The organism is Thalassospira tepidiphila MCCC 1A03514 (genome assembly GCF_001662875.1).
GTDB classification, from domain to species: domain Bacteria; phylum Pseudomonadota; class Alphaproteobacteria; order Rhodospirillales; family Thalassospiraceae; genus Thalassospira; species Thalassospira tepidiphila.
This window is the reverse complement of the sequence record NZ_JPVZ01000002.1, coordinates 172,552-229,368: the sequence shown is the minus strand read 5'-3', so window position 1 is coordinate 229,368 and position 56,817 is coordinate 172,552. Positions and strand designations below refer to the sequence as shown.

Sequence of the window (56,817 nt, the reverse complement as noted above, 5' to 3'; positions counted from 1 at the left end):
CTTGGCCTGTCGGCCATGGCAAAGGATGCTGCGGCCAATCCGTTGGGTTTGGCCCAGAACGGCAGTGGCGGACTTGAAGTCGAGTCTGATAACGGCATCGAATGGCGCCGCAATGAACAGATCCTGATTGCCCGTGGCAATGCGGTGGCCAAACGGGGTTCCTCGCGCGTCGATGCCGACGAGTTGCAGGCGCTCTATCGTGATCGCGACGGCAGTAGCGAGATTTACCGCATCATTGCGGTTGGCAATGTCAAATTGTCGTCCGATACCGATGTCGCGGTCGGTGATCGAGCGGTCTATGACATTGACGAGGCCGTGGTTGTTCTGACCGGTGATAACCTTAAATACAGCACGCCCAATGAAACCCTGACCGCGCGCGACAGCCTTGAATATTGGGAGACGGAGCGTGTCGCGGTTGCACGCGGTGATGCGGTTGCGGTGTCCGAAGATCGCACGCTGCGCGGTGATGTTTTGACCGCGCGCTTTGAGGCCGGTTCGGATGGCGCAAATGAATTGCGCCGCATTGACGGGCAGGGCAATGTGAATATTCGCACAGCAACAGAGTTTGTTGTCGGCGATCAGGGTGTTTATGATGCGAAAACAGGTATCGCCACCCTTATCGGATCGGTTAAGATCACCCGCGGGGAGAACCAGTTGAACGGGGATCGTGCCGTGGTCGATCTGAATACCGGGATCAGTCGTCTGACGGCTGACGGTAATGGCGATGGCAAAACCCGCGTTCGGGGCCTTCTGGTTCCGCAAAAAGACGAAAACAACAGCCCGGCCGATGCCGGGACCGGTAACTGAGAAAGGTCGGTCATTTGTTCTGGTCGCGCAAAAGCGTAAAATCCGACAACGCAAAGGCGACAGCTGTATCTGGCAGCGCACAGCCAACTGAAGGCGGGGCAAGCGGCCCGCGCCTGATCACCACCAACAAGGGTCTTGTGGCGCATAATCTGGGCAAGAGCTTTAAAAAGCGCCCGGTGCTGAAAGATGTCTCGGTTTCGGTGCAGCGCGGCGAAGCGGTCGGTCTTCTGGGGCCGAACGGGGCCGGCAAGACCACCAGTTTCTATATCATTACCGGCCTGATTGCCGCAGACCGTGGCACGATTTCCCTTGATGGGCGCGATATCACCATGATGCCGATGTATCAGCGTGCGCGCATGGGAATCGGCTATTTGCCGCAGGAAGCCTCGATCTTCCGCGGTATGACGGTTGAACAGAACATCATGGCCGTGCTTGAAGTGGTCGAGGATGACCGCATCAAGCGCGAACAGTCGCTTGAAGACCTTCTGGCAGAATTTGCCATCGAACATTTGCGCCGCACACCGGCTCTGGCCCTTTCGGGCGGGGAACGTCGCCGTTGCGAGATCGCGCGTGCCTTGGCAGCCCATCCGAACTTTGTTCTGCTTGATGAACCACTTGCCGGGATTGACCCGATTGCAGTGGGTGATATTCGCGATCTTGTACGTCATCTGAAAGATCGTGGCATTGGGGTCTTGATTACTGACCACAATGTGCGCGAGACTCTAGACATTATCGACCGGGCATATATCTTGCATGATGGTCGGGTTCTGATGGAAGGTGGTCCTGAGGAAATCGTCAGAAACGACGATGTACGAAGGGTTTATCTGGGCGATCGTTTCAGCCTTTGATAACACCCACCAGACCGTCAACCAAGTCTAGGGGGAGTTCGGATTGACACGGGGTAGTGCATAAATGGCCCTGAAGGCGCGTCTGGATCTACGCCAGTCCCAGTCACTTGTCATGACTCCCCAGCTGCAGCAGGCAATCAAACTGCTGCAATTCAATAATATTGAGCTTTCCAATTTCATCGACAGTGAACTGATGGAAAACCCGCTGTTGGAGCGGGCCGATCCCGGCCAGACCTATGCCGAGGCCGGTGATGGTGCGGTTGGCAATGGCGATGAAGGCCTTGATAGCCGATCAAACGACAATTTCACTGACCGCGATGACCGGTTCGGCACCGATCGCCTGACGTCCAGCGAAACCATGGGCAGTGATGACGGCCCGCTGGATGTTTCAAGCGACGCGCTTTATGGCGGCGAGGGTGAAATCACCCGCAACGGTGAACCGGTTTCAGGCAGTCATGATTATTCCGCGCCCTATAGCGGGGGTGCGGGTGGCGGTGCCGGCGGTTCGGCCGCAGGTGGGGATGACCTTCCGGGGCTTGAGCAAACGCTGGCCGATGAAGCGACATTGCGCCAGACCCTTGATGATCAGCTCAATATCGCTTTTGCCGATGCCACGTCGCGTATGATCGGCAGTTACCTGATCGATATGCTTGATGAAAATGGCTATATCAGCGGCGATCTTGATGAAGTTTCCGAATCCCTTGAATGCGATATCGCGGATGTCGAACGCGTTCTGAAGGTCATGCAGGGCTTTGACCCGGTTGGCATTTTTGCCCGCGATCTGGCGGAATGTCTGGAATTGCAACTGCGCGAACTCAACCGGTTTGATCCGGCGATGGCGGCCCTTCTGGCCAATCTTGATTTGCTGGCCAAGCGGGACTTTGATCGCCTGCGTCGGGTGTGCGGCGTCGATTCGGATGATCTCCATGACATGATCGCCGAGATCAAAACCCTTGATCCGCGCCCGGGCAAGACCGCCGATGGCGAAATCGCAACCCCGGTGATCCCGGACGTTTTGATGCGTGCGGCGGGCAATGGCAACTGGCACCTGGAACTGAATTCCGAAGCCCTGCCGCGGGTTCTGGTCAATGAAGACTATGTCGCCCAGATCGGGTCGGGTTTGCGTGATCGCGAAGAGCGCGGCTTCATGAGTGAGAAGCTGCAAAGTGCGAATTGGCTGGTCAAGGCGCTGCATCAGCGTGCGACCACGATCATGAAGGTCGCCAGCGAAATCGTGCGCCAGCAGGACGGGTTCTTTACCCACGGGGTTGCGCATCTGCGGCCACTGATCCTGCGCGACATCGCCGAAGCAATCGGCATGCATGAAAGTACGGTTTCACGTGTAACCAACGGCAAGTTCATGGCAACACCGCGCGGCATGTTCGAGCTGAAATATTTCTTCACCACGGCAATTTCATCTTCAGATGGTGGGGACGCCTATTCGTCCGAAGCGGTGCGTCACCGGATCAAGTCCTTGATCGACAACGAAGAACCCAAGAAGATTTTGTCGGATGACAAACTGGTTGAGCTTCTGGGCAAGGAAGGGATCGACATCGCGCGTCGAACAGTGGCAAAATACCGCGAAGCGATGCGCATCCCATCGTCAGTGCAGCGTCGGCGCGAGAAAAAATCACGTGCTTCCTAGCACGAATTTATCGAAAAAACGCACCTTAAGGTGCTGTAATTCAAGGGAACATACCCATATCTTGACTTGGTAATGACGAGGGAATATGGTGCGCCCACCTACGAGAGGGGCACCAAACTGGTATGTCACTCAACCGGGGATAGGCGATCCATGCAAATTACGGTTATCGGTAAGCAACTTGACGTTGGCGATGCTTTTCGCCAGCACGTCGTCGAGACCTTGGACCCTGCAGTAGAGAAGTATTTCGATCACGCGATTGAAGCCACGGTGACTGTCACCAAACAGGCACATCTCTATCACGCGCAGATTTCGGTCCATGTCGGCAAGGGCATGATGGTTCAGGCCAAGGCATCAGCGAACGAGGTTTATCCCGCGTTTGATGCAGCCTGTGACAGAGTGGCCAAACAGTTGCGGCGTTATAAACGACGCCTGCGTGACCATCACGCAACCCGTGACCACTATGAGGAGGCTCGCCTGGAGGCGATCCACTATGTGATCGCACAGGAAGATGAAGATCAAACGGACGATAATCACACAAATGGTTTCGAGCCAGTGATTGTTGCCGAGACACCCGATCGCATCGATACGCTTTCCGTTGGGGAAGCTGTCATGCGGCTCGACTTGGGGGACATTCCGGCGCTTATGTTCCGGAATGGCAAACATGGCGGACTGAACGTTGTATATCGTCGCTCGGACGGAAATATCGGCTGGTTGGACCCAAACGATAATGAAGCGAGTGGCGCGTGACAGACACAGATTCCGAGCCAAACAACGCAACGCGAAAAATGGACATATCATCTATTCTTACTCCGTCCGGAGTTATTCCGGCACTGCGTGCCGGTGCGAAGAAGGCTGTGCTTGAGGAACTTGCCGAAAAGGCCGCCGAAGTTACCGGCCGCCCTGCAAGCGAGATTTTCTCTGTCCTGCTTGACCGTGAAAAGCTTGGCAGTACCGGTGTCGGTGGCGGTGTCGCGATTCCGCATGGCAAGCTCAATGATCTGGACCGCCTGTATATGGTCTTTGCCCGTGCAGGCAATCCGATCGAGTTTGACGCGGTTGATGAACACCCGGTCGACCTTTTCTGCATGCTGATTGCGCCCGAAGAAGCCGGTGCTGATCACCTGAAGGCACTGGCACGGATTTCCCGTCTGCTGCGCAACCAGGGCATGTGCGACAAGCTCCGCGGTGCCGGATCTGCAGATGCGATTTACGCATTGCTGACCCAGGACGAGGCCGAACAGGCCGCCTGAAAAGGTCAGTGAGTGGCGGGTAACCCCCGTAACAGACACAAGATTTAAAAAACCGGACGCCTGATTGGGCGTCCGGTTTTGTTTTGGGATAGTGGACCCTTCGGTAGACCGAGTGGGGCTTTTGGCCTGATCAGGCTTCGGCGGTCTTGGGTTCTTCGGGGTCCTTTACGTCTGTCAGGCGCGCGGCCAGAACAACGAGATAAAGCACCGGAATGCCGATCACGGCTGTGCCGATAAAGAACCAGCTATATCCGACCGCATCAACCACCGTGCCCGAGAAGCCGGCAAGGATTTTCGGGAACAGGGTCATGATCGAACTGAAGATCGCGTACTGCATCGCGGTGAACGAGATATTGGTCAGGCCCGACAGATAGGCGATGAAGGCTGCCGTTGCGAGACCACCCGACAAGTTATCGGCCATGATGACAACGACAAACATCGTGGTGTCGGGGCCAAGCTGTGCCATGAAGGCAAACAGGACATTGGTGATCGCCGATAACAACGCGCCAAGAAACAGGATCCGCACCACGCCATAGCGGACAGACAGAACCCCGCCCAGGAAACTGCCGCCAATGGTCATGAACAGGCCGAATGTCTTGGAAACGGCGGCGATTTCTTCCTTGGAATAACCAAGGTCGGTGTAAAACACGTTGGCCATCACGCCCATAACGATATCGGCGATGCGATACACCCCGATCAGGGCCAGGATGACGATGGCGGCCTTGCCATATCGGTCAATGAAGTCCTTGACCGGCGAGATATAGGTTTCCTGAACCATGCCGGTCGGTGTCAGGCCAACCCGGGTGGTGAGCCAGGCAACAAGGATGGCAAATCCGACCGAAATGGCCAGTTTGACGGTACCGGCAATAAAGCCTGACAACTCGCTGATCATGCCGCCGTCAGTCAGGGCGGTTTTTAGCGGATTGGTGATTTCACCGGCATAGACATTGGCAAGGATGAAGGCGATCACGGTAAGCCCGAACATCGCCAGAAACCGGACATAGTCAGATGTTTCGTGGAAATATTTGCTGTCGAGCTTTACGACCTTGGGCTCGCTGACAAGAAGGGTGGTGATCACGCCCACACACATCGCAAGTGCCATGCAGGCATAGGCCACCGTCCAGGCATGGTGTTGATAGGTACCTTCGGCTTCAAACAATCCGGCAATGGTCAGGGCCCCGGCACCAGCGACGATCATGCCAATGCGATAACCACCTATATAGGCCGAACTCATCATCGCCTGAAGGTCGGCATCGGCGGCCTCGATGCGATAGGCGTCAATAACAATGTCCTGGGTGGCAGAGGCAAAACCAAGCGCAACCGCGGCAAAGGCCATCATGGTCAGGTTTTCTGCAGGGTCGGTCAGTCCCATCCACAGGATGGCGGCGATGATGCCGCCCTGGGCAATGATCAGCCAACTGCGCCGACGGCCCAGAATGCCGTGCAAAACCGGCAGGGGCAGACGGTCAATCAGCGGCGCCCAGACAAACTTGAAAGAATAGCCAAGTGCTGCCCAGCTGAAATAGGTGACGGTGGAACGATCCACACCTGCTTCGCGCAGCCAGATCGACAGGGTGGAGAAAATCAGAAGGATGGGAATGCCGGCCGACAGTCCCAGAAACAGCATCGTGATCACGCGCGGATGAATAAAGGCCCCAAAGGCCTCGCCCCAGCTTCGTTTTTCTGTGCTGCGCATCGATTTCCCCCAACTTGAAGCATGCTGTCATGAAGCTAGGGCAAACAGGTTAAGGAAAGCCGAAACATCGGGCTGTGTGGCGAAAACGCGAACAGCAAAAAGGCCGATCCATATGGACCGGCCTTTTTGAATTCGGCTTGGCAAGAGAAGGGCTTAGCCTTCTTTCTTGCGGCTTTCGCGCTTACGCACGTTCGGATCAAGGTGCAGCTTACGGATACGAACGCTTTTCGGGGTCACTTCGACCAGTTCATCGTCCTGAATGTAAGACAGCGCTTCTTCAAGCGACATACGACGCGGCGGGGTCAGGGTAACAGCTTCGTCCTTGCCCGATGCACGCACGTTGGTCAGCTTCTTGCCCTTGAGCACGTTGACTTCAAGGTCGTTGTCACGGTTGTGTTCACCGATGATCATGCCCTGATAGACGCGTTCGCCATGTTCGATGAACATGATGCCACGATCTTCAAGGTTAAACAGGGCATAGGCCACTGCTTCGCCCTGATCGTTGGAGATCAGCGCACCGTTACGACGGCCGGCGATAGAGCCCTTGACCGGGCCATAGGAATGGAACACGCGGTTCATAACGCCGGTACCGCGGGTATCGGTCAGGAATTCACCGTGATACCCGATCAGGCCACGCGACGGCGCAATAAAGATGATACGGGTCTTGCCACCACCGGAAGAACGCATGTCGGTCATTTCAGCCTTGCGCAGGCTCATTTTCTCGACCACGACGCCGGAATATTCTTCGTCAACGTCAACCTGGACTTCTTCGAACGGTTCGGACAGAACGCCGTCGATTTCCTTGAACAGAACGCGTGGACGCGAGATCGACAGTTCGAAGCCTTCGCGACGCATGGTTTCCACCAGAACGCCCAGCTGAAGTTCGCCACGACCGGCAACCTCGAATGCGTCCTTGTCTTCGGTTTCACCGATCTTGATCGCGATGTTGCCTTCGGCTTCGCGTTCCAGACGGGCACGGATCATGCGCGAGGTAACCTTGTCGCCTTCCTGACCGGCCAGCGGCGAGTTGTTGACCGAGAAGGTCATCGCCAGGGTCGGCGGATCGATCGGCTGGCTTTCGATTGCGGTGGTAACTTCGGTGGAGCAGATGGTGTCAGCCACGGTTGCTTCGGTCAGACCGGCAATCGCGATGATGTCACCGGCAACGGCTTCTTCCTGGGGGACACGTTCCAGACCGCGGAAACCCATCAGTTTCGACAGACGACCGGTTTCAACCGTGCCATCGCCGCGAATAACCTTCACCGGCATGTTGAGTTTCGCACGGCCCTGATAAACACGGCCGGTCAGAATACGACCAAGGAAGTTATCGGCATGCAGCATGGTTGCCAGCATGGCAAACGGTGCTTTTTCATCAACGTCCGGTGCCGGAACGTGGCTCAGAACCAGTTCCATCAGCGGGGTCAGGTTTTCTTTCGGGCCTTCCGGATTTTCAGCTGCCCAGCCGTCACGGCCGGATGCGTAGAGAACCGGGAAGTCGAGCTGTTCTTCGGATGCTTCGAGCGATACGAACAGATCGAAAATCTCGTCGAGGACTTCCTCGGCGCGCTGGTCCGGACGGTCGATCTTGTTGATGATAACAATCGGCTTCAGACCGAGTTTAAGCGCCTTGCCCAGAACGAATTTGGTCTGCGGCATCGGGCCTTCGGCCGAGTCAACCAGCAGGACAACACCTTCAACCATGGACAGGATACGTTCGACCTCACCACCGAAATCGGCGTGGCCCGGGGTATCGACGATGTTTACACGGGTTTCGCCCCACTGAACGGCCGTCGGTTTCGCGACGATGGTGATGCCACGTTCACGTTCCAGGTCGTTGCTGTCCATGGCGCGTTCGTCAACACGCTGGTTGTCACGATAGACACCGGACTGGCGGAACATGGAATCGACCAGCGTGGTTTTGCCGTGGTCAACGTGGGCGATGATGGCGATATTGCGCAAGCTCATGGGCGCGGACTCCAGAAATAAAAATGCCGCGCGCCGGGTCATGCCCATGCGCATCGGTCAGTAAGTAAGTGTTTCAAGGCCAGTAGATATTCAGCAACAAGCGCGATGGTTGCCGCCGGTATCACCGGTGGGAAACCCACATCAACGTATGTGCTGAATGTTTACTGGCCCGGATCGTAATCGTGCAGATATACCCGAAGGCCGCCCTGTCATAGCCAATGTTAAGGCGAAAGGCCAGCGTTGTAAGCGCCATGTCGGGTTGATTATTCTGCAATGCGGGCTGTTTGCGCCAAACTCTGGACAAAGTCAATGATTGTGTTGCGCTGCAGCGCCATGCAAACCCGGCCTTCGCGACAGAAAAAACGGGACGGCAACGAAATGTTGCCGTCCCATGAAATCTTTCAAACATCCGCACTCTTTATATAAAAGAGCGATCAGAGTGCCTTTGCGATCAGTTCCTTGAGATCCGCATCCGGGCGCGCACCCATATGCGAAATCACCTCAGCCGCGCAGATCGCACCCAGCTGACCACAGATCTCAAGGGTGTGACCCTGGGTGTAGCCATACAGGAAGCCCGACGCGAACAGATCGCCAGCACCCGTGGTGTCGACCACTTTGGCGACCGGTTCGGCGCTGATTTCATAAAGTTCGTCCTGGCTTACGATGACAGCACCCTTTTCACTGCGGGTCAGGGCAGCAACGCGGCAATGCTTGCGGACTTCGGCCAGTGCTTCTTCAAAGGTCTCGACCTCGTAAAGCGACTTGATTTCTTCCTCGTTGGCAAACAGGACGTCGATATGGTCGTCGACCAGTTCGCGGAAGGATTCGCGGTGGCGATCAACGCAGAAGGAATCAGACAGGCTGATCGAAACCTGACGGCCGGCATCATGGGCAACCTTGGCGGCCTTAACAAAGGCATCCTTGGCTTCGGGGCGATCCCACAGATAGCCTTCCATGTAGGTGACCTTGGCCGATTTGATCAGGTCTTCGTCAATATCATCCGGGCCAAGCTCTGTGCAGGCACCGAGGAAGGTGTTCATGGTGCGGTGACCATCCGGGGTGACAAAGATCAGGCAACGCGCCGTCGGGGAACCCTCGGTCGCGGCTGCAGAATCAAACGCGACACCAATCGCGCGGATGTCATGGCGGAAAACCTGGCCCAGCTGATCATCACGCACCTTGCCGATATAGGCACCATTGCCGCCAAGGGCTGCGATACCAGCCATGGTATTGCCAGCCGATCCGCCCGACATCTCAAGGCCCGGACCCATCTGGTCATACAGCGCATCGGCCCGGTCGGCATCAATCAGGGTCATGGCGTTTTTGACAAGCTCAAGACGCGCAAGGTCTTCTTCCTTGCAGTGGGCAAGGACGTCGACAATGGCGTTGCCGATCCCGACGACGTCGAATTTGGTGTCGTTCATATAGTAAATTCCTGCGGTTATGTGGGCTCAGACCCTGATTTACACGGCACAGTGAAAAGTCGTTAGGCCAAGCCGCGCGTGCGTTGGCCGCGATCATTTTCAGTGCCGCTGATACTGACTGTTGCGGAGTATAGGGAATGCGATTTTCGGTGCAAGCTTTGCAACTGTTTCGTGCCCGGTCGTTTAACCTGTCCTTAACCTCGTCAAAAAACTGCAAAAGATGTTTTTTTGGGAGCTGATCGGTGAAATTCGATCTGGATCCGGTTCGAATTTACGGATCACGACTGCAAAAATTGATTCTGAATGCGCACTGCCAAGAACGGCCGGGCGCAAAGCCCCGGAAATCAACGGTTCGGGCTTTGTTTAGACTTTTCGCAGGTAACGGCGCGCAAATGGTGCGAAAACCCCGTAAAAATGTCGAAACAAGAAGATTTATATGATTTTGAATCGCCGATTCGCCCGGTTTTGCGACGGAGAGGTTTCGAGACAAACCGGTTTGTCTTTGGATAGATACAAATAAAAAATGCTATAATGCGCTATATAAATAACTTTAATTAATCTTAAATTCGGAAAATATCTATTTCGTTGCCGCATAAGCTGGCAACACCTTGGTCAGGAACATCTCGCCAAATGCGACATTTCTGGCCCGCAGCACAGGATTTTTGGGCGCTATTTAGGGGTTATTTATCGGGGAAAAGCGGGATCGGGGCGTTGTCGTCTGCCGATCCGGTGTCGTCCTTGTCGGTGTATTCCGGCACGACCTTGTTCTTTTCAGTAAGTGCGGCCCCGGGGCCCGCTTCATGACGGACCCTTTCATACAATTCTTCGATCACTGCTTCGATCCGGGCGCGATGAAGCGGGTCTTCGCAGCGTTTGACGAACTGTTCAAACGCACCAAGCGCCATATGGTCCTGGTCAAGGCGGGCATAGAGCGCGCCAAGCTGATGCCAAAGCCCTTCATGGTCCGGCGCGATCAGCAAACTGTGTTCGACAACACGGGTTGCGAGCTCCAGTTCACCGGCGCGAAGCGCCCGTACCTTTATGTTGTTTTGAAGCCGTAACAAAATATCGATGTCGGATGACGGCCGGTAATGGTGGGGCGCCAGTTCGGCATCAAGACCACTGAATGACTTCAGCAATTCACGTAATTCTGCCGGACCGAGACTGATCGCGCCATGGAACGGGTCGATCATCTTGCGTTTGCCATTGGCCTGCACACGCAGCAGGAAATGACCGGGAAAATCAATGCCGGTGACGGCAATGCCGCACCGCATGGCCGCGTGGATATAGAGCATGCCAAGGGCAACCGGCAGGCCGCGCTTGCGCTCGATCACCTGCATCAGATCGGCATTGGCAATGTCATCATAGTTTTCCGCATCCCCCTGAAAGCCATTGCGTTCGGCAATCACGGTCTGCAGGGCGCGCACGACCTGATCAATGGTCGGCTCGGCTTCCTTGTCATCAACCGGCAGGGCCTGCTGATCCGTGCCATCGGTGGCAAGATCGGGCTGCAAGGTCAGACCGGCCAACTCGGCGCGGACCTGATCGGCGAGATCATCCAAAATCGCAATGAACGGCGCGACATCGCGTTTATGGGTGCCGTTCGATTGATTCAGACGGGCAAAATGCAGGGCTGCCTCCGCCACGCTGGCGTGAGGTTTCAGGCCCTTGCCATAATCGACAAGCCATTGGCGATCCGGATCGGTCGGTGCTGTTATGTGGCTTACGGTACTGATGGCTCAGGTTCCTTGTCGGATGGCATCGTCTTTCAGACGGATATGACTGACAACCCGTTTGACATAGCTGGTGTCCCGGGCATGTGAAATCACGCGACTGCGTTCATGGTCGTCCTGGGCAATTCCCATCAGATGGACGGTGCCATTGACGGTCTCGACGCTGTAATTGATGGCGAAAACATCACCGTCAAACATCAATGCAGTCTTGATCTTGGTGGTGATCAACAGATCGCTTGCACTATCAACAAGCGTCAGGCCGTCACCGATCTCAATCTCGTTATGAACACTTTTGACCCCGCTAACCTGCCAGCTTAGGCGCACAGCTTCAAGTTGATCAGCCACGGTGGGCACCTGACCGGCCAAAAGAACTTCGCCTTCAACCACTTCAATCTCGATATCGAGAAACAGTTTTTCGTCCTGTGCCAGAAACTTCTGCCAGATCTGGGCGGTGATCGCCGTATCACTGACAGCACCGTTAAAGCCGCGCTCCTGAAAGGCGGCAACACCGGCGGTTGCGCCAGCTCCGAGCACAACAGATGTAGGCGTGCATCCCGAAAGCGGCAAAATGCACATTCCCGTCAGCAGAAGTGCCCTGGCAAAGCCAAGTGGTCGATTGACCATTCTTATTGGTGACATTAACGGATGTCTCGTCCAGTTCCCCCAAGTCTTACAACACCCATCATGGCCCGCGGGGGTTAAAGAGACTTAAAACACTGGCCGGTTTATCAGTAAAAATGCATTTTTCTGCGAATTCGTGCCCGAAATCGATGTCGCAGGGCGACGATCACAGGGTGTTGCTGGCGAATAATTCCGTCCAACGTCCGGGTGACACACCATAAGTCTGGCGGAAATGGCGGTTGAAATGGCTTTGATCGGCAAATCCGGTTTCGGCGGCAATTCCGGCCAGGGGTTGCCCAATCATCATCAATGCACGTGCCTTTTGCAGGCGACGCATCATCAGATATCGATAGGGTGTGGTTCCGAACCGCGCACGGAAATGCCGGATCAGGCGAAAACGGTCCATACCGGCAACTTGTTCAAGCTCGTCAGATTGTACCGGACGGTCAAAGTTATCTTCCAGAAAGGCGCGCACCTGATCCATGCTTTGGCTAGCCGTAAAGCGCGGGCGTTTCAGTGGTGCCTTGGCATGCAATGACAGGCGCCGGGCGATGTCGCTGACAAACTGATCGCGCAAAAGCGGATCCATGTCGCTTTCAAGTTCCCCCAAAGCCGAGGCCATGATCGACCACAAAACCGGGTCCTGAATAACCGGTTCACCGACAAAGGGCAGGGGATCGGCTTCGTGATCAAGGCCCGATCGCAACAGGGCCGGTTCAAGATACAGCATGCGATATTGCAAGCCGTCTTCGGTTCCAGCGCCGCCGTCATGCAGCTCGTCAGGATGCAGGATGATGACATTACCTGGATTGCTGGCGCGAAATTCCCCGCGATAATTAAAGGTCTGGACACCTTTTAAGGTGATGCCCAGCGCATAGGTGTCGTGGCGATGCGGGGTGAACATATTGCCATAGAACAGGGCTTCGATCCGCTCGATCCCGGGTGCGGTCGGGGCAGCAACGAAGCGTTCGCGCCTTTTGCACAAACGTTCAATACCGCGATCATCTGCCTGTTCTATTGCTTCTTTCATTACCGGATTACCCGACCGATTGGAGGAAGTGAATGTTTGATACCAAAGTCGCCCTGATTTTGCGCAATGACCTTGAAACTTGGCAATCCCTGAATGTGACGGCCTTCCTGATGAGCGGCATTGTTGCCCAAACCCCTGATATCATCGGCGAGCCCTATATCGACGCCAACCAGAATATCTATAACCCGCTGTCGCGCCAGCCCGCCATCGTTCTGGCCGCCGATGGCGATACCATCGCGAAAATCCATAAGCGCGCCTTAAACCGCGGTGTCAGGGTATCGGCCTATATCGAGGAAATGTTTGCCACTGGCCACGATGCGGCCAATCGGGATGTTTTTGCCAAAGCGGATCCTGAAACGGCAAAGTTTGTTGGCATTGGCATTCATGCTGATAAACGCAGTGTCGATAAGATCACCAAGGGTGCGAAAATGCATCCCTGAGGCCAACAAACTGCGGGAATGCCTGCTTACGAAACCTGCCAGGCATTCCTGAGATGCTCGATCCTGCCCCAATTTCGAACAATCATCAGATCAAGGCGAAGGTCACCCGTGTGGCCGATCTTGCCCGCGTAGGCTTCAAGTGCACGGGCGATGCGGTTTTGCTGTTTGGGGGTAATGGCATGCAGGGCGGTTGCGCGATCGGTGCGATTTTTGACCTCGACCGCAACCATGACATTTCCACGTCTGGCGATGATGTCGATTTCACCGACCGGGCTTTTGTGGCGGATGGCCAGAATGCGATAGCCCTTGAGCCGTAACCAGAATTCACAAAGTTTTTCCGCGCGGCGTCCGGCCTTTTCCGCCCGCTTGCGGCTTGATGTGTCATCATGCACAGGACGGGATCGGGCCATGGTCAATCCGGGTCCGACTTGGCCAGCTCAAGGGCACGGTTATAAAGATCGCGCTTTTTAAGACCGGTTTCGCGGGCCAGGATATCGGCGGCATCCTTGGTGCGGTGGGTTTTGATCAGTTCGCTTAGGCGCGCGTCGATGTCTTCGGCACTTGGTTCGTTTTCGCTGGCGTCCGCCGGACCGACAATCACCACGATCTCGCCTTTCGGCGCGCCGGCCTCATTATAATGAGCCGCCAGATCGGCAAGCGTGCCATTGCGGACTTCTTCAAACATTTTGGTCAATTCGCGGGTCACGGCGGCTTCGCGTGTGCCCCCCAGCATCTCGGCCATATCGGTCAGGCTTGCCGCCAGTCGCTTGGGACTTTCCAGAAAGATCAGGCTGCCCGGGATCGGGGCAAAGCGCGCCAGTTCCTTTTTGCGCGCCATCGATTTGGGCGGCAGGAAACCGGCATAAAAGAAATGATCGCTCGGCAGGCCAGACAGGATCAGGGCAACAATCGGCGACGCGGCACCCGGGGCGGCGGTGACAGTGAACCCTTCTGCCTTACAGTCGCGTACAAGTTTGTAGCCCGGATCATTGATCAAGGGTGTTCCGGCATCGGAAATAAGGGCAAGGCCCTGCCCCTTGCCCAGACGGTCCATGATTTCGGGGCGCATCTTGGCCGCGTTATGTTCGTGATAGGCGATTCGCTTGGTTTTCACGCCATATCGCGACAGCAATTTCCCCGACGTTCTGGTGTCTTCACACAGGATGACATCGGCACGTTTGAGGATTTCAAGCGCCCTGAACGTAATATCGCCCAAATTTCCGATTGGAGTAGCGACAAGATAAAGACCAGCTGAAAGCGGCAAATGGCTTTCATCATGTTTACTTGCACCCTCGCCCGCATTACCCTGCGGACGAAACGACTTATCTGGAGGTGAGAGTGGGTTGTCCGAAACGTCATCCGTTACAGAATCGGATGCAGAAAGAGGCGCTGCCGTGTCAGGCGATGTCAGATCGGGATCGGTTTTCGGATCTATTTCCGGCTTGGGGCCGGATTGCGCGCCGGACGGCATCTGTGGTTGTCCTCTCTTTCGGGCTGACCGCTTGTAATGCGACCACGAGTATCACGGACCTTTTCGGCATGCAACGTGATGGGGCGCCGGTTGAAAATGCCAATCAGCCAGGCGGCAATACCGTTGATCCCAACAGTGCCCCCAATCAAGGCCTGATCCCCGATGCCAGCCCGTGGCCAAGCGATGCTGCCTTGCCTGAGGGTGAGGGCGCTGAGCTGCCGTTGCTTTATAATGACGATGCGGCTGTTTTTGAAAAGCGGGTTGCGTTGTTGTTGCCGCTGTCAGGTCAGCACGGCGAACTGGGCCGGGCGATGCGCCATGCTGCTGAACTCGCCATGTTTGACATTGCCGGTGATGACTTCATCCTGATGCCGATCGATACCGCAGGCACCTATCAGGGCGGACAAAATGCCGCACGCGAGGCTGTCGATGCCGGTGCCAAGATGATCCTTGGTCCGCTATTTGCCGAATCGGTCAGTGGGGCGAGCGAAGTTGCCAAATCGGCGAATGTGCCGGTGGTGGCCTTTTCCAACAATCGCCGGGTCGCGGAAAGCGGGGTTTGGGTCAATGGCCTGATCCCCGAAGACCAGATCGCCCGTGCGGCTGGCTATGCCACGACGCAAGGGCGTTACCGTTTCGCAGCCCTTCTGCCGCAAAACGATTATGGCCGCCAGATCGCAAGCGGATTGAATACCGTTGTCTCGCGCGTTGGCGGGACCCTTGGCCGGGTGGCGTTCTATCAACCCGGTTCGGAAGATTTGCAGCAAACCATTCGGGACTTTGCCAATTACGACGCGCGGCGCGCGAACCTGCGTGCTCACAAGGCGCAGCTCGAAGCCGATGGCAGTGCCGGGTCCAAACGCGCACTAAGGCGCCTTGAAGGGGTCGATACCTTTGGCGAGCTAGATTTTGATGCCCTGATCCTGCCGGCCACCGGTGGCGAGTTGCGTCAGGTTTCCTCGCTTCTGGCCTATTTCGATGTTGATCCATCCGTGGTGCAGTTTATCGGAACGTTTGGCTGGAACGATCCGGGCCTGTTTGCCGAACCGGCACTCAAGGGTGGGATTTTTGCCGCCCCTAACCCGGAAAACTGGGAACTGTTTGCCGCCCGTTTTGAGCGCACCTTTGGCAGCCAGCCGCCCCGCATTTCAAGCCTTGCCTATGACAGCACGGCTTTGGCGGCCCTTATGGCGCGTGATGAAAACAATATGAGCCAGCAGACGCTGACCAATCCAAGCGGATTTGTCGGTGTGGACGGTATCTTTCGTCTGACCCCGGATGGTCAGTCGGAACGTGGCTATGCCATCATGCAAGTCCAGCCCGATGGTGCAAAGGTAATTGCACCCGCCCCGGCAAGCTTCGATCAGGTTTTCTGATCTGGATCTTGTTAACTGCTGAAACTTTTAAACGCCTGTCGGATCAAGCCCCGGCAGGCGTTTTGTCTTTGTAATTGCACAGATCATTGACGATGCAGTCACCACAGCGCGGCTTGCGCGCCTTGCAGATATAACGCCCGTGCAGGATCAGCCAGTGATGGGCATGGGTCATGAAGCGGGCCGGAACCTTTTTCAGCAGCGCCTTTTCAACCGCCAAAACCGTCTTGCCATTGGCCATGCCGGTACGGTTGCCGAGCCGGAAAATATGGGTATCGACCGCCATCGTATGCTCGCCCCAGGCGATGTTGCGTACCACATTGGCGGTTTTGCGGCCGACACCGGGCAGTTCTTCGAGCGCTTCCTGATCGTTGGGGACAATGCCGCCATGCTTTTCCACAAGAATTTTGGCCGCCGCCATCACGTTCTTGGCCTTGCCACGATAAAGCCCGATGGTCTTGATGTGCTCGATCAATGCTTCTTCGCCAAGATCAAGCATGTCTTGCGGGGTCGAGACGATCTGAAACAGCTTTTTGGTCGCCTTGTTCACCCCGACATCTGTCGCCTGTGCCGAGAGGGCAACCGCGACCAGAAGGGTATAGGGATTGGTGTAATCCAGCTCCCCTTTCGGTTCCGGGTCCGCATCGGACAGGCGCTGGAAAAACTCTTCGATGGCGGCTTTGTTCATCGGGCGGGCCATGGGCTGCGATCTCTTTTTATGTATCGATATTTGGGGTGGGGAGTGTCGTTAATACGCATCCCCTGATCCGATTTACGTGTTGCAAACTATATAAACTGTGAGGGGTGAAAAATCGAATTTTGATTGCAGCTGTCCTGTACACCAGCGCACAATCGGATATCCAGCAACAGGTAACTTACATGCCAAACGTGCCGCGTTCAGCCAAACCGATCTTTCGGGTGGATCTGTTTCCGCCGCGATCGCTGTCGCGCCGGGCTGCCCGCAATATTGTGCTGTTTATAGCCGCACTCACAACGACCATCGGGTTTATCTTCTGGTCGGTGGGCGCGTGGCCGGTGATCGGGTTTTTGGGCCTTGATGTTATCTTGCTGTCCCTGGCGTTTTATTTCAGTTTTCGGTCCGCCCGTCAGGAAGAACGGATCGAGCTTGCGCACGGCAACCTTCGGGTGACACGGATTTCGGTGCGTGGTGAACGCGAGGAATTTGATTTTCAACCCTATTGGCTGCGCGTGGTGTTGGAACGCGGCGAGGATGAACAAGCCGCGCTGTTTTTGCGCACGCATGGCAAAAGTCTGGAAATTGCGCGTTTTCTGGGCGCAGATGAAAAGGAAAATCTGGCGCACAGGCTTGAGACCGTTTTGCGCCAAACCCGCTGCAATCCTGCCGATATTCCGATCTGAGGCCCGTGATCTGAGTGTTTTGCAACCCGGTTATGAAGCAATTCGAAAGCCGGGTTTTGTGCCTTAAAAACCGGCTTTTCTTGCCCATTGCGCCGGTTTATCGGGCCTGAAATGCGGTTGATCGGATCAAAAATGCGGTTTGAAGGCAAAAAACAGCCAAGATTCCCCACTTTGACCGCTTGCGACTTTGTGGCGACTTTCATATATAGGTTCGCGGGGTAACGAAGAAGCCCCAGAAAAATTACGTGTATTACAACCATTGGTCCCAGGAGGTCCTGCGCGGCGCTTCATTTTGGAGGCTGCGGGACGGACCGGCCGCTAAAAGAGGAACTTACTATGGGTAAGATTATTGGTATCGACCTTGGCACCACCAACTCGTGCGTAGCAGTCATGGACGGCAAAGAAGGCCGTGTGATTGAAAACAGCGAAGGTGCTCGTACCACTCCGTCAATGGTCGCTTTCACCGATGATGGTGAACGCCTTGTCGGTCAGCCGGCGAAACGCCAGGCAGTCACCAACCCGGAAAACACCCTGTTTGCCATTAAACGTCTGATCGGTCGTCGTTACGGCGATCCGGAAGTCGAAAAGGACAAGGATCTCGTTCCGTACAAAATCGTATCGGGCGAAAACGGCGATGCATGGGTTGAAGTCAATGGCGAGAAAATGGCCCCGAGCCAGATCGCAGCCATGGTGCTTCAGAAAATGAAGGAAACTGCAGAAGCCCATCTGGGTGAGCCGGTAACCGAAGCCGTGATTACCGTTCCGGCATACTTCAACGACTCCCAGCGCCAGGCAACCAAAGACGCCGGCAAGATTGCGGGTCTTGAAGTCAAACGTATCATCAACGAGCCGACCGCAGCAGCACTGGCCTATGGTCTGGACAAGAAAGACGGCGGCACCGTGGTCGTTTATGACCTTGGTGGTGGCACCTTTGACGTGTCGGTTCTGGAAATCGGCGATGGCGTTTTCGAAGTTAAATCGACAAACGGTGATACCTTCCTTGGTGGTGAAGACTTCGACAAACAGATCATCGATTACCTTGCTGACGAGTTCAAAAAAGAACAGCAGATCGACCTGCGTAAAGACCGTCTGGCCCTGCAGCGTCTGAAAGAAGCTGCCGAGAAAGCCAAGATCGAGCTTTCCTCGTCGATGCAGACCGATGTCAACCTGCCGTTCATCACCGCAGACGCCTCTGGTCCGAAACACCTTAACATCAAGCTGTCGCGTGCGAAGCTTGAAGGTCTGGTTGGCGATCTGATCGAACGCACCATGACCCCGTGCAAGGCAGCGCTGAAAGATGCCGGCATCACCGCTGGTGAAATCGATGACGTTATCCTGGTCGGCGGCATGACCCGTATGCCGAAGGTTCAGGAACGCGTTAAAGAGTTCTTTGGCCGTGACCCGCACAAAGGTGTGAACCCGGATGAGGTTGTTGCCCTTGGTGCCGCGATTCAGGGTGGTGTTCTGCAGGGTGACGTCAAAGACGTTCTTCTGCTGGATGTGACCCCGCTGTCGCTTGGTATCGAGACGCTTGGTGGTGTCTTCACCCGCCTGATCGACCGTAACACCACGATCCCGACCCGTAAGTCGCAGACCTTCTCGACCGCTGAAGACAATCAGACGGCCGTGACCATCCGCGTCTTCCAGGGTGAACGTGAAATGGCGGCTGACAACAAGATGCTTGGCCAGTTCGATCTGGTTGGTATCCCGCCGGCACCGCGCGGTGTTCCGCAGATTGAAGTGACTTTTGACATCGACGCCAACGGTATCGTCAACGTGTCTGCCAAAGACAAGGCGACCAACAAGGAACAGCAGATCCGTATCCAGGCATCTGGTGGTCTTTCCGATGACGAGATCGAAAACATGGTCAAGGATGCGGAAAGCAACGCCGAAGCTGATAAAAAGCGTAAGGCCCTTGTCGAAGCCCGCAACCAGGCAGAAGCCATCATCCATGCCACCGAAAAGAACCTTTCGGAACATGGTGACAAGGTTGACGATGCGACCAAGTCGGAAATCGAAAACGCCCTGTCGGCTTTGAAAGAAGCCAAGGACGGTGAAGATGCCGAAGCCATCACCACCAAGCTGAACGAACTGCAGCAGGCCTCGATGAAACTTGGCGAAGCCATGTATCAGGCCCAGCAGGAAGAAGCTGGCGCAGGTGACGCGGCGGACGCTGATGCCTCTGCACAGGCCGACGACGGTGTTGTTGACGCCGACTTCGAAGAAGTCGATGACAACAAAAAAGACAAGTAAGGCGACCGCAGAGGTCGTCTTGAACGACGCCCTGTAAAGAAAAATCGGGCCGTTCCGGACGCAAGAATTTGCTGGAACGGCCCGACCGTATTTCGGAGTTACAGATGGCGAAAGAAGATTATTACGAGCTGTTGGGTGTCAGTAAGGATGCCAGTGCAGCCGAGCTGAAAAGCGCCTATCGCAAGCAAGCGATGAAATACCACCCGGACAAAAATCCGGGCGATACCGAAGCTGAAGTCAAATTCAAACAGGTGAGCGAAGCTTACGAGGTCCTGAAGGATCAGGAAAAGCGCGCGGCCTATGACCGTTTTGGCCATGCTGCCTTTGAACAGGGCGGCCCCGGCGGCGGCGGCTTTGGTGGTGGCTTCGGCGGTGGATTTGGCGGCGGCGGTTTTGCCGACGTCTTTGACGAGATCTTTGGTGCCATGGGCGGCGGACGCCGCGGTGGTGGCGGATCGTCCCGTGGGGCGGATCTGCGCTACAACATGGCAATCACGCTTGAAGAAGCGTTCGAAGGCAAAAAGGCCGAAATTACCATTCCGGGGTCCGTATCGTGCGACAGTTGTGACGGTACCGGTGCCGAAGCCGGTTCGCAGCCGGTCAATTGCCCGACCTGTAACGGTCACGGCAAGGTCCGCGCACAGCAGGGCTTCTTTACCATTGAACGCACCTGCCCAAGCTGCCATGGCAAAGGCAAGATCATCAAGAATCCGTGCAAATCCTGCCACGGTGTTGGTCGCGTCGAAAAGGAAAAGACCCTTCAGGTCACCATTCCGGCCGGTGTCGAGGACGGCACACGCATTCGCCTGGCGGGCGAAGGCGAGGCAGGCACTAATGGCGCGCCTCCGGGTGATTTGTATATCTTCCTCGATATCGGGCATCACCGCTTCTTCCAGCGCGAAGGAGCCAACCTGTATTGCCGGATTCCGATCCCGATGGGCAAAGCTGCCCTTGGTGGCACCATCGAGGTCCCGACTATCGAAGGCACTCGTACCCGGATCAATATCCCGGCCGGTACCCAGTCCGGTCAGCAGCTTCGTCTGCGTGGCAAGGGCATGAGCATCCTGCGCAGTCAGGCGCGGGGCGACATGTTTGTAGAAGTCAGCGTCGAAACCCCGGTCAATCTGACAGACCGTCAGAAAGAGCTGCTTGAGGAATTCGACGAGATTTCGCGCGAACAGGGGTCGAGCCCGGAAAGCGAAGGGTTCTTTTCCAAGATGAAGGAAATCTGGAAAGACCTGACCGACTGATCGGCTTGCGCTTAAAAGATCAATATCCCAAACCCCCGGCCGCTTTGCCGGGGGTTTTGTTTTGCGCTGTCGGAGCCGTGTGTTAAAGCAATTACGAGTTTGAATTTGCTTGCCCGGAGGAGACCGGAAATGAAGATCGGGATTGTTGGATGTGCTGGCCGTATGGGGCGGATGTTGGTCAATGAAACGGCCAAGACCAAGGGCTGTGAGGTTGGTGGCGGCACCGACCTGCCCGGAAGCCCATTCATCGGCAAGGACGTCACCCTGATCGCCGGTCTTGAAGAAAGCGGCGTTGTGGTTGGCGATGATCCCAAGGCACTGTTTGAAGCGGTCGATGCGGTGATTGATTTCACTGCCCCGGCGGCGACCATGAAACATGCGAAACTGGCCGCCGAAACCGGTACCATCCTTGTGATAGGCACTACCGGGCTTTCCAACGATCAGAAGGACGAGTTGAAAGTTGCTGCCCAAAAAGCCCCGATCATCTTTGCGCCGAATATGAGTGTTGGTGTTAACCTGGCCTTCGCGCTGGTCGAAAAGGTGGCAAGCGTTCTTGATAAGGATGTCGCCGACATCGAAATCGTTGAGATGCACCACAAACACAAGGTCGATGCCCCGTCGGGTACCGCGCTTGGCCTTGGTGAAGCCGCTGCCAAGGGGCGTGGGGTTAATCTGGATGATGTTGCAGTTCGTTCCCGCGATGGCCACACAGGTGCGCGTGAAGACGGCACCATCGGCTTTGCAACACTGCGCGGTGGCGATGTGGTCGGCGATCACACGGTTGTCTTTGCCTGTGAAGGCGAGCGGATCGAGATCACCCATAAGGCATCCTCACGCGAAGTCTTTGCCAAGGGCGCTGTGCGCGCCGCCAAATGGGCCGAAGGCAAGGCACCGGGGCTTTATTCGATGCGGGAAGTTTTGGGACTTTAAGGGCCCAGAACGTCAAAGCTGATCCGTTTAAAAAAAAAGACCCCGCTGCAGCGTGTTGCAGCGGGGTCTTTTGCGTTTGATATATGCCTTAGTACTAGTGCGCGTCGGCCCAGCTATCCCCGATGCCGGCATCGGCGATCAGCGGTACGGACAGGTGGGCGGCGTTTTCCATGACTTCGCGGATGGTCCTGATGGCCTTTTCGGCTTCGTCTTCCGGGGCCTCAAAGATCAATTCATCGTGGACCTGAAGCAGCATGCGGGTTTTAAGCCCGGCATCAAGCAGCGCGTTCGGGACTGCAATCATCGCGCGTTTGATGATGTCGGCCGCCCCGCCCTGAATCGGCGCGTTGATTGCGGCACGTTCGCCAAAGCTTCGGCGCATGCCGTTTTTGTCATTGATGCCGTTGATGTGGATATGGCGGCCAAACAGGGTGCGGACAAAGCCGTGCTTCTTGGCGAATTCCTTGGCCTCGTCCATGTAATCGCGGATGCCGGGATAAATCTCGAAATAGGCTTCGATGAATTCCTTGGCTTCCTTCTGGGCAATGCCAAGCTGGTTGGCGAGACCAAAGGCCGAGATGCCATAAATGATGCCGAAGTTGATCGCCTTGGCCTTGCGACGGACCATCGGGTCCATGCCTTCGATCGGAACGCCAAAAACCTTGGATGCGGTTGCGGCGTGGATGTCCTCGCCATTTTTAAACGCCTCCCGCAGGGCGTCGATCTCGGCCACGTGGGCCAGAAGGCGCAATTCAATCTGCGAATAGTCGGCAGAAATCAGTTTGTGACCGGGCTCGGCGATAAAGGCTGTACGGATTTTCCGGCCTTCCTCGCTTCGGATCGGGATGTTTTGCAGGTTCGGGTCATTCGATGACAAACGCCCGGTATTGACGTTGGTTTGTCCGTAACTGGTATGGACCCGCCCTGTATTGGGGTTGATATGGTGGGCCAGCGCGTCGGTATAAGTGCTTTTAAGCTTGGAAAGCTGACGCCATTCCAGAAGCTTGGCCGGAAGGTCATAGCCCTGGGCGGCCAGCGCCTCAAGCACGTCGGCCCCGGTCTGCCAAGCGCCGGTTTTGGTCTTTTTGCCGCCGGGCAGGCTCATCTTATCAAACAGGATTTCGCCCAATTGCTTGGGGCTGCCAAGGTTGAACGGCTCACCCGCCATTTCGTGAATGGTTTCCTCAAGGGCGGCCATGCGTTTGGCAAAGTCTTCGGACAGGTTTTTAAGGATCTCGGCATCGACCTTGACCCCAAGGCCTTCCATTTCGGCCAGAACCGGCACCAGCGGACGATCAAGCGTCTCATATACGCTGGCCATATGTTCCTGCGCGATGCGGGGTTTGAGCAACCGATGCAGGCGCAGCGTGATATCGGCATCCTCGGCCGCGTAATCAAGCGCCTTGTCGAGCGGGACCTGATCGAAGGTGATCTGGGTCTTGCCACTGCCGCAGACATCCTTGAAGGAAATCGGTTTGTAATCCAGATGCAGTTCGGCCAGTTCATCCATGCCGTGGCCGTGGCTGGTGCCATCAAGCACATAGGACAGCACCATGGTGTCATCCATCGGGGCAACCTTGATGCCATGGCGGGCCAAAACGATCATATCGTATTTCAGGTTCTGACCGACCTTCAGCACACCGGGGTCTTCCAACAACGGTTTGAGCAGCTCAATCGCGCGTTCGAGCTTGATTTGCTTCGGCGCGTCCTTGCTGTTGCTTGGGCTGTCGGCGGGATTGTCGCCAAAATCAAAGCCGCCTTGCGCCGCGCCACTGACATGACCAAGCGGGATATAGCAGCCATTGCCCGGCTCGGTCGAAAGCGAAACACCGACCAGTTTGGCCGTATGGGCGTCAAGTGACGTGGTTTCGGTATCGACCGCGACGGTGCCCAAATATTCGGCCTCGGAAATCCAGTGCTTTAGGCGGTCTTCATCCTGCACCAGTTCATATTCGGCCTTTTCGACCTTGATATCATTGACGCCAACACCGGCCGCTGTCGGGTTTTCAAATTCAACATCGCCGCCGAATTTTGACTTTACTTTAGAAAGCAATGATTTAAAGCCGTGACTTGCGATGAAGCTTAAAAGAACTTCCGGATCGGGTTCACGCAATTCGAAGTCACCGAGTGGTTCGACCACAGGCACATCGGTTTTCAGCGTCACCAGATCGCGCGAAATACGGGCAAGCTCGGCATTTTCGATCAGTTTCTCGCGGCGCTTGGGTTGTTTGATTTCGCCAGCGCGTTCCAGTAGAGAATCAAGATCACCATATTCATCAATAAGTTGGGCGGCGGTTTTAATGCCAATACCGGGCACACCCGGCACGTTATCGACGGAATCGCCCGCAAGTGCCTGAATATCAATGACCTTGTCCGGGGAAACGCCGAATTTTTCCAGAACTTCGGCAGCACCGATGGTGCGATTCTTCATCGCATCAAACATTTGCACCCGATCGGTGACAAGCTGCATGAGGTCCTTGTCCGAAGACACGATAATCACGTCAGAACCTTCTGCCTCGGCCTGGCGGGCATAGGTCGCGATCAGATCGTCGGCCTCAAAACCTTCAAGTTCGATCGATGGTAGATTAAACGCACGGGTCGCATCACGGATCAGGCCAAACTGCGGTACCAGTTCTTCGGGGGGCGGCGGACGATGGGCCTTGTAGTCGGGATAGAAGTCGTTGCGGAACGACTTGCCCTTGGTGTCAAAGATCACCGCCATATGGTCTGGTTTGGTATCTTCGCGCAGCTTCATCAGCATGGTGCAGAAGCCATAGACCGCATTCACCGGCGTGCCATCGGGGCTCGTCATCGGTGGCAGGGCGTGAAAGGCGCGGAAAATAAAGCCGGAACCGTCAACCAGAACGACGCGACGCGGGGATTTGGCGGCGGACGAACCGGTGCTGGACGGGGCGGAATCTGTCATGCGTCTCGTGCTCTTATACTCGTTAAAAGATTGGCCGGAAGAATGCCCGATCCCGGCCTGTAAGTCGAGTGCCGCCTGCCGTAAACAGGCAAAAACACCCAAGGCTGCTGACAGTTTTGCGCTTGCGAATGCCAAGGGTAAGCTTATGCGCCTGAGATATCATTTCGAAATCATAACAATATCGCCAAAACCCTCATTTTCCGGGTTTTTTGGCATCATTCTTCTTTGTGCTTATCAGCTTGCCCCGGGATTGCTATGGTAGCGGATTACTTCATCCCAAGGGACATGGGAGAGCGGGTTCGTGGCCCGGAAAACGAGCAAGCCGGAATTTTTGCCAAAAGGCATCGGCGTCGAAACTGCAGGTCCGGCGCGTGAGCTTTCAGATGACATGAAGCTCGCCACCCGGAAAGGCAAAAAGCAGAAAGACCGTCGCAACGCGAACGGTGGTGGATGGCGCAGCTTTTTTAGCGTCACTGCATGGCTGCGCTTTATCCTGACCTTTGGTACTTTTGGCCTGATCGTTCATGGCCTGTTCGTTGTTTTTGGCATTTATGAACGCAATCAACGCCTCGCCAACTTTGATCACTTCGTCTTGTTGATCAAACTCGTGGTGTTTGTCGCGCTGATGTACCTGTTCTACGCGATGCTGATGCATTACGGCCCGATCCGCCACAAGGTGCGTGGCATCTTCTTTCTGGCCTTGGCACCCGTGGCCGCCCTTTGCATCTTCATGATCTATGGTGGCGGGCAGATTTTTGGCAGTTTCCTACCGGTGTTGCAGTTCCTGACCCTGACCGTCGGGGTGGGTGGATTTTTGCTCTATATTCTGGGCTATACCTGGATTACCGGGCGCAAGGTCAAACGCGAAGCGGCCAAACACGGTGATCCGGCCCAAGTTGTAAATGATGGCGATGCTGCGGGTGACAGAACTTTGCCACCGCTGGTCCAGGGCGATCGTCGTCGCCAGAATACGGCGGGCAATCTGCGTCTGCGCCGTACAGATGGCGGTGATGGTCCGGCACGGGGCTCAGCGCGGCGCAAGATCGAACTGCCTGACGTATAATTGCCGCATTAAAGCTTCGTTCAGGAGCTGTGTTTTTCCAGAACCAGACCCGCAAGATAGAGGGATCCCAGAATAAGCACCCGTTTCGGGGTGCGGCAGGCATCAAGAAGCGGGGTAATGGCCGCTTCGAAGCCGTCACAGGAAAATGCCGGGGAAATGCCACAGGCAATTGCCGCGTCGCGCAGGGTTTCTGGCAGATGTGCCTGATGTTCGCCAGGGATCGGTACACCAGCCAAGGCGGTGATATGCGTTGCCAAAGGTTTCAGGAAGGCTTCCGCATCGCGGTTATCAAGCATGCCCATGATGACAACGGTGTCGCCAGCGGGTTGGCGCGACAGCCAGTCGGCAATCGCCTCGGCCGCGGCAATGTTGTGGCCACCATCCAAAATCAGATCGCAGCCATCGGGCAAGGCGTCACACAGCGGGCCTTTGGTAAGTTTCTGAAGCCGTGCGGGCCAGCTTGCGGTTTCAAGACCACGGGCAAGGATATTGATGTCCTTTCCGTCAAAGCCGGGAATGCCGGCCTTGCGCACCGAGGCAATCGCAGTGGCAGCATTGGTGTATTGATGGCGTCCCGGCAGGGCCGGGTGCGGGAGATCGATCTGCTCGGTCCCGATGCGGATCGTAAAGCCGTCTTCGCGTTCCTCAGTCACCTCGAAATCATTGAAGATCGGGGCCGAAATGCGGTTGGCGTGACAGGCCAGCGTATTAAACGCCTCAAGGCTTTGTAGTGCGGTAATGCATGGAACGCCGGTTTTCATGATCCCGGCCTTCTCGAACGCGATTTTGGCAATCGTGTCACCAAGGAAGCCCTGATGATCTAGCGAGATTGGCGTGATCACGGTCGCGGCAGGTTTATCGATGACGTTGGATGCATCAACACGTCCACCCAGCCCGGTTTCAAGCAACAGGACATCGGCCGGAACCCGCGAAAACGCCAGGAACGCCGCGGCCTGGGTAATTTCAAAGAAGGTAATCGAGTCCCCGGCATTAACCGCCTCAACTTCTTCGAGAAGATCACACAGGGCTTCTTCTGAAATCATCTGGCCAGCAAGGGTGATGCGTTCATGAAAACGCACCAGATGCGGGGATGTGGAGCAATGCACCCGAAGTCCCGCCGCCTCATAGATCGCGCGCAGATAGGCAAGGGTCGATCCCTTGCCATTGGTGCCGGCGATATGAATGACGGGGGGGAGTGAAAGGTGCGGATTGCCCAGCTTTTCAAGCAGCCGGGTAATCCGCCCTAACGAAAGGTCGATGACTTTCGGGTGCAGCTTGCCAAGGCGAGCAAGGATTGCGTCGCTGCCCGCCAAGTTATTTATCCGCACTCGGAGTTTTGGATTTGGTCGATTTGGCCTTGGCGTCCTTGATCGGAACCACAGCCGCACCCGGTTTGGTGCGACGGATCATATCGATCAGGCGGCCAAAGGTCGCGTTCAGTTCTGAACGCGGCACGACCATATCCACCATGCCATGTTCCAGAAGGTATTCGGCCGTCTGGAAGTCATCGGGTAGTTTTTCGCGGATGGTGCTTTCGATCACGCGGCGCCCGGCAAAGCCGATCTGTGCGCCCGGTTCAGCGATCTGGATATCACCCAGCATGGCAAAGGATGCCGAAACACCGCCAGTGGTCGGATCGGTCAGGAGCACGAAATAGGGCAGGCCCTTTTCCTTGACCTTTTCGATCGCAGCCGTGGTGCGTGCCATCTGCATCAGGCTGAGAATGCCTTCCTGCATACGCGCACCACCCGATGCGGGAACGACAATCAGGGCCGCATCCTGCACACAGGCAAGTTCAGCTGCTGCAACGATGCCTTCGCCAACGGCGATGCCCATCGATCCCCCCATGAAGGAGAAGTCGAAAACGGCAATCACGGTCGGATGACCACCGACTTCGCCATGGGCGACAGCCAGCGCATCCTTGAAGGTTGCCTTGGCCTGGGCCGCCTTGAGGCGGTCGGTATATTTCTTCTGATCGCGGAATTTCAGCGGATCGACCGGAACATTCGGCAGTTCAATGGTCTGGTACTTGCCACCATCAAACAGGGTTTCGAGACGTTCCTTGGCGGAAATGCGCATGTGATGACCGCAATGCTGGCAAACATGATTGTTCTTTGCCAGATCGCGATGAAAGATCATCTGTTCGCAGGATTTGCATTTGTGCCAGAGGTTTTCGGGCACATCAGTGCGGCGAACAAGTTTCTGAATCTTTGGACGGACGAATTCAGTCAGCCACGACATATCGGATACTGATCCTTGGTTCTGTCTATATCGGTTCTTTCAAACGCAGCGCCATCTATTTGCGCGCGTTTCGGACCCCGTTTGCAAGTTCACGCACAAGGCCGGTAACCATAGAGGCGGTCTTATCGGTGGCCTTGCCGTTTTCGTCAAGACTTTCGGCAACTTTTGATACGATTGCCGATCCGACGACAGCGGCATCGGCCTGTTTTGCCACGTCGGCTGCCTGGGCTGCGGTCTTGATGCCAAAACCGACCGCAATCGGCAGATCGGTATGGCGGCGCAGGCGTCCCATTGCTTCGACGATCTGCTCGTTGCTGGCAGATCCGGCACCGGTCACACCGGCAACCGAGACATAGTAAACAAAGCCTGAGGTATTCTGAACAAGTTTCGGAAGACGCTTGTCATCAGAGGTCGGCGTGGTCAGACGAATGAAGGACAGGCCCTTTTCCACGGTCGGAATGCAAAGCTCTGCATCTTCTTCGGGTGGCAGATCGACAACGATCAGGCCATCAACCCCGGCATTGCGCGCATCTTCAAGAAATTCGGCAACGCCATAGATATAGATCGGGTTGTAATAGCCCATCAGGATGATCGGCGTATCATGATCCTGATCGCGGAAGCCGCGCACAATCGACAGCGTCTTGCGCATATGCATGCCAGCGGCAAGCGCGCGAAGCGATGCTTCCTGAATGGCGGGGCCATCGGCCATCGGATCGGTAAACGGCATGCCCAGTTCGATGATGTCGGCACCGGCTTCTGGCAGCTGTTTGAGGATTTCAAACGAGGTTTCCGGGTCGGGATCGCCTGCGGTGATAAAGGTTACCAGACCTGCACGGCCTTCTTCCTTGAGCTTGGCAAAACGTTTGGCGATGCGGTCCTGGCCGCCGATGATAGCGTCGCTCACAATTCTACTCCCAGTGCTTCGGCCACGGTAAAGATGTCCTTGTCACCCCGGCCACTCAGACACATGAGGATGATCTTGTCCTTGCCCATTTTCGGGGCTTCTTTCATGATCTGCGCGATCGCGTGGCTGCATTCCAGTGCGGGAATGATGCCTTCGAGTTCCGAACAGAGTTTGAAGGCCGCAAGGGCTTCCTTGTCGGTGATCGGCTCATAACGCGCACGACCGATATCCTTAAGCCAGCTGTGCTCCGGCCCGATGCCCGGATAATCAAGACCGGCCGAAATCGAATCGGCTTCCTTGATCTGGCCGTCATCATCCATCAGCAGATAGGTACGGTTGCCGTGCAGAACGCCCGGCTTGCCCGCCGAAAGGCTTGCGGCATGTTTGCCGGTATGAACGCCGTGACCGGCGGCCTCGACACCGACAACTTCGACACCCTTGTCATCAAGGAACGGGTGGAACAGGCCAATGGCGTTGGACCCGCCGCCAACCGATGCAATCACCTGATCGGGCAGGCGATTTTCAGCTTCCATGATCTGTCGGCGGGCTTCATTGCCGATGACCGACTGGAAATCACGGACCATTTCCGGATAGGGGTGCGGGCCAGCTGCGGTACCGATGATATAGAAGGTATCTTCGACGTTGGTGACCCAGTCACGCAGGGCTTCGTTCATCGCATCTTTCAGCGAGTTCGAACCGGAAACGACCGGTTTGACCTCTGCACCGAGAAGGCGCATGCGGAACACGTTGGGCGACTGACGTTCGATATCCTTGGAACCCATATAGACCGTGCAGGGCAGGCCAAAGCGTGCGCACACAGTCGCGGTCGCAACGCCATGCTGACCGGCGCCGGTTTCGGCGATGATACGGGTTTTGCCCATGCGCTTGGCCAACAGGATCTGGCCGATGCAGTTATTGATCTTGTGCGCGCCGGTATGGTTAAGGTCTTCGCGCTTGAAATAGATCTTTGCACCGCCGAGTTCCTCGGTCAGGCGTTCGGCGAAATAAAGCGGGTTTTCACGGCCGACATAGTGACGGAGATAGTAATCCATCTCTTTTTTAAACGCGGGGTCTGCCTTGGCGTCCTTGTAGGCCTGTTCCAGCTCAAGGATCAGCGGCATCAGGGTTTCGGCGACAAAGCGTCCGCCGAAATTGCCGAAATGCCCGTCCGGATCGGGCAGAGCGCGAAAGCTGTTAGGTGCAGAAGACGTCATGGAAGTTCCCCGTGGATTGGCCGTGATGGCGTTCACGACAGCATAGGCAGGTGACAATATATGGTCTGCCAGACCATCTGTGCGCAAGCACCGGCAGGGTCTGGCCCCATACTGTACCTAAAAAGGTGCGTATTGGATTAGTGGGCTGCGTGCTCGGCCAAGGATTTGTCGAAGATATATTTTTTCGAGCAATACGGGCAGACCACCTCGCCTTTTTCCTCAAGATTAAGGTAAACGGTCGGGTGCCCAAGGTGACCTTTTCCGCCGTCGCAGGCAACATTTAGCGTGCCGACTTTGATTTCTTCGGTGATCTTCATATATCCAGCTCCAAGTTTGCCTTTTTCAGGCTTGTATGACCATCGGGATTGGCCGCGCACTGTGGACAGCATTGACCCCGGTTTCCCGGGAATGATACCGATTGGGCATATTCAATCAATACTTCCGCGTGCTCATGGCGCCTCATGGTCTTAGCGCAAACAAGCGACGCGGAAAAGAGTGGAGATCACGGACATATGACTGCAATGCCCGACTATGCCATCGAAGTCGAGGGGCTGACAAAGGTCTATAAGGGATCAAACGGTGAAAAACTCGCCCTTGATAACGTTTCGCTCAAGATCCCGCGCGGCTCGTTTTTTGCCCTGCTGGGCCCGAACGGCGCCGGAAAGTCTACGTTTATCAACATCTTGGCTGGTCTTGTCACCAAGACCAGCGGCACGGCAAAAATCTGGGGCAACGATATCGAAGCCCAGATGCGCGCCGCACGCTGCTCCATCGGGATTGTGCCCCAGGAACTTAATCTGGATGCATTTTTCACCCCGCGTCAGGTGATGGAATTGCAGGCGGGCCTCTATGGCGTGCCGAAATCCGAACGCCGCACGGACGAGATTCTTGCCGCCATCGGACTCGCCGACAAGGCAGACTCGTACGCAAGGTCGCTTTCGGGCGGGATGCGTCGCCGTCTTCTGGTCGGTAAGGCGATGGTTCATACGCCGCCGGTTCTGGTTCTTGATGAACCGACGGCCGGTGTGGATATCGAACTGCGTCAGCAGCTTTGGGCTTACGTCAAGGAGTTGAACAAAGCGGGCGTCACGATTGTTCTGACCACGCATTACCTTGAAGAAGCCGAAGAACTCTGTGACGAGATCGCGATCATCAATCAGGGCAATGTCATTGCCCATGAAGACAAGCGCAGCCTGCTGCGCCGGATTGATCACAAGACGCTGGTTCTGACCGTGAACAATGAACTGAACGCAGTACCCGAGGCCCTGTCGCCCTGGGGGGCAGAGCTTAAATCGGAAAACCAGATCGCGCTTCATTACCGCCCGAGCAACACGCAGATGGCGGAAATCCTTGAAGCGATCCATGGCTGTGGCCTTGCGATTAAGGATCTGTCGACCGAGGAAGGCGATCTTGAAGACATCTTCTTGATGCTGACCCGCGATAATAACAAGCAACGCGCAGGTGCCGGCAAGGCTGCCTAATTCGTTGCGTTTTCGTAATCATGTACAAAACCCCGCAAGAAAACTTGCGGGGTTTTGTGTGGTTGCGTTTTGATCCGCTCGATCACTTGAATCTGCTGGTAGCCATTTTCATCGCAGCTTCAATCGAGTCCCAAGCGTTATCCATGCCAGCTTTCATGTCTTGCCAGGCGGTATCGCTTGATTTTTGCAATTCTCTAAGCTTCTGCTCGGCCTCGTCTTGCATGGCGCGGAGCTCTTTGACTTGTTTCTGATACTGTATCTGTGCATCGGCTTCTGCCGACTCAGCCTGCGCCTTAAGCTTGTCAATCTGGGCACTCCACTCATTGAGTTGGGCTTCCAGTTTTTTCTCGTAAGCTTCTTTCATGCTCATGGTCGTATCCTTTCGTTGGAAAACGTGTGGAACGATCGATATGGCAACAAGGCATATTGCCCAATGTCTGCATCTGTCATTGGATTAAAAAACCCGCTGAACCTGCTGTAGTTCTACTAGATCGGGCCGACTGGTTAAACCTTAAACCAGAATTTCCTCAATAACCCGAGTGCCCGCTTGGAATATGTAATGTGTGACAATACCTTGCGGGCGAACGCATTATAATCTTCATTGAGTGTCTGTGTTTCCAGCGTAGGGTTGGTCGCCGTCTTGTCACCGTGTTTATTGCGCCCCGTTGTCCGCCTTTGTGCGATGTTGTTGTTTGCCGGGATGGTAAGTGCCTGTGCGCCAACCGTTCGACCGGCGGGGCTACCGATTGCCCAGACCGTGCTTGGGCCAGACGGTTTTGTTGCGGCCGATGGTGCGGCGCTGCCGTTGCAAAGCTGGGGCAATCTTGAAGATCCCGATGCAGTGATCCTTGGTCTGCACGGGATGGGTGATTATGCCAATGCTTTCATGGAGTTGGGTGAACAGGTGGGCTCGAAGGGCATCGCGATCTATGCTTATGATCAGCGTGGCTTTGGCCGTACGGCTACACGTCCGTTCTGGGCGGGCACGGCGAGCCTTGTTAATGATGCCAGCGATGCATTGACGCTGTTGCGCGCGCGCTATCCCGATACGCCGATTTACCTTCTGGGGAATTCGATGGGCGGGGCGGTGGCGATCATCACCGCGGCCACGCGCGGGCATTTGATGGATGGCCTGGTTTTGGTGGCACCGGCAGTTTGGAACCGGAACATGATGCCGTGGTATCAGACTGCACCACTTTCGATCCTGTCACACAGCCTGCCATGGTTGCCGCTGACGGGGCGGGGGCTTGATATCTGGCCGTCGGACAATATCGACATGTTGCGTCGGCTGTCGCGGGACCCGCACATGATGTCTTCTGTTCGGGTCGATTTGCTTGCCGGGGTCGCCGATATCATGGATTTGGCGCGCGTTCGGGCCGGGGATATCTCTGTGCCAACGCTTTTGCTGTCGGGCATGCAGGATCAGGTGATCCCGCCCAAGGCAGTTGCGGCACTTGATGATGAACTGTCCAGCCTCGGTTTGCCCGACTATCACCACTGCCTTTATTCGGAGGGGTATCACATGCTGTTGCGGGATCTGAACGGGCCGGTGGTGATCGAGGATATTCGGCGCTGGGTCACGGATCGCACAGATCGGAAAAATTATTCCTGCACAATCAAATGATTGCATTTTGACCCATAAACCGTGATCAGGTAGCCTTTTTTAAAGAGTTGCAAGGCATTGTGCAGGTTGTCGAACCGCTGTTTCGTTCCGATATGCCAAGCAGCAATTGATGATGCACCATCACTTAACCGGAGGATCAGGACCGGCATGCTAAGGACCATTCGGGCGAAGTTCCTGGGTGTCGCGGCCTTTTTTGTCGTGTGGCTCGTTGTGGCCACCGGTTTCTCCGTGATCCAGTCCCTTGGCATCAATGGTGATCTTGAGGCGGTGTCGCGTTACGTCACGCCGGTTAAGGACTCGCTTTCGGACGTGCGTGCGCGCCAGCTTGAACAGATTTCGCTGATTGATCGTTACATGCGGGTGGTCGAAAGTGACGGACCGCAGACATCGCTTTTGAATGGCATCGAGATCGAAATCGAAGCCAAACAAACCCAGATCGAACAGGCCTTCCGCAAATCCTTTACCTTTGCTGCCCTTGGTCGGGCGCAGGCATCCGGTCACTTTGACGAGGGTGTGCTGTTTGATCTTGATGTGCGCATGCGGGAATTTGCCGATGTATCGGCACAGTTTTCCTTGGGCGTTGAACGCCTGCTTGATCAGGTGCGGGCAGGAAACCTTGCAGATGCCCGGTCACAGGAAAACACCGTGCGCGGCCTGCATCGGATTATTGTGCTGAACCTGCGCAATGAAATCCGGCTTCTTGAAGATTACGCCGCGCAAACAGTGGAAAACGTTTCCAAGCGCGAAGATTTCCTGATTCAGGCTGAATTCATCATGATGCTGGCGGCCGTTATTATCGGTATTTCGCTGGCCTATTATATGGCGCATGCGGTGGTGGTTGCCGTGCGCAAAACCACGAGTGCGTTGAATTCCATTCAGTCGGGCAAGCTCGATACCAAGCTTGAATTCAGCTCCAAGGGTGATTTTGGCCGGTTGGCCGATGCCTTTAACCGCATGACGCGCGAACTCCGCGTGCGGTTCAGGATGCGCGAACGCTTTGGCAAATATGTCGATCCGAAAGTCATCAATAATCTGATCAATCAGGAAACCGCGCTTGAGAACTCCGAAAAGCGCGTGATGACCGTCAGTGTCGTGAACCTGACCGGGTTTGACTGGCTGGCCGAACATACCCCGCCCGAAAAGCTTGTCGATTTCCTCAATGACTATCTCACCGCGATGACCGAACCGATCGCCAATCAAAGCGGCATTATCGACAATTTCGTTGGTGACCGCGTGATCGGCTTTTGGGGTCCACCCTTCTGCGGCGAAGGGTCCCATGCCAAACATGCCTGTCAGGCGGCCCTTGAACAGGTTGCGCGCTTTAACGCGCTTAAGACCAAATATGCCGAGCTGATTGGCGATCATGGCCTTGAAATCCGTGTTGGCATTGCGACCGGCGAGGTGGTTGTCGGTTCCATTGGTACGGACAAATCACGCGCCTATACCGTGGTTGGCGATTGCGTGAACTATGCCAACCGTCTGGAAAAGGCCAACCGGGTCTATGGCACGCAAATTCTGGCTTCGCACGAAACGGCCAGCATGGCGTCGGGCGAGGTCGAGATGCGCGACCTTGATCATGTGGTGCTGCTGGGTACCGAAAAAGTCGTCTTCCTTTACGAAGTACTGGCGCAGGGCGGACAGCTTTCCGAAGAACGGCGTGAATGGCGCAGCAAGTACGAAACCGCCATGGCGCATTACCGCGATGGCAATTTCGATGCGGCCCGGCCGCTTTATGAGGAAGTCATCGCGTTTGATGACAGCGACTTTGCCGCACAGCTGATGATGAACCGCATGGAGCGCCTTGAGCGGCGCGAACAGGACCGCGAATGGGATGGCACCTGGGTGGTGCGTGACCCGTATGAACGCCGTGATGTCGAAAGCTGATTGCAGCCACAACCTGCCACGGTTACCTTAACCGGGATCGGGGATGATTGAAGGGGGGGGCGGGGTTCGAAAACCCTTGCCCGTTCAGGTCAAAACCTGTATCACCCAAACCGCTCGGGCCACACATTCCAGTCACGGCCCCACATATTGCGCACCCGTAGCTCAGCTGGATAGAGCGTTGCCCTCCGAAGGCAAAGGCCACAGGTTCGAATCCTGTCGGGTGCGCCAATTTCCTCACAAAATTGCTTTGTCAGTTGGCATCCGCGGATAGTGCGCGTAAGGATGATTTTTCACCGTGCCGAAACCGGCAGGGGCGCGTTTTTGCATTTGTTGGGGCGAACCAATGACAAAGCTGTTTTTCCTTTTCACCATTCATCCGGTTTCGTTGGCGATCTGGACCTTTGTTGTGATGGCGATGGTGGTGATGACCGGCTGGGCACACCTTGCCACGCTGACCTTTGCGTTTGAGGCTGGCATATTCGATGCTGATGTGACGCTTGAAGAAGATGTCGCCGTCATTCTGGTTGCCTTTGGCGTGTTCCTTGAGATGCGCGAAATGTTAGCGAAACGTGCCTATGGCACAGAAATTGCCGAAAAACAGCATGATCTCAACGAACTTTCAGAGCGTTACGGCGCCTATCTTCTCATTATCGGGCTGTTTATGGAAATCAACGACCAGTGCTTCGAGCCCCTGCTTGAAAATACCGGGTTTGCCGCGATTGGCGTATCGACCATGGCTTTGTTTGACGTGATTGCGCTTGTTGTGGGCTTTGGTTATCTCGCCAAACTGTTCGCTCCGACCCGTTCTGTCGCAGCTTGATACGATCACGTTACACTGACAGTCATGCCGTGATTTTGGGGCTGCGGAAATGTTCCCCGGCCTTTATGCTGCGGGTTCTGGTTTCAAGAATGCGGAAAGTCAAAGATGCGCGGTTACCTTCATGATGTCGCAGGCTATAACGTGTTGTTCGCAATGGCGGCGCCGGCGGAATATGGTGATCACCTCAAGGAGCGGTTTACGCCCTTGATGATCGGGGTTGGGCCGGTGGAGGCTGCGATCAATCTGACCGCGGCACTGACCGAATTGAAGCTGTCGGATGACTTGCCTGATCTTGTCGTGACCTTGGGGTCGGCTGGGTCGCGCACGCTTGAGCAGGCCGAGGTTTATCAGGCCGTTTCGGTATCGTATCGGGATATGGATGCATCGGTTCTGGGCTTTGAGAAGGGTTGCACACCGTTTGTCGATCTGCCCGCCGAGATCGAGATGGCGTTGCGCATTCCCGGTATCCCCGAAGCACGTTTGTCGACCGGGGCCAATGTGGTGTCAGGGGCTGCTTACGACGTGATTGATGCTGACATGGTTGATATGGAAAGCTTTGCCATCTTGCGCGCGTGCCACAAGTTTGATGTGCCGCTGATTGGTTTGCGCGGCATTTCTGATGGCAAGGAAGAGCTTTCCAAGCTTTCGGACTGGACGGCTTATCTGCATGTCGTTGATGAGAAACTCGCAGTTGCCGTCGATGCGCTGAAAGCTGGCCTTGAAAGCGGCGAGATCACTTTAAGTTAATGACAGTTTGAGATCGAAGACGGCGTTACGTTAGCTGTTGTTTCAATTTACTGCATCGACCTGAATTGTTTTTTTGTCCGGCAGTACTCGCTGAAGCGCTTGCCGTGCGAATGAATTTAACAACTCTCATCGCTGTCAACAAAGAGTCCTCGAATGTGACGTTTGCATCAGCCAAGGCTGAAGCTGTGCTGACTTTCCAATTGATTAGATCATCTTCTTCCCATTTACCGGGCGAGTTTAAATACTTGATCATTCGTTGGGATAGTACTGGAAAGGCGCTCTCTGAAATCTCACTTAAGTCAAACGTTGGGATGTGATGTCTGCTATAGGTTTTTTCAAATAATGGCTCGTTCGAAAAAACTAAGAACGGACCTCGCTTGGACCTATCAATACCCAACTTGTCAGCTAAAGAGAAGGCGCGATTATTGTCAAATACAGTCAATCTACTTTCAGCATAGTTGTTCCCAATATCCATCTCGCCTAAATAATAGGATAAATATTCTCCAAAGCAAATGTCGGCAAAATTTTTATCAATCGGCATAAGTATTAAATTGTAGTATTTTCTTTTTACGTGAATTTGACCAGCCGGAAGCAAAGAAGAAGCATGTTGCATGCTCTCAATTAATTTGAGGTTTCTGGAGTGAATGTTCCCTGGTATAAAGTGCGTATAAATAGAAAAACCACTGTATTCATCCTCATAATTTGCATCATACTCATGCTCAGAGGATAATAAGAGATGTCCTCTTATATTGAATTCAGGGCGTTCAAATTGTGAAATTTCTTTGTTCGCTTCTAAGTAGCCGTCTCCACTGCAACCAGCTAGTAGTGTGATAAGTGGAATAGCAAGGAAATGGAACTTTTTTAGCAGTGCTTTCGTTGGTCCCCAACGCATCACTAAGAATGTTAGAGCTAACGAAGGTAAGGAATACACCCATACAGCGCTTTTGAAAGCAAAAGAGCCAGAGAACAAAAAATAGTTCGCTGCTGTAAATAGGATAATAAAAACAGTCAGCAGACCTATGAAGGTAGCCTTAGGTTTCATAACGGGTTGCCCAATGAAAATCCATTTCTGAAAATGAATGTATCACAGGAAGCGAAGAGCATCCACAAATTCTATCTAGAGTAGAACATCAGGTGATTGCTGGTAAATAAGTTGGAGATCAATATTTTAAAATGCCGATTCTTTTGTAACTTAATTGGATCAATCATCTTTCAGCCCGGATCTGATCAAGGGTTTTGATCGGGGTAAGCGCCTGTGGATCAACCTGGATTTCAAGGATGGCCGGTTTTCCTGAGGCGACTGCGCGGTCGAAGGCCGGGCCGAAATCCGCGGTCTTCGTGACGGTTTCACCGTAACCGCCAAAGGCCTTGGCGTAGGCGGCAAAATCCGGATTATGCAGTTCGGTGCCAGACACACGACCGGGATAGTTGCGTTCCTGATGCATGCGGATGGTGCCAAACATGCCGTTATTGACCACCAGCGTGATGATATTCGCGCCATATTGCACGGCGGTGGCAAATTCCTGCCCGTGCATCAAGAAACACCCATCACCGGCAAGACACACCACCGGACGGTCCGGATGGGCGAGCTTGGCTGAGACCGAGGCCGGAAGGCCATAGCCCATCGAGCCCGATGTCGGCGCCAGTTCGGTGCGATATTCGCGATAGCGGAAGAAACGATGCAGGAAGGCGGCATAGTTGCCCGCCCCATTGGTGACAATCGCATTGTCGGGCAGTTTATCGCGCAATTCGGCAACCACATGGGCCATTTTGACATCGCCCGGCGTTTCAACGGGCGTGGAAAAGGCGGTGTAGTTGGCGTGTGCGGTTTCGATCATGTCATCGCGGGCCGATCCATCCACCGGCTCCATCATCGCAATGGCGCGCAGGAAGGATCGCTGGGACGCATTGATCGCGACATCCGGGCGGTAGACCCGGCCCAGTTCATCGGGGCCGCTATACACATGGACCAGTTTCTGTTTCGGGCAGGGGATATCAAGCAGGCTATAGCCGCTGCTGGTCATTTCCCCCATGCGTGATCCGACAAGGATCACAAGATCACTGTCCTTGATGAACTCGGCCAGCTTCGGGTTGATGCCAATACCGACATCGCCAATGAAGTGGCTATGCGTGTTGGGGATATAGTCCTGACAGCGGAAGCTTGTCGCAATCGGTACATTGTTACGTACTGAAAACGATTTAAGGTTTTCAGTCGCTTCGCGGGTCCAGCCGCCACCACCAACGATCATGACCGGCTTTTCGGATTTCGCAAGAGCGTCACGGAAGCGAGAGACATCTTCAGGTGCTGTTTTGGCCTCAACCGGGACGTAGGGTTTGGCATCGGCAACATCCGTGCTTGAAGACAGCATGTCTTCGGGAAGCGCCAAAACCACCGGGCCGGGGCGACCGGATGTCGCGATGTGATAGGCGTGGCTGATATATTCCGGGATGCGGTTGATGTCGTCAATCTGCCCGACCCACTTTGCCAATGGTTCGAACATTTTGCGGTAATCGACTTCCTGAAACGCTTCGCGATCGACCATGTCACGCCCGATTTGTCCGACCAGCAGGATCATCGGCGTGCTGTCCTGATGGGCGACATGCACGCCGGCCGATGCGTTGGTGGCACCGGGACCACGGGTGACCATGCAAATGCCGGGTTTATTGGTCAGCTTGCCATAGGCCTCTGCCATGATGGCGGCCCCGCCTTCCTGACGGCAGATGATCGGATCGATGTCGGGATGATCGACTAGGCCATCAAGCACGGCGAGGTAACTTTCGCCAGGGACAAGAAAGACGCGTTCAGCCCCGTGCAGGGCCAGTTGATCGACCAGAATGCGTCCGCCATGGCGCGTTTCTGTTTTCCCGGACATGTTTCGTGAACTCCGTTGCGTGGGGCAAGATCGTTTTAGTTTTTATCTGTTTGCCATCTGGTGATGGCGTGAGCGCGATTTCATCATGGAAAACGGGCGCAGGTAAAGATGGTTGATCCAGAAAACAGTGGAAAATCCGACAATATATGGAGCAGTTCTAAAACCCCTGCGTTCTGATCTAAAATCCACAGTTGATTGTGCTGGAAAGCCGCTATTTTGCAGTGATTTAGAAGTACCTTTCGGCCACGCGTACGATGTCGCCGGGCATGACGATGGTGGCGAGCGTTGCCGGGATGACGACGCGCGATGCGTCATGACCGCGCAGGATTTCGATGTCATCCTCATCGCCGCGATAGGTCAGCCCGCCGCCGACCGCGATGGCATTGAGCACATTCATGCCGGGCACATAATCATAGGATCCCGGCTGATTGACTTCCCCCATGACGAAGAACGGGCGAAAGGCGATGATTTCGACAGCAATATCGGGATGACGCAAATAGCCATCCAGATAGGCGTCATGGATTTTCTGGCGCGCCTGATCTGTGGTGAGATTGCGCACGCTTATCGGCCCGATCAGAGCAAGGTTGAGCCTGCCCATCGCATCGACCTTGAATTCGCCCGACAGATCCGGTTCGCCAAACACCGTGACCCGCACCGTATCGCCACTATCCATTACATAGATGGTCTGGGCCTTTGCCGTCATCGTCATTGCGATCAAGGCGAGCAGCATGATCAGGGCAGTGCGCAAGCCATTAAACAAGCGTGGCTTTGGTGTGGTCATTTACATCTCCAGCTTGAGGCGGATGTGGCTTTGCAGGCGTTCATAATCCTCACCCGCGCTGTTTGAGTTTCGCTGGTCGTAGGCGAGGCCACCCTCGATCCGGGCAAGGCGATTAAGTTCATAGCGAATGCCAATCCCGAACCGACTGGTGTTGTCACGCCGCGTATTCTGTTGGAAGGTTTCTGCGCTATAGTTCGCACTGAGTGAAACGGTCAGTCGCCGTCGCAGTTCATGGGAAATCTCCGTTCCTGCCTCAAAGGCCAGAATGCCACTTGCGCCGGTCTGCGTTGTTTCGCGCACAGTTCGGGCAGCATTGAACACGATATTGGTCAGGCGGGTGACCGACCAGTCGAAATCACCACGCAAGGTATAATCCCCGATATCGCCAAAGGCCGGGTCGGCATAGGTCTGGTTCATCCAGCCCGCCGCCAGATCGGCCGTAATCAGATCAGTCAGATCAAGGCGAATGCCGCCCAGCATCTGATACCCCGCAGAATCACGGATGCGTCCACCATCATCTGGGGTGCGGTCATATTGTCGCTGGTTAAACGTGACTTCGCCGTATGCCTCACGCCCAAGATCAAGCGGCCACAGAATGCGGAGCGTCTCGCGCAGTTCAAGGCGATCACGATCATCATTGCGGATGATCGATCCGTTGCGCGCGGTGCTGTCGTCAAAATCAAGACGGCGAAGTGCAAACTGTGATTCGTAATGCAGGCCGTTGGTAATATGGCGGCCGCCAACCTGGGCGCTGAGATCACGGTAAATCACGGGCTCTGTGGCACTGGTTGGGACATCGTTGCTGCCGCGCGGGTCGTGGGCGCGTTTAAGCTGAACCCCGCCTTCAACGGATGTCGCACCGAGATCAAGACCGCCGGCAGTACTGAGTTCAAGGTCCTGGTAGTCATCACTAGATGAGTCGGCAAAAAAGCCAAGCTCGCCGCCGGCTGCCAGATGCAGGCGAAAAACCCGCCAGTCGCCTTGCAGGGCCAGACGCGGGGTCAAGGTTGTGATGACGTCACCGGTCGGATTGGTATCGCTTTGGAAGATGTTGCTGTCATATCGCGTGCCGAATTCAACCGACGGGGTTGCCAGAATTCGGCCGAGACGAATGCCACCAGCGTCTTCGGGATTTTCCATTGCGGCGGCAGGGGCCACGACATTTGCACAGAGCAGTGCGGCGGACATCACGAATTTACGCATTACACCAGCCGCCGGTCGCGACCAAGACAGGGTTTGAGTGCGCGGTGGGGCTGGCGTTGCGCCCGATATCGCGCCAGCGTCCTGAAGGGCAGGACAACCGTGCGGATCAGAATGGCGCAATCAAACAGAGGGGTCTGGCGGCGGATATATTCAAGATCGCAGGCAACACGCGCCTTCAAGTGATCATCGCTGCAGACCGGACCACGCCAGCCCTGAATTTGCGCCCATCCGGTCATGCCCGGCTTTATTGCAAGCCGGGCGGTATAGTCGGGAATGCGTTTGGCAAATCGATGGTGATCGGCAAGGCTGTGTGGCCGCGGCCCGACCAGTGACATATCGCCGCGCAACACATTGATGAATTGCGGCAATTCATCAAGTCCGGTGATACGCAAAATGGAACTGAGCGTTTCTGCAAATCGCAAGCCGCGTGCAGAAAGTGGGCGGCAGGTGCGATCGCGTAAAGTCCGGAACTTGAAAATGACAAAGATCCGACCCTCAAAACCGACCCGTTTTTGCAAAAACAGTGGATTGCGAAAACCAGATCCGAACAGCAAGACCGCAATGATCATCAGAACAGGGAAAAGCACCAGCAAACCGACCCCGGCAAACAGAATATCACATGCCCGTTTGACAGATCGGTTATGGTCGAACATCGACCGATGACAGGCCCAGGACGGTTTTGACGACGGTTCTGATGTGTCGCTATGTCCAGTCAACTCCTGTGCCCCACCCCAGCATTCAAGACCCTGATGTTTCTTAACTCAGGGTAGATGTATTGGCGGCGTTTTCAAGTTTTTATGGTGTGGGTCTTTGGTCGGATGACGTTGTTTAAGCACTAAGTTACAGTGCGTTAGCGCAAGGACGGAATACTTGAAAGTACCGTTTTCATCAGTTGCGGCTGCCGGTTCACACCGGTTTTCGAGAAGATGGTCTTAAGATACGTCCGTGCTGAAGAATGCGAGATTCCGACCAGTTCTGCGGCCTGATCAAGGGCTAGCCCCTCGGCCAGTTTTTGGGTCAGTTTGGCTTCGGATCGGGTCAGGCCAAACAGATCCATCAGATCATCAACTGCCGGCGGGCGCTGCTGGGCCGGATCAACCAGAATGATCATGAAGCTTTGTTTGCCATCAGCTTTTTTGGGGACCCGGCGAATAAGAAGCGACAGCTTTTCACCGTCACGTTCAAGCGAGAAACTCTGATGGCTGCGGGGAACGGTTTTTCCCGGCGGCACAAGAAATTTCGTCAGTCCTTCCGGGCTTGGGTCAATGATCAGGCGTCCCTGCGGGCCGGACCGCACCAGTGAGGACCGCCTGAGAACCTCGGCACCCTGTGAATTGAGATGCAGGATGGTCAGGGTCTCGTCAACCGCAATCACGCCGAGCTCAAACAGGTCGAGGAACTCGGTCGGCAGGGTATCTTCGCTTTGGCCAAGGCGGCTTTTGATCTCGGTTTCGATGTCATCGAGCATCGTCTCGAGCATGGTTGGCTTGGGATAGAAGCGAAAGACGCCGATTTCATTGACCGCCAGCAGTGCGGATTGCAGATCGGCATATCCCGTCAGCATCACAATGATCAATTCCTTGCGGGCCTTGCGCAGTTCGGCAGCGAGTTCAAGGCCGGTCATGCCCGGCATATGGATATCAAGGATGACTGCCGAAATATCCGGATCAGCGATGATGGCGTCACGCGCGGCAATCGGGTCATTGACAAAGACCCCCTCCCAGTCCGGGCGCAGGCGGGCAAAATTGCGGCGATGAGACGACAGAAGATTTTCGTCATCATCGACAAAGGCAATCCGGACCGTCTTTTTGGCCGTCATCAAAAGCGCCCTCCACAAATGGGGATATTGGAGAAAGGTAGTCTGACACTAATCTGCGAACGTTCAAAGCTCCGCTATTTGTATAGCACGCATTTAGGCGGGGCTGTCTTGAGAAGATTACCGCGGTGATCGCGTTCCGGAGATGTCCGTTTATGGATCAGGTTGATAGACAACGGCCCGTCATTCTGATGGTCGATGATGATGAAAAGTTGCTGGCTGCGGTACGTCGTACCCTGTCGGGCTGCTTTGAATTCGTCACCCATACAGACGGGCAGGCTGCGCTGGATTGGCTGGCGAAAAACCGCGACCGGACAGACCTGATCATTGCCGATCTGGTGATGCCGAACATTGACGGTATTTCCTTTCTCAAACAGTCAGCGCGCATGGCGCCCGGTATCAACCGGATGTTGTTGTCTGGTAACGTCTCCAGCCTGTCGCTGCGTGAGGCGATCAATCAGGCCATGGTGACACGCGTTCTGGCCAAGCCGGTGTCGGTCGCCGTCCTTAAGGAAGCGATTGACCGTATTCTCAATATCGGCGTGGTCGTTAAAAATGTTTCTTCGGGCCCAACGGCCCTGATGGTCAATAACGCCATTGACCGGGCAGACTTCCACACCGTCCTGCAGCCGCGTTTTCGTGCAAGCGACCTTGGCCTGTGCGGGGCAGAGGTCCTGTGTCGCATGCCATCTCTTGAAAAGGAATTTGGTATCGACGAGATCATCGAAGCCTCTCAGGACAATCCGGTGATCAACCGTCTTGGCAGTCAGTTGATGGCCATCATGATTGATCAGGCACCGCGCTATCGTGCGCTTATGGGTGATCAGGCCAACCTTGCGGTCAATCTGTCGCTGTTCTCTCTGAAGACACCGCAATTCTTTGAGCTGCTCATTCGCTTCTATGAAAAGATGCGGATGCGCGGGGTGACCGTGTCCTATGAAATTCCCGAACGCCAATTGCTGTCCAACGATCTTGAGATGCTGGCCAATGCCACGCGTTTGCGCGAACGCGGTATCGCGCTTCTGATTGATGATTTTGGATCGGGGAACAATTCGCTTGATCTGCTGCGTCAGGAAGTCTTTGCCGGTATCAAGCTTGACCGCGATCTGGTGCGCGGGACCATGACAGATTTTCTCGATGATGCCTTTGTTGAATGGATTGCACAGGTCTGCTCGAAAATGGGTCTTTCGATTTCCGCCAAGGGTATCGAAAACCCCGGTGTGGTGGAAAGGCTGCGGGTATACGGGATTACAGAACTGCAAGGTTTCCACCTTGGTGTACCGGTATCACTCGAAGAGTGGGAAGAAACCGCAATCATACCCCTTAAGGCATCTGGCTGATTGATATCGCGTCAAAATTCCCGGTGCAGGCATTGAAAAACAATTGCTGGCAACCACTGTGTATAATCGTGTGATGGAGCATGAAAAGAATGATGAAAAGCGCCCTTAAACTGTTTGCGATGGTGATCGCACTGATTGGATTTCATGTCGCCCCGTCTTTGGCGGGTGGCACATTGTCCATGACCAGGTTTGATGGTGAAACTGTCCATGTTTCGCTTGAGGAACTGATGAAGCTGCAGGCCACCGAAATCAGTACGTCGACCCAGTGGACTGACGGGGTACAGAAGTTCCGTGGTGTTGCCTTTGATACGTTGTTTGACACCTATGGTCTGACAGCGGAAACCGTGCGTGTTTCAGCACTCAATGACTATAACGTGATGGTGCCTGCGGATGTTCTGCGCAACGATGGTGCCATTCTGGCCTATCACCTCAACGATGCCGAAATGTCGGTGCGTGAAAAGGGGCCTTTCTGGGTCATTTTCCCCTATGACGCCGACGCGCGGTTTCAGACTGATACCTATTGGGCTTATTCCGTCTGGCAGGTAAAGTCTGTTGATGCAGCAAATTAAGTCATTTCTGTTCAAGCAGTCAGGCAGGGCCATGTTTATCGCATTGGTCCTGTTTGTCGTGCTTTACGGATTTCTGTCGGCAGCGATTGTCCACCAGCTTGACGACGAGCGGTTCAAGTACCGCGAAAATTTCGTCTGGGCGGTGTTTCAGGTGCAGCGTCAGTTTCTTGTCGTGCAGCGTGACATCGAGGCTGCAATCGGCCGGTTTGGTTTGTCTGACGATGTGGTTGATCGCGTCCTGCTGGAATATGAAATTCTGGTCAGCCGTGTCTACTTGCTGCGTGATGGTGACGGGTTTGAGGTGTTGTTCACGGTGCCGGAAGTCGCCGAAACAATCAAACAGCTTGAACTTCAGATCGACAAGATCGACGCGGCGTTAGCGACCATCACCGATCCTGAGGAAAAGCTGAGCGCGTTGTATCGTTTGCTTGTGCCGATGAACGACTCTTTGCAACAGGCGGTGGTGCGTACAACGAACTTTGTTTCGATTTACAACGCCAACAATATCTCGGTCGTGAAAACCGATATTCAGATCCTGTCCTATCTGTTTTTCGTCGGTGTGATTGTCATGGCAGTTCTTGCTACTTTCATGATTCGCCAGCGCCAGAAAATCTTTGCCGCCGATATGGCTGCCCAAAAAGCGCGCCAGGAACAGGAAGTGATCGAGGAAGCTGCCGATTACGCCAAGATGCATGCGCTTGGCACCTTGGCCGGTGGGGTTGCGCACGAAATCAACACGCCGGCCCAATATATCCAGAACAATCTTGAATTCTTGTCCGACAGCTTCGCCGATCTGGTTGGTTCGATTGACCGCAAGAATCCCGATGAACCGGCACGGCTCAATCTTGATAAAGACAAGATCGACTTCATCACCGAAGAAGTCCCGATGGCGATTGACGAGAGCATTCAGGGCCTGAACCGGATTGCCGAGATTGTCCGTGGTATTCGCAAATTTGCCCATCCGACAACCGATGCCGTGGAGCCGATTTCGATTACCGAGGAAATCGATACCGCCGTTACCCTGACGCGCAACCAGGTCAAACATATCGCCGATCTGGACGTTGTCATGCAGTCCGATGTCACCGAAGTCAGTGGGCGCAGAAACCACTTGTCGCAAGCGCTGATCAACCTGATCGTCAATGCGTCACAAGCCATCCGTGAAACAGGTCAGCGCCGCGGGCGCATTGATCTTCTGGTGACGTCTGATGAAGACAATGTCTATATCCGCTTGCGTGATAATGGCGCGGGCGTTCCCGAAAATATTCGGGAACGCATTTTTGATTACTTCTTTACCACCAAGGAACGGGGTGTTGGCACCGGTCAGGGATTGCCGATCTGTCGCAAACTTATTCAGGATGATTTCAACGGGGACCTGACCTTGTCCGCGGACTATATCGACGGGGCGGAATTTGTGATCCGGTTGCCGAAGCCCGATCAAAACGCCGCCACTGACACCAATGTGGATCTCCTTGAAGGGCCAAGTGACCTCAACAGTTTGCTTCGATAATCAGGCAGGTCTTTGATCAGAAGGCCGTGTTTCAGAAATTATGAGGCTTGGTTGCTTCCAGCGGGACGTGCTTTCCGATGCAGGCGCGTTCCCAAACCTGCCAATCAGCCGCAGCACCGCATCGGGTGATAAATCCACGCGCGAGGTCATATTTTTGTGCGCGTGTCACACCATCAACACCTGCCTTGCGCGCAAAATGCTGTGCTGCATATACAATCAGCAAGCTTTCCGACCTGTCGGTAGGTGCGGATTCCGGACGATGATGAAACGCGATGTTTTCAATGATCTGATGGGAAAAACCCCAGCAGGCGCACAGGCACGCTGATACAGCCGGATGAGCAAAGCCCATTTCACTGATTTCAGCTGATATGATGTCGCAATTATCCACATCTGCACGATGGCGGCTGGCTGCATGTTTTTCAGGTACAACGCGGGCAGTGAAAATATCGCCGATGTGACACAGAAGAGCAGCGGCACGGATCTGATCGACAGAGTCCGGTTCAAGGTTGCGAAGTCGTGCAATCTCGGCCGCCATCTGACCCAGGACAAGGGGACGATGAAGGTCGACACTGATCCGCTCGCCATCAAACTGGCTGGGTTGTCCCAGTTCGCACCACAGCACGCACAGTGCCTTGACGGTTTCGATACCCAAGATTTTAAGAAGCTTGATGAAGTCGGGATGACTGTCCGCGGGTATGAGTTGCTCACGCAGGGCAAGCTCATGGACAAGGTTCGTTAACGCCGGGTGATCGTTTGCGAAATCAGTAAGTTCGGCATGGCTGCTGGGGCCGCTGAATTGAAGTATGGAATGCAGGCGACGAAAGGTTATTGGCCACATCAGATCGCCCGGAACGATGGAAAGCAATTCAACCAGAAACGGGTCGCGCAGATATCTGTTCATGATCAGGCCGCGCTCGGCTGCGTGGATGATGTCGCTATCGGTGCAGGGTTTGGCCAAAAAATGATGGGTCGCGGCAGCACCATTCTGGATGGCGATTTCATCGGCATAGCCGGACAACAGAATGCGCGATGTCTGCGGCCAGCGTGTTGCAACGATCCGAAGGAACTCCGCCCCGTCCATGGACGGCATGCGCATGTCGGAAATGACGACGTCTGCAGGCTGTTCTTCCAGTCCGATCAACGCCTGTTCCGCACCTTCGTAGAAGCGCATCTTCCAGTTTGGACGCATTGATAGCATACGCCGCCGCAAACCTCTGAGAACGTTGAGGTCATCATCAACAAATATGATCGAGGCATTATGCGGCATTGCTTGTATGGCTCGCTAAGCGATCGCCGCCGACAGGCTGGCGGCATCACAGGGTTTGCTCAGAACGAAGGTCGCGCCGACAGATTTGGCTTCTTCATTGACCTTGGCGTCATAGAAACCGGTCAACATGATTTTGCGTGTACCTTCGGCATTCTTGATTTCACGGCGCTCGATCTCATAAAGCAATTCGATGCCTGACATTCCGGGCATCATATAATCAAGAATCACCACGTCGTAAGGCGTTTGTTTGCGGCCCGCCTGGGCCAACATCTGCAACGCTATTTCGCCGTTTTCAGCGACGTCTATGTGCGTAGCACCGGCACTGCGCAGGACACGGCGAACGGAGAAGCGCACTTCGATACTGTCATCGACCAGCAGGAAACGCTTTTCGGCATTCGGCTTGCGGTATGCATTATCCCCTTTGCAGCGGCGCAAGCCGTCTGCAATTTCGATATCATTCTGACTGTTTCTGGGCGACGCGATGTTCATGGCTTCGTTCCGGATCACTTTGCAATGGTTGGATCTTTAGCTTGATCACCATCTTCGCCATTTTCCGGGGCGGGCAATATCCCCATTTGGGGAGCAAACGAAAAACGGGCTGCCAAAAGGGCAGCCCGTTGAAAGCACGCACGAATTTGGCGGTATGATCAGAATTCACGGCCGATCTTGTGATCGACAGAGAACTTTCCCCCGCCCTGAATAAGCACCGACAGCGCAAGAAGTCCCCACATCAGCGGCATTTCAAAACCACCCTCGTTCCAGAAATAACCAGCTGGAAGATGGGTTGAAACAGCAATCGCCATGAAGACAAGAACTGCAGCTGCCACCGGACGGGTCAAAAGGCCAATCGTCAGCATCAGGCCGCCGACAAATTCCAGAAGGCCGATGGCAAGGGCAAACAGGAAGCCCGGAACAAATCCGATGCTTTCCAGCCAGCCTGCGGTTCCTTCGAGGCCATAACCACCAAAGGCACCAAACAGTTTCTGGGCACCGTGCGGAACCAACAGAAGGCCGGTGGTCACACGGACGATGACAGGCGAAAGCGGTTGCAGGGCAGACCAAACATTGCCAAGGGCGGGGATGATCGAGCGGGTGTTTGCATTATACGAAGTCATGGTCGTTCTCCTAACCATGGGGCACGCGGGTTTCGCGCTTCAGGCCGCCATGTCAAAAACAAGGGCTTCGGCGTTGTCCGCGTCCGAGAAGACAAGTTCGTCTTCATCCTTGATCGCAGCGCCATCACCGGCATTAAGGGTTTCACCGTTTACCGTCAGGCTGCCGCGCGCGACCTGTACCCAGGCAATGCGACCTTTGCCGATCTTGTGCTGGGCACTTTCGCCATCACTGAGATGGGCGACATAAAGATCGACATTCTGATGAATGGTGATCGAGTCTTCGCGGCCATCGCGGCTGCCGATCAGGGTCAGGCCGGAACCGGTATCGCGGCGTGCGATTTCCTTTTCCTCGTAACCCGGTTCCAGACCGGCCGCTTCGGGGATGATCCAGATTTGCAGGAAATGCACCGGATCGGTTTTGGAATGGTTGTATTCCGAATGGCGAATGCCGGTCCCGGCGGTCATACGTTGCAGGCGGCCCGGACGGATGACTGATCCGGTGCCGATGCTGTCCTTGTGTTCAAGGGCGCCATCAAGAACATAGGAAATGATTTCCATATCCTTGTGACCATGGGTGTCAAAACCGGCACCGGGAATGACCCGGTCTTCGTTGATAACGCGAAGCGGACCCCAACCCATGCGGTTCGGATCATAGTAATGCCCGAACGAAAATGTGTGATTGGAATCAAGCCAGCCAAACTGGGCACGGCCGCGGGTATCTGCATCAACTTTAATAAGCATCTTCTACCTCCATGAGGTTGTCTGTTGTTGAAGACAGAATACCTTTTTCAAATGAGGAGACAATTCGTGTAATTATCTCCATTGTGTTGCATATTATGCGACAATCTGAGCCGACCGGGGCGATAAACGGGAAGACGCATCATGGACAAGCTGGCCAGCCTCAAGAGTTTCGTGCGCGTGGTTGAAGAAGGAAGTTTTGCCTCTGCCGCGCGTGCGATCGGGCAATCACGTTCGCAGGTCAACCGCGCGGTGGCGGCACTTGAAGATGATCTTGGCGTTCAGTTGCTGAACCGGACAACGCGCAAAGTGTCGGTCACGCCAAGCGGACAGGCCTTTTATCAGCGGGCCAAGGCCATTCTGTCCGATCTGGGGGACGCAGAAGACTCCATCCGCGAACATCGTGATCACCCTTCCGGGGATATCCGGATCAATGCGCCAATGTCCTTTGGCACGTTGCATCTGGGGCCGGCATTGGTCGATTTTGCCCGGACCTATCCCGATATCCGGGTCGAGCTGTCGCTTGATGATCACTTTATTGATCCGGTGGCAGACGGGTTTGACATGACGGTGCGTATCAGCCGTCCAACCGAAACCCTTGCCCTGATCGATCATGAAATCGTACCGATGCGTCGCGTGCTGTGTGCCTCGCCCGAGTTTATTCGAACGCATGGGGAACCGACCGATATTCGCGATCTGGCGCGGTTGCCCTGTCTGCATTACGGCAACCTGCCATCAGGGGCACGCTGGAAAATGACCGGTCCGGACGGGCCGGTCGCGGTACAGGTCAATGGCGTGTTTTGCTGCAACAACGCCGAAGTGTTGCGTGATGCGGCCCTTGCCAGCCTGGGTATTGCCGAATTACCGACATTTATCGCCGGGCCGGAATTGCAGACCGGGCGATTGGTCAGTGTCCTTTGCGATTATGCGCCGGGTCCTTTGTCCCTGTATCTTTTGTATCCGCCCAGCCGTCAGCTTGCTGCGCGTATCAGGTTGCTGGTTGAATTTATCCAGGAGCGCTTTGGCGATCAGCCGCGATGGGATCTGGTGCAATGAAATTTTCGCGCCAAAACAGGGGTTTTTACCTGTCTGGCGATCCAGATGGTTGCATGATGCGTATATCAAACTACGCTTTAGACAATGCAGACTATGGTGAGATGCATGCCACATTTCGAAATGCCGACACTCATGATGGTGTCCCATGGCAACAGCGGTAATGGCGGTGATCCGGCAGGGGACCTTGCGCGGACAATTGCACCTGACTGGAATGGCAGGGTCAGCCACGGTTATATGCGAAGCCGGCCTTCTGTCAGCGACCAGCTCGAAATCCTTAAGGAAACGGCTGATGCCAATCGTCTGATTGTTTTCCCGCTATTCTTCAGTGAAGGCTATCTGGTGTTTGAAGAGCTGCCAGCCAAATTGCATGAGGCGGGGCTCGGCGATGCTGTCATCCTGCCACCGGCCATCAACCTTCCGGGCTTTTGTGAAATGATCGCTGCGCATGTTCATGCATCAGCACGCAATCGTGGTTGGAGCCTTTCTGAAACATCCGTCTTTCTTGTTCCACACGGGTTGAAAACCCTGACCGATCCGCTTCCCGAAACAGTCCGGCTTGCGGATCGTCTGGGGCGGATTTGCGTTGGTGCGGAAATCTGCATTGGTAATATCGAAGGGGCACCATCGCTTGGTGATTGGCGCGACATCGCCGCCCACAGGCAGGCGATTATTGTGCCTATGCTTGCCGGTGGTGGAACGCACGCGCGTGAAGATCTGCCCGAACTGCTTGATGTTAAATCAGACGAACGCGTCGAGGTGCTGGCGCCGATCGGTCAGTGGTCTGAACTGCCGGGTCTTGTTCTGGCAGAAGCCGAACGTCATGTAGCGCGTTTTGGCGGCATGGCAGTGCCCCTGGGGCCGAGCGGACGGGATCTTTGGTCGGAACGCGCACAGCGTTCTGCCTGATTAGGCGGGATCAGCCCAAAACCGGTTTGAACTGAGTTTCCGCCGATTTGCGCAGAAGATAATCGCGGAATAATCGCGCGGCACTGGTCAGATTGGCGTTGCCTTCGTGGGCAATCAGCAATTGGCGTTTGGCCCAGTCATCGGCAATCGGCGCGCCTGCGATGTTCATATGCCCGATATAGCCCGCGACCGAGCTTTTGCGCAGGAAACCAATCCCAAGACCCGCCGCAATCATCTGCCGCAAGGAGCCAAATCGTACGACCTTGATATGCGGATGCATGTCGAGTTTGATTTTTGATGCGGCCTCGGAAATCAGGTCATCAATCACGCCGCCTTCATGCAGTGAGATGATGTCGTATTTGGCGGCTTCGGAAAATTTCACCGGTTTTGGATTATCGGCATTGGGGATCAGCGGATGCCCCTTGGGCGTTACAACCCAGATCGGATCATCACAGAACACATCATGGGACAGATCGCCAAGCGGGCTGTTATCGGCAAGAATTGCCAGATCAGCGCGGCCTTCACGGACGGCCTCGGCACTTTCGCGCGACGTCAGTTCACGGACATCGACAGTGATGTGCGGGAAATCGCGTTCAAAATCGGCCAAGAACGATGGCAGGCCGGTCAAAATCGCCGAGGTGACCGCGGCAAGATAGATCTTGCCCTTTTCACCGGCGTTGAAATCGCGCAATTCGTTGGAAAGATGGTTCAGATCGCCCAGAAGCTTTTCGCCGTAGCGGGCAAAGATCGTGCCTTCTTCGGTCGGTTCGACCCCGCGTGGCAGGCGGCGCAAAAGCTTGACGCCCAACATGGCTTCAAGTTCGCCAATGCGGCGCGAGACTGCCGAAGTCGCGATATGTTCGCGCCGGGCAGCTTCATTGATACTTCCGGCGCGCACGATGGCGACAAAAAGCCGGATGGTCACGATATCAAACTTTTGCATGGAACCGTTGTCGGTGGTTCAACCCGAAGCGTCAAGAAGTTTGAGGGTGCGATGATGTAAGGACCGTCGCACCATCCTCAAACGATACGGAAAGGCAGGTGCCTTAACCTTCAATCTGACGCCATGCCTTGTTCCAGTCCGCAGTCAGTTCTGCGTGGTTTTTGGCCTGGGATGCTTTCATGATCACGGCAACCTGAAGGGCACGAACAAAGCTGGTGAACCAACCGATACGGACTTCGCGTTCGATGCTGGTGGTGTCTTTGTAAGCAATCGTCGTCATGGCTTTGATCCTTGTAGAACCGTTTGTGTCTGGGGTGACTACAGATATATCGACAGCCGGTTCGAACGACTATTCTCGTTTCACCGCTATCCCGTTCTTGGTTGGAGAATGGTGTTGTTATCACTTTGAAATAAAATCGTTATTTCATGTTGCATCGCCTAACATTGATTAGGGGATGCGGTTTTTCAGACGATTTTGCGCTGTGTTGGGAGCGGTGTCGGGACCGGTCAAGGCATGCGACTCATCGCGGTTTTCGGCACTCAGCGATTTCTGCTATAGCTTGGGGAGTTTTACGACAGGGATGGTTTATACATGACCGGCACGCACGATAATCTGGCCTATGAACAGGCCCATGGCAGCGGATTGCAGGATCATCTTGGCTATCGCCTTGTGGAATGGGCCGAAGACCACGCGGTGGTCGAACTTGATGTACAAAACCATCACTGCAACCGCGCCGGGATTCTGCATGGTGGCGTGCTGACAACCCTGATGGATACAGCGTCTGGCTATGCTGTGTGTTTCTGTCCGGTGCCGGGCAATGTGCGCAAATCCCTGACCCTGTCATTGACCACCAATTTCCTGGGGATGGCGAGGGATGGTGTGGTCCGGGTTGTTGCCCGCAAGCAGGGCGGCGGACGCAAGGTGGTGTTTACTGAGGCAACTGCCTATGACGCGGATGGCAATGTGATCGGCACATCGACGGGTACGTTCAAATATCACCGCGGTAGCGAGGATCCGAGCGGGGTTCCGCGTGATGCGTGAACGGAATATGCGCGCTAAGCGCATGGCGTTCGTTACCGAACATCGCAAACAGGCTTAGCTGGCTTCCGAGGTCGGGATGCGGCCAAAGATGCTGGCAAAATCGGTTTTGCCCGGTTTTGGGCGCTGCAATTGCAGGCGATCGCGGATGGCATCAAGGTGGCGTGACATTTCAGCCGCCGCGACATCGGGATCGCCACTAAGCAGGGCGTTGAGCAGCTGGTCATGTTCCGTGTGGGAGCAATCGACCGGTTGCGGGCTTTCATACATGGCAATAATCAGCGACGTGCGCAGGATCAGGCGTTCAAGGAATTCCTCGATCACCAGATTGCCGCTAAGCCGTGCCAGTAACAGGTGGAATTCACCCGACAAAATGATGGCAGCGCGATGATCCCCGCGATGATGGGCATCATGTTCGCGATCCAGATGCGCCTTGATCTGTTCGGCGCGTTCCGGGGTCATGCTGGTGGCGACCTTGCGCGCCACGCCATCTTCGATCATGCGGCGCGCGGAAAAGACTTCGATGGCTTCGTCAATGGTCGGTTCAGCGACAAAGGCGCCGCGATTGGGCACCAGATTGATCAGCTTGTCATGGGCGAGCTGCAGGAAAGTCGCACGGATGCGTGCACGGCTGACCCCGAAGGTTTTGGCAAGATCTTCCTCGATGAGCTTCATGCCCGGCTCCAGACGGCGATCCAGGATCGCGTCGAGCATCTCGTGATAGATCATTTCCTCCGGGCGCAGCTTTTCGCTGCCTTTATAGCTGCCGGTCTGTTCGGCCTTGGCCATCGTGACGATACTTTCCATCGTTCATGTTCGTTGGGTGGTTCTTTATTTCTACAAAATTGTTGACGATTTGCACAACATAAAATGGTTCTTTATTTTCCATGCAGAGACAAAGATGATTATAATTTTCGCACATAAATCACGATGATTAATAAATATGCATAAAGTGGACATAAAACGGGCAGAATGAGAGCCCTAACAAACGCGCCAGTTTTGACAGCTTGGCGGGACTCGTTGAAAAACTGCCAATGAAATCAAGTGGCACGCATCTTGCCTTAGATCGCTGACATGATTGTTAACAATTTTGCATGCAGCGACGGGTGAGCGGATGACGGGCAACGGGGCCATTGAATTGATTGCTGTCAGTAAATTTTACGGCAGCACACAGGCAGTGAAATCGATTGATCTGCAAATTCCGGCAGGGGCGTATTGCTGTTTGATTGGTCCGTCGGGGTGCGGCAAGTCAACCACACTGCGCATGATCGCCGGTCATGAAGTGATCAGCGAGGGCGATCTTCTGATCGGGGATCGCAATGTGACCGAACTGCCGCCGGTCAAGCGCGGCACGGCAATGATGTTTCAGAATTACGCACTTTTCCCGCACATGACCTGTGCGGAGAACGTTGCCTTTGGCCTCAAGATGCAAGGTGTCTCCCCATCGGATCGTAAAGATCGGGCCAAAGAGATGCTGGCCCGGGTCCATATGGAGCAATTTGCAGATCGCAAGCCCGACCAGCTCTCTGGCGGGCAGCAGCAGCGTATTGCTTTGGCGCGTTCCCTGATTACCGAGCCGTCCGTGCTGTTGCTTGATGAGCCGCTTTCGGCCCTTGATCCGTTCCTGCGGGCGCGCATGCGTGATGAATTGCGCCGCCTTCAGCAGGAGCTGGGCATTACATTCGTTCACGTTACCCACGCCCAGGACGAAGCATTGGCGCTTTCGGACATGGTTGTCGTGATGGAAGACGGGATCATTCGCCAGAAAGGCACCCCGCACGAAATCTTTAACCAGCCCAAATCGCGCTTCATCGCGAACTTCATGGGCGGTCAGAACATCTTCAAAGGCACCGTTTCGGAATCCGGCCCGGCAGGTACGTTGCTTGCGCGCGGTCCGGACAGTTTCTTCCTGCCCGGTTTTGCCGAGGGCAAGGCGGGCGAGGATATCGAATTCACCATTCGTACCGACCTGATCGGTCTGGACGAAACGCCACCAGCAGACAGCAAGAACGGTCAGATCCCTGTCGAAATTACCACGGTCGAGTATCTCGGCCTGTGGGTTCGGATTGTCGCAACGACAGCCGACGGCAAGGAAATAACCCTAATGAAGACCGAAAGCGAATTTCGGCAGGCACCGGTCAGGCGACTGGACAAATTCATCGCCTATTGGAAGCCGGAACATGCCCATGTTCTGGCCTGAATGAAATAAACCAACAAGCTATCAGGAGTGCTTCACATGACGATCGAAAAGAAAATTTCGAAGAAAACAATCGAGACGGAAACCGGCGTTTCACGACGTGGCTTCGTTAAGGGTGCAGCGGTTGTAACCGGTGCTGCCATCGGTTCGGGTGCCATCACCGGCTTCCCGACCATCTGGGCGCAGAACATCAAGGACGTTACCCTGCGTCAGTTCGGTACCGGTGTTTCGAACATCAATGCCGTTGCGGACAAGGTCAAAGAAGATCTTGGCTTTACCCTTCAGATGACTGCCCTTGATTCTGATGCGGTTGCTCAGCGCGCCGTGACCCAGCCGAACTCGTTTGATATTGCCGATATCGAATACTGGATCTGTAAGAAGGTCTTCCCGGCCGGCACCATGCAGCCGATGGATACCACCAAGCTCAAAAACTATCAGTACATCTCC

At 55.0% G+C, this 56,817-nt stretch carries 55 protein-coding genes and 1 tRNA gene (2 of these 56 cut by a window edge); 27 read left to right on the top strand and 29 right to left on the bottom strand.

Annotated features, from left to right (window positions below):
* The 5 genes from TH4_RS05030 to ptsN form a co-directional block, all read left to right on the top strand.
* Positions 1-807 carry the 3' portion of an LptA/OstA family protein gene (locus TH4_RS05030; RefSeq protein WP_064780188.1) on the top strand. It extends 87 nt beyond the left edge of the window, so 807 of the gene's 894 nt are visible here — the last part of the coding sequence; its start codon lies beyond the left edge, outside the window; its stop codon occupies positions 805-807.
* 14 nt (positions 808-821) lie between these two features.
* On the top strand, positions 822-1,655 hold the full coding sequence (gene lptB / locus TH4_RS05025; protein ID WP_064780187.1) for an LPS export ABC transporter ATP-binding protein: 834 nt from the start codon (positions 822-824) through the stop codon (positions 1,653-1,655).
* Between the two features lie 64 nt (positions 1,656-1,719).
* Positions 1,720-3,300, top strand: a complete 1,581-nt coding sequence (gene rpoN, locus TH4_RS05020; protein WP_064780186.1) for an RNA polymerase factor sigma-54 — start codon at positions 1,720-1,722, stop codon at positions 3,298-3,300.
* A 150-nt stretch (positions 3,301-3,450) separates the two neighbouring features.
* A complete protein-coding gene (gene hpf / locus TH4_RS05015; RefSeq protein WP_008888695.1) occupies positions 3,451-4,047 on the top strand; it encodes a ribosome hibernation-promoting factor, HPF/YfiA family in 597 nt (198 codons plus the stop codon).
* A gap of 38 nt (positions 4,048-4,085) precedes the next feature.
* The gene (gene ptsN / locus TH4_RS05010) at positions 4,086-4,550 is read left to right on the top strand and encodes a PTS IIA-like nitrogen regulatory protein PtsN (RefSeq protein ID WP_008888694.1); all 465 of its coding nucleotides are present in this window, start codon (positions 4,086-4,088) and stop codon (positions 4,548-4,550) included.
* A gap of 130 nt (positions 4,551-4,680) precedes the next feature.
* On the opposite strand, the gene TH4_RS05005 is transcribed toward ptsN, so the two are convergent.
* The 6 genes from TH4_RS05005 to TH4_RS04980 form a co-directional block, all read right to left on the bottom strand.
* Positions 4,681-6,246: an AmpG family muropeptide MFS transporter gene (locus TH4_RS05005; RefSeq protein ID WP_064780185.1), complete on the bottom strand. Its 1,566-nt coding sequence runs from the start codon at positions 6,244-6,246 to the stop codon at positions 4,681-4,683.
* Positions 6,247-6,399: 153 nt separating this feature from the next.
* Positions 6,400-8,211: a translational GTPase TypA gene (gene typA / locus TH4_RS05000; protein ID WP_063086392.1), complete on the bottom strand. Its 1,812-nt coding sequence runs from the start codon at positions 8,209-8,211 to the stop codon at positions 6,400-6,402.
* Between the two features lie 434 nt (positions 8,212-8,645).
* Positions 8,646-9,635: an adenosine kinase gene (locus TH4_RS04995; RefSeq protein WP_064780184.1), complete on the bottom strand. Its 990-nt coding sequence runs from the start codon at positions 9,633-9,635 to the stop codon at positions 8,646-8,648.
* Positions 9,636-10,315: 680 nt separating this feature from the next.
* Positions 10,316-11,281 (bottom strand): SirB1 family protein, encoded by a 966-nt coding sequence (locus TH4_RS04990; RefSeq protein ID WP_064780183.1) that lies wholly within the window; start codon positions 11,279-11,281, stop codon positions 10,316-10,318.
* Between the two features lie 93 nt (positions 11,282-11,374).
* Positions 11,375-12,007, bottom strand: coding sequence for a BON domain-containing protein (locus tag TH4_RS04985; protein WP_143588679.1), 633 nt, complete (start codon positions 12,005-12,007; stop codon positions 11,375-11,377).
* A gap of 148 nt (positions 12,008-12,155) precedes the next feature.
* Positions 12,156-13,019: an AraC family transcriptional regulator gene (locus TH4_RS04980; RefSeq protein WP_064780182.1), complete on the bottom strand. Its 864-nt coding sequence runs from the start codon at positions 13,017-13,019 to the stop codon at positions 12,156-12,158.
* 32 nt (positions 13,020-13,051) lie between these two features.
* Here TH4_RS04980 and TH4_RS04975 point away from each other — a divergent pair, with 32 nt between their 5' ends.
* Positions 13,052-13,459: a DUF2000 family protein gene (locus TH4_RS04975; protein ID WP_064780181.1), complete on the top strand. Its 408-nt coding sequence runs from the start codon at positions 13,052-13,054 to the stop codon at positions 13,457-13,459.
* 26 nt (positions 13,460-13,485) lie between these two features.
* Here TH4_RS04975 and TH4_RS04970 read toward each other — a convergent pair whose 3' ends face one another.
* Positions 13,486-13,869 (bottom strand): YraN family protein, encoded by a 384-nt coding sequence (locus tag TH4_RS04970; protein ID WP_064780180.1) that lies wholly within the window; start codon positions 13,867-13,869, stop codon positions 13,486-13,488.
* Positions 13,870-13,871: 2 nt separating this feature from the next.
* Positions 13,872-14,930: a 16S rRNA (cytidine(1402)-2'-O)-methyltransferase gene (rsmI, locus tag TH4_RS04965; RefSeq protein WP_083996979.1), complete on the bottom strand. Its 1,059-nt coding sequence runs from the start codon at positions 14,928-14,930 to the stop codon at positions 13,872-13,874.
* Positions 14,931-14,998: 68 nt separating this feature from the next.
* Here rsmI and TH4_RS04960 point away from each other — a divergent pair, with 68 nt between their 5' ends.
* On the top strand, positions 14,999-16,306 hold the full coding sequence (locus tag TH4_RS04960) for a penicillin-binding protein activator (RefSeq protein ID WP_064780462.1): 1,308 nt from the start codon (positions 14,999-15,001) through the stop codon (positions 16,304-16,306).
* Positions 16,307-16,349: 43 nt separating this feature from the next.
* Here TH4_RS04960 and nth read toward each other — a convergent pair whose 3' ends face one another.
* Positions 16,350-16,991: an endonuclease III gene (nth, locus tag TH4_RS04955; RefSeq protein WP_063086839.1), complete on the bottom strand. Its 642-nt coding sequence runs from the start codon at positions 16,989-16,991 to the stop codon at positions 16,350-16,352.
* A gap of 191 nt (positions 16,992-17,182) precedes the next feature.
* On the opposite strand from nth, the gene TH4_RS04950 reads away from it, so the two are divergent.
* From TH4_RS04950 to dapB, 4 genes are all read left to right on the top strand, one after another.
* Positions 17,183-17,683, top strand: a complete 501-nt coding sequence (locus TH4_RS04950; RefSeq protein ID WP_064780179.1) for a DUF2244 domain-containing protein — start codon at positions 17,183-17,185, stop codon at positions 17,681-17,683.
* Positions 17,684-18,019: 336 nt separating this feature from the next.
* Positions 18,020-19,936, top strand: a complete 1,917-nt coding sequence (gene dnaK, locus TH4_RS04945) for a molecular chaperone DnaK (RefSeq protein ID WP_008888681.1) — start codon at positions 18,020-18,022, stop codon at positions 19,934-19,936.
* A gap of 104 nt (positions 19,937-20,040) precedes the next feature.
* Complete coding sequence (dnaJ, locus tag TH4_RS04940; RefSeq protein WP_063086408.1) at positions 20,041-21,186, top strand: molecular chaperone DnaJ; 1,146 nt, start codon at positions 20,041-20,043, stop codon at positions 21,184-21,186.
* 129 nt (positions 21,187-21,315) lie between these two features.
* Positions 21,316-22,116, top strand: coding sequence for a 4-hydroxy-tetrahydrodipicolinate reductase (gene dapB, locus TH4_RS04935; RefSeq protein WP_064780178.1), 801 nt, complete (start codon positions 21,316-21,318; stop codon positions 22,114-22,116).
* Positions 22,117-22,210: 94 nt separating this feature from the next.
* Here the strand turns inward: dapB and polA are convergent, their stop codons facing one another.
* Entirely contained in the window at positions 22,211-25,042 is a 2,832-nt protein-coding gene (gene polA / locus TH4_RS04930; protein ID WP_064780177.1) for a DNA polymerase I, read from the bottom strand.
* Between polA and TH4_RS04925 the strand changes: the two genes are divergently transcribed.
* Together TH4_RS04925 and TH4_RS04920 are read left to right on the top strand one after the other, a co-directional pair.
* Positions 25,041-25,304, top strand: a complete 264-nt coding sequence (locus tag TH4_RS04925) for a hypothetical protein (RefSeq protein ID WP_064780176.1) — start codon at positions 25,041-25,043, stop codon at positions 25,302-25,304. The two genes, polA and TH4_RS04925, sit on opposite strands and share 2 nt — an antisense overlap.
* Before the next feature lie 39 nt (positions 25,305-25,343).
* On the top strand, positions 25,344-26,105 hold the full coding sequence (locus TH4_RS04920; protein WP_064780175.1) for a hypothetical protein: 762 nt from the start codon (positions 25,344-25,346) through the stop codon (positions 26,103-26,105).
* A gap of 20 nt (positions 26,106-26,125) precedes the next feature.
* Here TH4_RS04920 and TH4_RS04915 read toward each other — a convergent pair whose 3' ends face one another.
* The 5 genes from TH4_RS04915 to TH4_RS04895 form a co-directional block, all read right to left on the bottom strand.
* On the bottom strand, positions 26,126-27,418 hold the full coding sequence (locus TH4_RS04915; RefSeq protein ID WP_083996978.1) for a bifunctional folylpolyglutamate synthase/dihydrofolate synthase: 1,293 nt from the start codon (positions 27,416-27,418) through the stop codon (positions 26,126-26,128).
* A 1-nt stretch (position 27,419) separates the two neighbouring features.
* Positions 27,420-28,346, bottom strand: a complete 927-nt coding sequence (gene accD, locus TH4_RS04910; RefSeq protein WP_008888672.1) for an acetyl-CoA carboxylase, carboxyltransferase subunit beta — start codon at positions 28,344-28,346, stop codon at positions 27,420-27,422.
* A gap of 55 nt (positions 28,347-28,401) precedes the next feature.
* Positions 28,402-29,250, bottom strand: a complete 849-nt coding sequence (gene trpA, locus TH4_RS04905; protein ID WP_064780173.1) for a tryptophan synthase subunit alpha — start codon at positions 29,248-29,250, stop codon at positions 28,402-28,404.
* Entirely contained in the window at positions 29,247-30,464 is a 1,218-nt protein-coding gene (trpB, locus tag TH4_RS04900; RefSeq protein WP_008888670.1) for a tryptophan synthase subunit beta, read from the bottom strand. The genes trpA and trpB overlap by 4 nt, the downstream gene beginning before the upstream one ends.
* A gap of 137 nt (positions 30,465-30,601) precedes the next feature.
* Entirely contained in the window at positions 30,602-30,781 is a 180-nt protein-coding gene (locus TH4_RS04895) for a zinc-finger domain-containing protein (RefSeq protein WP_040822460.1), read from the bottom strand.
* A 195-nt stretch (positions 30,782-30,976) separates the two neighbouring features.
* Here TH4_RS04895 and TH4_RS04890 point away from each other — a divergent pair, with 195 nt between their 5' ends.
* Entirely contained in the window at positions 30,977-31,945 is a 969-nt protein-coding gene (locus tag TH4_RS04890) for an ABC transporter ATP-binding protein (RefSeq protein WP_064780172.1), read from the top strand.
* 82 nt (positions 31,946-32,027) lie between these two features.
* On the opposite strand, the gene TH4_RS04885 is transcribed toward TH4_RS04890, so the two are convergent.
* Positions 32,028-32,315, bottom strand: coding sequence for a sll1863 family stress response protein (locus TH4_RS04885; RefSeq protein ID WP_064780171.1), 288 nt, complete (start codon positions 32,313-32,315; stop codon positions 32,028-32,030).
* A 270-nt stretch (positions 32,316-32,585) separates the two neighbouring features.
* On the opposite strand from TH4_RS04885, the gene TH4_RS04880 reads away from it, so the two are divergent.
* From TH4_RS04880 to TH4_RS04860, 5 genes are all read left to right on the top strand, one after another.
* Positions 32,586-33,569, top strand: a complete 984-nt coding sequence (locus TH4_RS04880; RefSeq protein WP_245227742.1) for an alpha/beta hydrolase — start codon at positions 32,586-32,588, stop codon at positions 33,567-33,569.
* Between the two features lie 147 nt (positions 33,570-33,716).
* The gene (locus TH4_RS04875; protein WP_064780169.1) at positions 33,717-35,453 is read left to right on the top strand and encodes an adenylate/guanylate cyclase domain-containing protein; all 1,737 of its coding nucleotides are present in this window, start codon (positions 33,717-33,719) and stop codon (positions 35,451-35,453) included.
* A gap of 151 nt (positions 35,454-35,604) precedes the next feature.
* Positions 35,605-35,681: transfer RNA gene (locus TH4_RS04870), tRNA-Arg, on the top strand.
* Positions 35,682-35,796: 115 nt separating this feature from the next.
* A complete protein-coding gene (locus tag TH4_RS04865; RefSeq protein WP_064780168.1) occupies positions 35,797-36,273 on the top strand; it encodes a hypothetical protein in 477 nt (158 codons plus the stop codon).
* 105 nt (positions 36,274-36,378) lie between these two features.
* Positions 36,379-37,020 carry a 5'-methylthioadenosine/S-adenosylhomocysteine nucleosidase gene (locus tag TH4_RS04860; RefSeq protein ID WP_064780167.1) on the top strand — a complete coding sequence of 214 codons (642 nt, stop codon included), beginning with the start codon at positions 36,379-36,381 and terminating at the stop codon, positions 37,018-37,020.
* A gap of 25 nt (positions 37,021-37,045) precedes the next feature.
* On the opposite strand, the gene TH4_RS04855 is transcribed toward TH4_RS04860, so the two are convergent.
* From TH4_RS04855 to TH4_RS04830, 6 genes are all read right to left on the bottom strand, one after another.
* Positions 37,046-38,062 carry a hypothetical protein gene (locus tag TH4_RS04855; RefSeq protein ID WP_064780166.1) on the bottom strand — a complete coding sequence of 339 codons (1,017 nt, stop codon included), beginning with the start codon at positions 38,060-38,062 and terminating at the stop codon, positions 37,046-37,048.
* A gap of 163 nt (positions 38,063-38,225) precedes the next feature.
* A complete protein-coding gene (locus TH4_RS04850) occupies positions 38,226-39,893 on the bottom strand; it encodes a thiamine pyrophosphate-binding protein (protein WP_064780165.1) in 1,668 nt (555 codons plus the stop codon).
* 226 nt (positions 39,894-40,119) lie between these two features.
* Positions 40,120-40,674 carry a polysaccharide biosynthesis/export family protein gene (locus TH4_RS04845; protein ID WP_064780164.1) on the bottom strand — a complete coding sequence of 185 codons (555 nt, stop codon included), beginning with the start codon at positions 40,672-40,674 and terminating at the stop codon, positions 40,120-40,122.
* Complete coding sequence (locus TH4_RS04840; RefSeq protein ID WP_064780163.1) at positions 40,675-41,877, bottom strand: outer membrane beta-barrel protein; 1,203 nt, start codon at positions 41,875-41,877, stop codon at positions 40,675-40,677.
* Positions 41,877-42,530 carry a sugar transferase gene (locus tag TH4_RS04835; RefSeq protein ID WP_064780162.1) on the bottom strand — a complete coding sequence of 218 codons (654 nt, stop codon included), beginning with the start codon at positions 42,528-42,530 and terminating at the stop codon, positions 41,877-41,879. Before TH4_RS04835 ends, TH4_RS04840 begins: the two co-directional genes overlap by 1 nt.
* A 197-nt stretch (positions 42,531-42,727) precedes the next feature.
* Positions 42,728-43,696, bottom strand: coding sequence for a DNA-binding response regulator (locus tag TH4_RS04830; RefSeq protein WP_064780161.1), 969 nt, complete (start codon positions 43,694-43,696; stop codon positions 42,728-42,730).
* Between the two features lie 152 nt (positions 43,697-43,848).
* Here TH4_RS04830 and TH4_RS04825 point away from each other — a divergent pair, with 152 nt between their 5' ends.
* From TH4_RS04825 to TH4_RS04815, 3 genes are all read left to right on the top strand, one after another.
* Entirely contained in the window at positions 43,849-45,033 is a 1,185-nt protein-coding gene (locus TH4_RS04825; RefSeq protein ID WP_064780160.1) for an EAL domain-containing response regulator, read from the top strand.
* Between the two features lie 89 nt (positions 45,034-45,122).
* Entirely contained in the window at positions 45,123-45,602 is a 480-nt protein-coding gene (locus TH4_RS04820) for a putative pterin-binding protein (RefSeq protein ID WP_245227740.1), read from the top strand.
* Positions 45,603-45,633: 31 nt separating this feature from the next.
* Complete coding sequence (locus TH4_RS04815) at positions 45,634-47,109, top strand: sensor histidine kinase (RefSeq protein WP_064780460.1); 1,476 nt, start codon at positions 45,634-45,636, stop codon at positions 47,107-47,109.
* A 31-nt stretch (positions 47,110-47,140) separates the two neighbouring features.
* Here the strand turns inward: TH4_RS04815 and TH4_RS04810 are convergent, their stop codons facing one another.
* From TH4_RS04810 to TH4_RS04795, 4 genes are all read right to left on the bottom strand, one after another.
* Positions 47,141-48,376: a response regulator gene (locus TH4_RS04810; protein ID WP_083996977.1), complete on the bottom strand. Its 1,236-nt coding sequence runs from the start codon at positions 48,374-48,376 to the stop codon at positions 47,141-47,143.
* Positions 48,377-48,391: 15 nt separating this feature from the next.
* Entirely contained in the window at positions 48,392-48,865 is a 474-nt protein-coding gene (locus TH4_RS04805) for a response regulator (protein ID WP_008888653.1), read from the bottom strand.
* A gap of 158 nt (positions 48,866-49,023) precedes the next feature.
* Complete coding sequence (locus tag TH4_RS04800; RefSeq protein WP_064780157.1) at positions 49,024-49,491, bottom strand: DoxX family protein; 468 nt, start codon at positions 49,489-49,491, stop codon at positions 49,024-49,026.
* Positions 49,492-49,530: 39 nt separating this feature from the next.
* A complete protein-coding gene (locus tag TH4_RS04795; protein WP_008888651.1) occupies positions 49,531-50,232 on the bottom strand; it encodes a pirin family protein in 702 nt (233 codons plus the stop codon).
* A gap of 141 nt (positions 50,233-50,373) precedes the next feature.
* Between TH4_RS04795 and TH4_RS04790 the strand changes: the two genes are divergently transcribed.
* Together TH4_RS04790 and TH4_RS04785 are read left to right on the top strand one after the other, a co-directional pair.
* Positions 50,374-51,285 (top strand): LysR family transcriptional regulator, encoded by a 912-nt coding sequence (locus tag TH4_RS04790; protein ID WP_064780156.1) that lies wholly within the window; start codon positions 50,374-50,376, stop codon positions 51,283-51,285.
* 105 nt (positions 51,286-51,390) lie between these two features.
* Positions 51,391-52,191 (top strand): CbiX/SirB N-terminal domain-containing protein, encoded by an 801-nt coding sequence (locus TH4_RS04785; protein ID WP_064780155.1) that lies wholly within the window; start codon positions 51,391-51,393, stop codon positions 52,189-52,191.
* A 10-nt stretch (positions 52,192-52,201) separates the two neighbouring features.
* On the opposite strand, the gene TH4_RS04780 is transcribed toward TH4_RS04785, so the two are convergent.
* Together TH4_RS04780 and TH4_RS20615 are read right to left on the bottom strand one after the other, a co-directional pair.
* Positions 52,202-53,134 (bottom strand): LysR family transcriptional regulator, encoded by a 933-nt coding sequence (locus TH4_RS04780; protein ID WP_064780154.1) that lies wholly within the window; start codon positions 53,132-53,134, stop codon positions 52,202-52,204.
* A 103-nt stretch (positions 53,135-53,237) separates the two neighbouring features.
* Positions 53,238-53,414 (bottom strand): hypothetical protein, encoded by a 177-nt coding sequence (locus tag TH4_RS20615; RefSeq protein ID WP_157097706.1) that lies wholly within the window; start codon positions 53,412-53,414, stop codon positions 53,238-53,240.
* 312 nt (positions 53,415-53,726) lie between these two features.
* On the opposite strand from TH4_RS20615, the gene TH4_RS04775 reads away from it, so the two are divergent.
* Positions 53,727-54,176: a PaaI family thioesterase gene (locus TH4_RS04775; protein WP_083996976.1), complete on the top strand. Its 450-nt coding sequence runs from the start codon at positions 53,727-53,729 to the stop codon at positions 54,174-54,176.
* A 54-nt stretch (positions 54,177-54,230) separates the two neighbouring features.
* Here TH4_RS04775 and TH4_RS04770 read toward each other — a convergent pair whose 3' ends face one another.
* Complete coding sequence (locus TH4_RS04770) at positions 54,231-54,980, bottom strand: GntR family transcriptional regulator (RefSeq protein WP_008888646.1); 750 nt, start codon at positions 54,978-54,980, stop codon at positions 54,231-54,233.
* A gap of 307 nt (positions 54,981-55,287) precedes the next feature.
* Between TH4_RS04770 and TH4_RS04765 the strand changes: the two genes are divergently transcribed.
* Complete coding sequence (locus TH4_RS04765; RefSeq protein ID WP_064780153.1) at positions 55,288-56,373, top strand: ABC transporter ATP-binding protein; 1,086 nt, start codon at positions 55,288-55,290, stop codon at positions 56,371-56,373.
* 36 nt (positions 56,374-56,409) lie between these two features.
* On the top strand, positions 56,410-56,817 hold the 5' portion of the coding sequence (locus tag TH4_RS04760; RefSeq protein WP_064780152.1) for an ABC transporter substrate-binding protein. It continues 909 nt past the right edge of the window; 408 of the gene's 1,317 nt are visible here — the first part of the coding sequence; the start codon lies at positions 56,410-56,412; the stop codon falls past the right edge of the window.

What these genes read in the sequence shown, in the direction of transcription:
- rpoN (WP_064780186.1), top strand. Translation starts at nt 1,720, where the DNA reads ATGGCCCTGAAGGCGCGTCTGGATCTACGCCAGTCCCAGTCACTTGTC.
- hpf (WP_008888695.1), top strand. Translation starts at nt 3,451, where the DNA reads ATGCAAATTACGGTTATCGGTAAGCAACTTGACGTTGGCGATGCTTTT.
- ptsN (WP_008888694.1), top strand. Translation starts at nt 4,086, where the DNA reads ATGGACATATCATCTATTCTTACTCCGTCCGGAGTTATTCCGGCACTG.
- TH4_RS05005 (WP_064780185.1), bottom strand. Translation starts at nt 6,246, where the DNA reads ATGCGCAGCACAGAAAAACGAAGCTGGGGCGAGGCCTTTGGGGCCTTT.
- typA (WP_063086392.1), bottom strand. Translation starts at nt 8,211, where the DNA reads ATGAGCTTGCGCAATATCGCCATCATCGCCCACGTTGACCACGGCAAA.
- TH4_RS04995 (WP_064780184.1), bottom strand. Translation starts at nt 9,635, where the DNA reads ATGAACGACACCAAATTCGACGTCGTCGGGATCGGCAACGCCATTGTC.
- TH4_RS04985 (WP_143588679.1), bottom strand. Translation starts at nt 12,007, where the DNA reads ATGTCACCAATAAGAATGGTCAATCGACCACTTGGCTTTGCCAGGGCA.
- TH4_RS04980 (WP_064780182.1), bottom strand. Translation starts at nt 13,019, where the DNA reads ATGAAAGAAGCAATAGAACAGGCAGATGATCGCGGTATTGAACGTTTG.
- TH4_RS04975 (WP_064780181.1), top strand. Translation starts at nt 13,052, where the DNA reads ATGTTTGATACCAAAGTCGCCCTGATTTTGCGCAATGACCTTGAAACT.
- TH4_RS04970 (WP_064780180.1), bottom strand. Translation starts at nt 13,869, where the DNA reads ATGGCCCGATCCCGTCCTGTGCATGATGACACATCAAGCCGCAAGCGG.
- rsmI (WP_083996979.1), bottom strand. Translation starts at nt 14,930, where the DNA reads ATGCCGTCCGGCGCGCAATCCGGCCCCAAGCCGGAAATAGATCCGAAA.
- TH4_RS04960 (WP_064780462.1), top strand. Translation starts at nt 14,999, where the DNA reads ATGCAACGTGATGGGGCGCCGGTTGAAAATGCCAATCAGCCAGGCGGC.
- nth (WP_063086839.1), bottom strand. Translation starts at nt 16,991, where the DNA reads ATGAACAAAGCCGCCATCGAAGAGTTTTTCCAGCGCCTGTCCGATGCG.
- TH4_RS04950 (WP_064780179.1), top strand. Translation starts at nt 17,183, where the DNA reads ATGCCAAACGTGCCGCGTTCAGCCAAACCGATCTTTCGGGTGGATCTG.
- dnaK (WP_008888681.1), top strand. Translation starts at nt 18,020, where the DNA reads ATGGGTAAGATTATTGGTATCGACCTTGGCACCACCAACTCGTGCGTA.
- dnaJ (WP_063086408.1), top strand. Translation starts at nt 20,041, where the DNA reads ATGGCGAAAGAAGATTATTACGAGCTGTTGGGTGTCAGTAAGGATGCC.
- dapB (WP_064780178.1), top strand. Translation starts at nt 21,316, where the DNA reads ATGAAGATCGGGATTGTTGGATGTGCTGGCCGTATGGGGCGGATGTTG.
- TH4_RS04925 (WP_064780176.1), top strand. Translation starts at nt 25,041, where the DNA reads ATGCGTCTCGTGCTCTTATACTCGTTAAAAGATTGGCCGGAAGAATGC.
- polA (WP_064780177.1), bottom strand. Translation starts at nt 25,042, where the DNA reads ATGACAGATTCCGCCCCGTCCAGCACCGGTTCGTCCGCCGCCAAATCC.
- accD (WP_008888672.1), bottom strand. Translation starts at nt 28,346, where the DNA reads ATGTCGTGGCTGACTGAATTCGTCCGTCCAAAGATTCAGAAACTTGTT.
- trpB (WP_008888670.1), bottom strand. Translation starts at nt 30,464, where the DNA reads ATGACGTCTTCTGCACCTAACAGCTTTCGCGCTCTGCCCGATCCGGAC.
- TH4_RS04895 (WP_040822460.1), bottom strand. Translation starts at nt 30,781, where the DNA reads ATGAAGATCACCGAAGAAATCAAAGTCGGCACGCTAAATGTTGCCTGC.
- TH4_RS04890 (WP_064780172.1), top strand. Translation starts at nt 30,977, where the DNA reads ATGACTGCAATGCCCGACTATGCCATCGAAGTCGAGGGGCTGACAAAG.
- TH4_RS04885 (WP_064780171.1), bottom strand. Translation starts at nt 32,315, where the DNA reads ATGAGCATGAAAGAAGCTTACGAGAAAAAACTGGAAGCCCAACTCAAT.
- TH4_RS04875 (WP_064780169.1), top strand. Translation starts at nt 33,717, where the DNA reads ATGCTAAGGACCATTCGGGCGAAGTTCCTGGGTGTCGCGGCCTTTTTT.
- TH4_RS04865 (WP_064780168.1), top strand. Translation starts at nt 35,797, where the DNA reads ATGACAAAGCTGTTTTTCCTTTTCACCATTCATCCGGTTTCGTTGGCG.
- TH4_RS04860 (WP_064780167.1), top strand. Translation starts at nt 36,379, where the DNA reads ATGCGCGGTTACCTTCATGATGTCGCAGGCTATAACGTGTTGTTCGCA.
- TH4_RS04855 (WP_064780166.1), bottom strand. Translation starts at nt 38,062, where the DNA reads ATGAAACCTAAGGCTACCTTCATAGGTCTGCTGACTGTTTTTATTATC.
- TH4_RS04850 (WP_064780165.1), bottom strand. Translation starts at nt 39,893, where the DNA reads ATGTCCGGGAAAACAGAAACGCGCCATGGCGGACGCATTCTGGTCGAT.
- TH4_RS04845 (WP_064780164.1), bottom strand. Translation starts at nt 40,674, where the DNA reads ATGACCACACCAAAGCCACGCTTGTTTAATGGCTTGCGCACTGCCCTG.
- TH4_RS04840 (WP_064780163.1), bottom strand. Translation starts at nt 41,877, where the DNA reads ATGCGTAAATTCGTGATGTCCGCCGCACTGCTCTGTGCAAATGTCGTG.
- TH4_RS04835 (WP_064780162.1), bottom strand. Translation starts at nt 42,530, where the DNA reads ATGTTCGACCATAACCGATCTGTCAAACGGGCATGTGATATTCTGTTT.
- TH4_RS04830 (WP_064780161.1), bottom strand. Translation starts at nt 43,696, where the DNA reads ATGACGGCCAAAAAGACGGTCCGGATTGCCTTTGTCGATGATGACGAA.
- TH4_RS04825 (WP_064780160.1), top strand. Translation starts at nt 43,849, where the DNA reads ATGGATCAGGTTGATAGACAACGGCCCGTCATTCTGATGGTCGATGAT.
- TH4_RS04820 (WP_245227740.1), top strand. Translation starts at nt 45,123, where the DNA reads ATGATGAAAAGCGCCCTTAAACTGTTTGCGATGGTGATCGCACTGATT.
- TH4_RS04815 (WP_064780460.1), top strand. Translation starts at nt 45,634, where the DNA reads ATGTTTATCGCATTGGTCCTGTTTGTCGTGCTTTACGGATTTCTGTCG.
- TH4_RS04810 (WP_083996977.1), bottom strand. Translation starts at nt 48,376, where the DNA reads ATGCCGCATAATGCCTCGATCATATTTGTTGATGATGACCTCAACGTT.
- TH4_RS04805 (WP_008888653.1), bottom strand. Translation starts at nt 48,865, where the DNA reads ATGAACATCGCGTCGCCCAGAAACAGTCAGAATGATATCGAAATTGCA.
- TH4_RS04800 (WP_064780157.1), bottom strand. Translation starts at nt 49,491, where the DNA reads ATGACTTCGTATAATGCAAACACCCGCTCGATCATCCCCGCCCTTGGC.
- TH4_RS04795 (WP_008888651.1), bottom strand. Translation starts at nt 50,232, where the DNA reads ATGCTTATTAAAGTTGATGCAGATACCCGCGGCCGTGCCCAGTTTGGC.
- TH4_RS04790 (WP_064780156.1), top strand. Translation starts at nt 50,374, where the DNA reads ATGGACAAGCTGGCCAGCCTCAAGAGTTTCGTGCGCGTGGTTGAAGAA.
- TH4_RS04785 (WP_064780155.1), top strand. Translation starts at nt 51,391, where the DNA reads ATGCCACATTTCGAAATGCCGACACTCATGATGGTGTCCCATGGCAAC.
- TH4_RS04780 (WP_064780154.1), bottom strand. Translation starts at nt 53,134, where the DNA reads ATGCAAAAGTTTGATATCGTGACCATCCGGCTTTTTGTCGCCATCGTG.
- TH4_RS20615 (WP_157097706.1), bottom strand. Translation starts at nt 53,414, where the DNA reads ATGACGACGATTGCTTACAAAGACACCACCAGCATCGAACGCGAAGTC.
- TH4_RS04775 (WP_083996976.1), top strand. Translation starts at nt 53,727, where the DNA reads ATGACCGGCACGCACGATAATCTGGCCTATGAACAGGCCCATGGCAGC.
- TH4_RS04770 (WP_008888646.1), bottom strand. Translation starts at nt 54,980, where the DNA reads ATGGAAAGTATCGTCACGATGGCCAAGGCCGAACAGACCGGCAGCTAT.
- TH4_RS04765 (WP_064780153.1), top strand. Translation starts at nt 55,288, where the DNA reads ATGACGGGCAACGGGGCCATTGAATTGATTGCTGTCAGTAAATTTTAC.